The organism is Megasphaera sp. AM44-1BH, from assembly GCF_003467125.1.
Taxonomy (GTDB): Bacteria; Bacillota; Negativicutes; order Veillonellales; family Megasphaeraceae; genus Megasphaera.
This window is the reverse complement of the sequence record NZ_QSFA01000002.1, coordinates 230,687-283,141: the sequence shown is the minus strand read 5'-3', so window position 1 is coordinate 283,141 and position 52,455 is coordinate 230,687. Positions and strand designations below refer to the sequence as shown.

At 51.3% G+C, this 52,455-nt stretch carries 52 protein-coding genes, 3 tRNA genes and 1 pseudogene (1 of these 56 running past the window's edge); 6 read left to right on the top strand and 50 right to left on the bottom strand.

Annotation, left to right across the window (positions count from 1 at the left end):
- On the top strand, window positions 1–576 hold a 576-nt coding region (locus DW949_RS13715; RefSeq protein ID WP_199595727.1), incomplete at its 5' end, for an IS3 family transposase.
- Here DW949_RS13715 and DW949_RS03525 read toward each other — a convergent pair.
- From DW949_RS03525 to DW949_RS03495, 7 genes are read right to left on the bottom strand one after another with little or no spacing between them, the layout of a single operon-like run.
- A complete protein-coding gene (locus tag DW949_RS03525; RefSeq protein ID WP_118021888.1) occupies window positions 467–2,158 on the bottom strand; it encodes a HAMP domain-containing sensor histidine kinase in 1,692 nt (563 codons plus the stop codon). The two genes, DW949_RS13715 and DW949_RS03525, sit on opposite strands and share 110 nt — an antisense overlap.
- The gene (locus DW949_RS03520; protein ID WP_118021887.1) at window positions 2,155–2,826 is read right to left on the bottom strand and encodes a response regulator transcription factor; all 672 of its coding nucleotides are present in this window, start codon (window positions 2,824–2,826) and stop codon (window positions 2,155–2,157) included. Before DW949_RS03520 ends, DW949_RS03525 begins: the two co-directional genes overlap by 4 nt.
- Before the next feature lie 9 nt (window positions 2,827–2,835).
- Window positions 2,836–3,315 (bottom strand): 2-amino-4-hydroxy-6-hydroxymethyldihydropteridine diphosphokinase, encoded by a 480-nt coding sequence (gene folK, locus DW949_RS03515; protein ID WP_118021886.1) that lies wholly within the window; start codon window positions 3,313–3,315, stop codon window positions 2,836–2,838.
- The gene (gene folB / locus DW949_RS03510; RefSeq protein WP_118021885.1) at window positions 3,312–3,674 is read right to left on the bottom strand and encodes a dihydroneopterin aldolase; all 363 of its coding nucleotides are present in this window, start codon (window positions 3,672–3,674) and stop codon (window positions 3,312–3,314) included. Before folB ends, folK begins: the two co-directional genes overlap by 4 nt.
- 18 nt (window positions 3,675–3,692) lie before the next feature.
- Complete coding sequence (gene folP / locus DW949_RS03505) at window positions 3,693–4,532, bottom strand: dihydropteroate synthase (protein WP_118021884.1); 840 nt, start codon at window positions 4,530–4,532, stop codon at window positions 3,693–3,695.
- Entirely contained in the window at window positions 4,529–5,137 is a 609-nt protein-coding gene (gene folE, locus DW949_RS03500) for a GTP cyclohydrolase I (RefSeq protein WP_233539472.1), read from the bottom strand. Before folE ends, folP begins: the two co-directional genes overlap by 4 nt.
- A 12-nt stretch (window positions 5,138–5,149) precedes the next feature.
- Window positions 5,150–5,548 (bottom strand): DUF3592 domain-containing protein, encoded by a 399-nt coding sequence (locus DW949_RS03495; RefSeq protein WP_118021883.1) that lies wholly within the window; start codon window positions 5,546–5,548, stop codon window positions 5,150–5,152.
- A gap of 127 nt (window positions 5,549–5,675) precedes the next feature.
- Here DW949_RS03495 and DW949_RS03490 point away from each other — a divergent pair, with 127 nt between their 5' ends.
- Window positions 5,676–6,782 (top strand): acyltransferase, encoded by a 1,107-nt coding sequence (locus tag DW949_RS03490; protein WP_118021882.1) that lies wholly within the window; start codon window positions 5,676–5,678, stop codon window positions 6,780–6,782.
- A gap of 58 nt (window positions 6,783–6,840) precedes the next feature.
- On the opposite strand, the gene DW949_RS03485 is transcribed toward DW949_RS03490, so the two are convergent.
- The 4 genes from DW949_RS03485 to DW949_RS03470 all read right to left on the bottom strand — a co-directional run bounded on the left by DW949_RS03485 (window position 6,841) and on the right by DW949_RS03470 (window position 9,019).
- Entirely contained in the window at window positions 6,841–7,218 is a 378-nt protein-coding gene (locus DW949_RS03485) for a hypothetical protein (protein ID WP_233539478.1), read from the bottom strand.
- Between the two features lie 124 nt (window positions 7,219–7,342).
- Window positions 7,343–7,837: a preQ(1) synthase gene (gene queF / locus DW949_RS03480; protein ID WP_118021880.1), complete on the bottom strand. Its 495-nt coding sequence runs from the start codon at window positions 7,835–7,837 to the stop codon at window positions 7,343–7,345.
- Between the two features lie 81 nt (window positions 7,838–7,918).
- Complete coding sequence (lepB, locus tag DW949_RS03475; protein WP_118021879.1) at window positions 7,919–8,479, bottom strand: signal peptidase I; 561 nt, start codon at window positions 8,477–8,479, stop codon at window positions 7,919–7,921.
- Between the two features lie 93 nt (window positions 8,480–8,572).
- The gene (locus DW949_RS03470; protein WP_118021878.1) at window positions 8,573–9,019 is read right to left on the bottom strand and encodes a DUF523 domain-containing protein; all 447 of its coding nucleotides are present in this window, start codon (window positions 9,017–9,019) and stop codon (window positions 8,573–8,575) included.
- Window positions 9,020–9,308: 289 nt separating this feature from the next.
- Between DW949_RS03470 and DW949_RS03465 the strand changes: the two genes are divergently transcribed.
- On the top strand, window positions 9,309–10,961 hold the full coding sequence (locus tag DW949_RS03465) for an acetolactate synthase large subunit (RefSeq protein WP_118021877.1): 1,653 nt from the start codon (window positions 9,309–9,311) through the stop codon (window positions 10,959–10,961).
- A gap of 27 nt (window positions 10,962–10,988) precedes the next feature.
- On the opposite strand, the gene DW949_RS03460 is transcribed toward DW949_RS03465, so the two are convergent.
- Window positions 10,989–11,663 carry a hypothetical protein gene (locus tag DW949_RS03460; protein ID WP_118021876.1) on the bottom strand — a complete coding sequence of 225 codons (675 nt, stop codon included), beginning with the start codon at window positions 11,661–11,663 and terminating at the stop codon, window positions 10,989–10,991.
- 145 nt (window positions 11,664–11,808) lie between these two features.
- On the opposite strand from DW949_RS03460, the gene DW949_RS03455 reads away from it, so the two are divergent.
- The gene (locus DW949_RS03455; protein ID WP_075582300.1) at window positions 11,809–12,207 is read left to right on the top strand and encodes a thioesterase family protein; all 399 of its coding nucleotides are present in this window, start codon (window positions 11,809–11,811) and stop codon (window positions 12,205–12,207) included.
- Window positions 12,208–12,284: 77 nt separating this feature from the next.
- Here DW949_RS03455 and DW949_RS03450 read toward each other — a convergent pair whose 3' ends face one another.
- The 13 genes from DW949_RS03450 to DW949_RS03390 form a co-directional block, all read right to left on the bottom strand.
- Window positions 12,285–12,701, bottom strand: coding sequence for an Rrf2 family transcriptional regulator (locus DW949_RS03450; protein WP_118021875.1), 417 nt, complete (start codon window positions 12,699–12,701; stop codon window positions 12,285–12,287).
- Window positions 12,702–12,719: 18 nt separating this feature from the next.
- Window positions 12,720–13,139, bottom strand: coding sequence for a biotin/lipoyl-containing protein (locus DW949_RS03445; RefSeq protein WP_118021874.1), 420 nt, complete (start codon window positions 13,137–13,139; stop codon window positions 12,720–12,722).
- Between the two features lie 31 nt (window positions 13,140–13,170).
- On the bottom strand, window positions 13,171–13,662 hold the full coding sequence (locus DW949_RS03440; RefSeq protein WP_118021873.1) for a hypothetical protein: 492 nt from the start codon (window positions 13,660–13,662) through the stop codon (window positions 13,171–13,173).
- A gap of 14 nt (window positions 13,663–13,676) precedes the next feature.
- Window positions 13,677–15,206, bottom strand: a complete 1,530-nt coding sequence (locus tag DW949_RS03435) for an acyl-CoA carboxylase subunit beta (protein ID WP_059077428.1) — start codon at window positions 15,204–15,206, stop codon at window positions 13,677–13,679.
- Window positions 15,207–15,513: 307 nt separating this feature from the next.
- On the bottom strand, window positions 15,514–16,059 hold the full coding sequence (locus tag DW949_RS03430; protein WP_118021872.1) for a hypothetical protein: 546 nt from the start codon (window positions 16,057–16,059) through the stop codon (window positions 15,514–15,516).
- Window positions 16,060–16,146: 87 nt separating this feature from the next.
- Entirely contained in the window at window positions 16,147–17,253 is a 1,107-nt protein-coding gene (locus DW949_RS03425; RefSeq protein ID WP_118021871.1) for a hypothetical protein, read from the bottom strand.
- Window positions 17,254–17,268: 15 nt separating this feature from the next.
- On the bottom strand, window positions 17,269–18,813 hold the full coding sequence (locus tag DW949_RS03420) for a hypothetical protein (RefSeq protein ID WP_118021870.1): 1,545 nt from the start codon (window positions 18,811–18,813) through the stop codon (window positions 17,269–17,271).
- A 14-nt stretch (window positions 18,814–18,827) separates the two neighbouring features.
- Window positions 18,828–20,315, bottom strand: a complete 1,488-nt coding sequence (locus tag DW949_RS03415) for an AAA family ATPase (RefSeq protein ID WP_118021869.1) — start codon at window positions 20,313–20,315, stop codon at window positions 18,828–18,830.
- Window positions 20,312–21,289 (bottom strand): YafY family protein, encoded by a 978-nt coding sequence (locus DW949_RS03410; RefSeq protein WP_118021868.1) that lies wholly within the window; start codon window positions 21,287–21,289, stop codon window positions 20,312–20,314. The genes DW949_RS03415 and DW949_RS03410 overlap by 4 nt, the downstream gene beginning before the upstream one ends.
- Before the next feature lie 145 nt (window positions 21,290–21,434).
- Window positions 21,435–22,847 carry a decarboxylating NADP(+)-dependent phosphogluconate dehydrogenase gene (gnd, locus tag DW949_RS03405; RefSeq protein WP_118021867.1) on the bottom strand — a complete coding sequence of 471 codons (1,413 nt, stop codon included), beginning with the start codon at window positions 22,845–22,847 and terminating at the stop codon, window positions 21,435–21,437.
- Window positions 22,848–22,883: 36 nt separating this feature from the next.
- Complete coding sequence (locus DW949_RS03400) at window positions 22,884–24,425, bottom strand: gluconokinase (RefSeq protein WP_370448711.1); 1,542 nt, start codon at window positions 24,423–24,425, stop codon at window positions 22,884–22,886.
- Window positions 24,426–24,481: 56 nt separating this feature from the next.
- Window positions 24,482–25,396, bottom strand: coding sequence for a dihydroorotate dehydrogenase (locus DW949_RS03395; protein WP_118021865.1), 915 nt, complete (start codon window positions 25,394–25,396; stop codon window positions 24,482–24,484).
- Window positions 25,396–26,151 carry a dihydroorotate dehydrogenase electron transfer subunit gene (locus DW949_RS03390; RefSeq protein WP_118021864.1) on the bottom strand — a complete coding sequence of 252 codons (756 nt, stop codon included), beginning with the start codon at window positions 26,149–26,151 and terminating at the stop codon, window positions 25,396–25,398. Before DW949_RS03390 ends, DW949_RS03395 begins: the two co-directional genes overlap by 1 nt.
- A 95-nt stretch (window positions 26,152–26,246) precedes the next feature.
- Between DW949_RS03390 and DW949_RS03385 the strand changes: the two genes are divergently transcribed.
- Window positions 26,247–26,837: a class I adenylate-forming enzyme family protein gene (locus DW949_RS03385; protein WP_118021863.1), complete on the top strand. Its 591-nt coding sequence runs from the start codon at window positions 26,247–26,249 to the stop codon at window positions 26,835–26,837.
- A gap of 62 nt (window positions 26,838–26,899) precedes the next feature.
- Here the strand turns inward: DW949_RS03385 and DW949_RS03380 are convergent, their stop codons facing one another.
- The 23 genes and pseudogenes from DW949_RS03380 to DW949_RS03275 form a co-directional block, all read right to left on the bottom strand.
- The gene (locus DW949_RS03380) at window positions 26,900–28,363 is read right to left on the bottom strand and encodes a sodium:alanine symporter family protein (RefSeq protein ID WP_199595723.1); all 1,464 of its coding nucleotides are present in this window, start codon (window positions 28,361–28,363) and stop codon (window positions 26,900–26,902) included.
- A 425-nt stretch (window positions 28,364–28,788) separates the two neighbouring features.
- Window positions 28,789–28,865, bottom strand: a tRNA-Arg gene (locus tag DW949_RS03375).
- Window positions 28,866–28,883: 18 nt separating this feature from the next.
- Window positions 28,884–28,957 (bottom strand) — tRNA-Gly (locus DW949_RS03370).
- A gap of 7 nt (window positions 28,958–28,964) precedes the next feature.
- Window positions 28,965–29,041, bottom strand: a tRNA-Pro gene (locus tag DW949_RS03365).
- Window positions 29,042–29,100: 59 nt separating this feature from the next.
- Window positions 29,101–29,592 (bottom strand): metallophosphoesterase, encoded by a 492-nt coding sequence (locus tag DW949_RS03360; protein WP_118021862.1) that lies wholly within the window; start codon window positions 29,590–29,592, stop codon window positions 29,101–29,103.
- Complete coding sequence (locus DW949_RS03355) at window positions 29,589–30,179, bottom strand: XTP/dITP diphosphatase (protein ID WP_118021861.1); 591 nt, start codon at window positions 30,177–30,179, stop codon at window positions 29,589–29,591. The genes DW949_RS03360 and DW949_RS03355 overlap by 4 nt, the downstream gene beginning before the upstream one ends.
- A gap of 20 nt (window positions 30,180–30,199) precedes the next feature.
- The gene (locus DW949_RS03350; protein WP_118021860.1) at window positions 30,200–30,883 is read right to left on the bottom strand and encodes a coenzyme F420-0:L-glutamate ligase; all 684 of its coding nucleotides are present in this window, start codon (window positions 30,881–30,883) and stop codon (window positions 30,200–30,202) included.
- A 14-nt stretch (window positions 30,884–30,897) separates the two neighbouring features.
- Window positions 30,898–31,440 (bottom strand): hypothetical protein, encoded by a 543-nt coding sequence (locus DW949_RS03345; protein WP_118021859.1) that lies wholly within the window; start codon window positions 31,438–31,440, stop codon window positions 30,898–30,900.
- Window positions 31,441–31,501: 61 nt separating this feature from the next.
- The gene (locus DW949_RS03340) at window positions 31,502–31,924 is read right to left on the bottom strand and encodes a thioesterase family protein (protein WP_118021858.1); all 423 of its coding nucleotides are present in this window, start codon (window positions 31,922–31,924) and stop codon (window positions 31,502–31,504) included.
- Window positions 31,925–32,110: 186 nt separating this feature from the next.
- Window positions 32,111–32,455, bottom strand: coding sequence for a YkvA family protein (locus tag DW949_RS03335; RefSeq protein WP_118021857.1), 345 nt, complete (start codon window positions 32,453–32,455; stop codon window positions 32,111–32,113).
- Between the two features lie 14 nt (window positions 32,456–32,469).
- Window positions 32,470–33,339, bottom strand: a complete 870-nt coding sequence (locus tag DW949_RS03330; RefSeq protein ID WP_118021856.1) for a hypothetical protein — start codon at window positions 33,337–33,339, stop codon at window positions 32,470–32,472.
- A gap of 49 nt (window positions 33,340–33,388) precedes the next feature.
- Entirely contained in the window at window positions 33,389–34,141 is a 753-nt protein-coding gene (locus DW949_RS03325) for an SDR family NAD(P)-dependent oxidoreductase (protein ID WP_118021855.1), read from the bottom strand.
- Between the two features lie 11 nt (window positions 34,142–34,152).
- Window positions 34,153–34,929, bottom strand: coding sequence for a TSUP family transporter (locus DW949_RS03320; protein WP_118021854.1), 777 nt, complete (start codon window positions 34,927–34,929; stop codon window positions 34,153–34,155).
- A 13-nt stretch (window positions 34,930–34,942) separates the two neighbouring features.
- Entirely contained in the window at window positions 34,943–36,253 is a 1,311-nt protein-coding gene (locus DW949_RS03315; RefSeq protein ID WP_118021853.1) for a divergent polysaccharide deacetylase family protein, read from the bottom strand.
- A 91-nt stretch (window positions 36,254–36,344) separates the two neighbouring features.
- The gene (locus tag DW949_RS03310) at window positions 36,345–37,499 is read right to left on the bottom strand and encodes a glycosyltransferase (RefSeq protein WP_118021852.1); all 1,155 of its coding nucleotides are present in this window, start codon (window positions 37,497–37,499) and stop codon (window positions 36,345–36,347) included.
- 112 nt (window positions 37,500–37,611) lie between these two features.
- Complete coding sequence (locus tag DW949_RS03305) at window positions 37,612–37,890, bottom strand: HU family DNA-binding protein (protein ID WP_059077406.1); 279 nt, start codon at window positions 37,888–37,890, stop codon at window positions 37,612–37,614.
- Window positions 37,887–38,762 carry a nucleoside triphosphate pyrophosphohydrolase gene (gene mazG / locus DW949_RS13930; protein WP_370448710.1) on the bottom strand — a complete coding sequence of 292 codons (876 nt, stop codon included), beginning with the start codon at window positions 38,760–38,762 and terminating at the stop codon, window positions 37,887–37,889. Before mazG ends, DW949_RS03305 begins: the two co-directional genes overlap by 4 nt.
- Before the next feature lie 87 nt (window positions 38,763–38,849).
- Window positions 38,850–39,452, bottom strand: a pseudogene (locus DW949_RS13925) (SAM-dependent methyltransferase); the annotation flags it as partial.
- Between the two features lie 22 nt (window positions 39,453–39,474).
- Window positions 39,475–41,028, bottom strand: coding sequence for a polysaccharide biosynthesis C-terminal domain-containing protein (locus tag DW949_RS03295; protein WP_370448709.1), 1,554 nt, complete (start codon window positions 41,026–41,028; stop codon window positions 39,475–39,477).
- A gap of 22 nt (window positions 41,029–41,050) precedes the next feature.
- Window positions 41,051–44,338, bottom strand: a complete 3,288-nt coding sequence (mfd, locus tag DW949_RS03290; protein ID WP_118021849.1) for a transcription-repair coupling factor — start codon at window positions 44,336–44,338, stop codon at window positions 41,051–41,053.
- A gap of 197 nt (window positions 44,339–44,535) precedes the next feature.
- Complete coding sequence (locus DW949_RS03285; RefSeq protein ID WP_158570628.1) at window positions 44,536–46,083, bottom strand: 4-hydroxyphenylacetate 3-hydroxylase N-terminal domain-containing protein; 1,548 nt, start codon at window positions 46,081–46,083, stop codon at window positions 44,536–44,538.
- A gap of 32 nt (window positions 46,084–46,115) precedes the next feature.
- On the bottom strand, window positions 46,116–47,420 hold the full coding sequence (locus tag DW949_RS03280; RefSeq protein WP_199595721.1) for an acetyl-CoA hydrolase/transferase family protein: 1,305 nt from the start codon (window positions 47,418–47,420) through the stop codon (window positions 46,116–46,118).
- A gap of 310 nt (window positions 47,421–47,730) precedes the next feature.
- Window positions 47,731–49,452, bottom strand: a complete 1,722-nt coding sequence (locus tag DW949_RS03275) for a sigma-54-dependent Fis family transcriptional regulator (RefSeq protein ID WP_158570627.1) — start codon at window positions 49,450–49,452, stop codon at window positions 47,731–47,733.
- A gap of 239 nt (window positions 49,453–49,691) precedes the next feature.
- Between DW949_RS03275 and DW949_RS03270 the strand changes: the two genes are divergently transcribed.
- On the top strand, window positions 49,692–51,305 hold the full coding sequence (locus DW949_RS03270) for a peptide chain release factor 3 (protein WP_118021845.1): 1,614 nt from the start codon (window positions 49,692–49,694) through the stop codon (window positions 51,303–51,305).
- Window positions 51,306–51,401: 96 nt separating this feature from the next.
- Here the strand turns inward: DW949_RS03270 and DW949_RS03265 are convergent, their stop codons facing one another.
- Both DW949_RS03265 and DW949_RS03260 read right to left on the bottom strand, forming a co-directional pair.
- Complete coding sequence (locus DW949_RS03265; protein WP_118021844.1) at window positions 51,402–52,136, bottom strand: TVP38/TMEM64 family protein; 735 nt, start codon at window positions 52,134–52,136, stop codon at window positions 51,402–51,404.
- A gap of 5 nt (window positions 52,137–52,141) precedes the next feature.
- Window positions 52,142–52,455 carry the 3' end of a DMT family transporter gene (locus DW949_RS03260; protein ID WP_118021843.1) on the bottom strand. Its footprint extends 586 nt past the window's final position, so the window shows 314 of its 900 coding nt (coding positions 587–900); its start codon lies beyond the right edge, outside the window — the gene reads right to left on this strand; its stop codon occupies window positions 52,142–52,144.

Below are 52,455 nucleotides of genomic sequence, written 5' to 3'. Positions count from 1 at the left end.
AGCCACGGCTGTACCAGATGTGCGAAGAATCCTCAATACATCGCAGAAAATCTGCTCTCTCGTAACTTTCATGCTGATACTCCTAATGAGAAATGGTTGACCGATGTGACAGAATTCAAGTGGTATGAGGATTTTGTTGTGCATAAAATGTACTTGAGCGCCATCCTTGACCTTTATGATAGGCGAATCGTATCCTTTGTTATGAGCGAACGTAACGACAACCCATTGGTATTCAAAACATTTGACAAGGCGATAAAAGCCAATCCAGATGCCCATCCGCTGTTTCACAGCGACAGAGGCGTTCAATATACGAACAGGAAGTTTCATCACAAGTTGGAAAAACAGGGAATGACCCAGAGCATGTCCCGTGTAGCTCATTGCATTGACAACGGACCTATGGAAGGATTCTGGGGCATCCTTAAGCGGGAGATGTACTATGGTAGGCGTTTTACCAGCAAGTGGGAACTTATGCGTTCGATAGAAGCATATATGTATTATTACAACCACAAACGTGTGCAACGTAATCTCGGCATCCTAACACCGATGGAGAAACATACCTTGTATGTAGCTGCATAAAAAGGCCGGCAGACGAATCTGCCGACCAAAAAAATCTTATATTTTTTATTGTCCTCTTGACGGGGAGCAGTTCATTGTATACGCCATAGGTTTCGTGGTGCAGTTTCAATAAGGCTGCCACAATACCCAGCCCCAGGCCATGACCGCCAAAAATACGCTGGGATTTGCGGGTCCTGGCAGCATCTACCTTGTAGAAAGGTTCCCAGACGCGGCTGAGATCCTGCTCCGGTATCTGGATTCCCTGATTGTAGATGCTGATTGTATAATAATCACCGGAACGCACAGCAGAAAGGACGATGCGCCGGCCCTTTTCCGTATAATCGATGGCATTGGAAAGGAAGTTGCTGAGAACCGTATCAATCCGTTCGGGATCGGCGTAGACGACCATTTCCTCCGGCAGGCAACAGGAGAACTGAATGTCTTTTTCCTGCATGACCCCTTCGAAGCGGCAGTGCGCTTCTTCTACGAGAGCCCGGAAATCAAATTCCGTCATATCGATACGGAATGTCCCCGTTTCCAGCCGGGACAGGTTAAGCAGGTCTTTTACGAGATGATCCATTTTCATCGTCTCGCTGTGTATGACCTTGCAGTAATGCTGCCTCGTCGTTTCATCCACATCGAGACTGTCCAGCCCTTCGGCATAGCCCTGGATAAGAGCCAGAGGGGTCTTCAGCTCATGAGACACGGCAGAAATGAATTCCTTACGCATCTTTTCCACTTCATTGGCTTTTTTCAGCTGTACTTCCAGTTCGCTGTTCGCCTGTTTGAGTTCCGTAAGGGCCGTGTCCAGCTGGTCTGACAAGTTATTGAGGCTCTGCCCCAGTTCGCCAATTTCATCATTGCGCGTATCAGTCCACTTATGGGAAAAATCGAGGTGGGCCATGGCAACGGATAATTTTTTCAGATGTATCAGCGGCCTTGTCACGGCGTTGGTAAACAGAATTGATCCGATGATAGCGACGAACAGCCAGACGACGCCGCACATGGCAACGAAGTTCTGCACGACGACGACCGTCGCTTCCAACGGTTCCAGCGGCTGAGAGACGATGACATAACTCTTCTGGCTTTCATCTACGGGATAGACATAACTAATGAAACGCATATGGTCGTCCCGGCCATCGATATAGATTTCATTTGTTTCATTGCGGCTCAAGGTTTCACCATTGAACAGCTTGCGCATAATGGTAACATGCCGTGGTTCTTTCATCGGCGACTCATCCCCATCAGGATTGAGCCTTTGCAGTCCTGGGGCAGTAAATACCTGCTGTCCCTCAAACGACGGCTTTCCCAGTACGGCTTTCCGGTTTGGCATGGACGAATAGACGAGATGCTGATTGTCCACGATATAAATGACAGAACTGTTCTGCTGACTCAGGCGGTCAAACTGTTCTGCCTTATCCGTTCCTGCTTCCCGGTACATACGGCCAATGTCCTTGGACATAGAGATAAGTGTATCTTTTCTGTACTCCAGATAAAAGGTTTTAAAACCTATGCCGATAGCCAGCATGAGCAGCAGAGCCGATATGATCGTAAAGGCAGCAAGGAGAAAGCACGTTTTTTTACGCAGTGATATTTTCATCATTTCGACGCTTCGTAACGGTACCCGTAACCACGCACAGTTTTAATTACATATCCTTTATCACCCAGTTTGATGCGCAGTCTGTTAATATGCGTATCGACAGTGCGCAGGTCGCCGTAATATTCGTAATTCCATACTTTATTGAGAATCTGGCGGCGGCTCAGGGCCTTGCCGGCATTGGTCATGAGATAGTTGAGCAGTTTATATTCCGTCGGGCTGAGATCGACATTTTTGCCGTCAATGACGACCTGGCGGGCATCGCGGTCGATAGATACGCCTTCTGCCGCAGCCTGGGGCTGTTCTTCTTCAGCCTGTACACGGCGCAGCAAGGCTTTTATTTTGGCTACGAGTATTTTCGGGCTGAACGGCTTGGTGATATATTCATCGACACCCAGATCATAGGCAAAGAGCTGGTCAATCTCTTCTCCTTTGGCGGTGAGCATCATAATCGGTACCGTCGATTCCCGGCGTATTTCACGGCAGACCGTCCATCCGTCATAGCCGGGCATCATGACATCGAGAAGAATCAGATCCGGATGTTCTGACCGGTACTTTTCCAATGCTTCTTTTCCGTCACCAGCCTCTACGATTTCATAACCTTCTGGTTTTAAAAAATCAATGACCAGCTGCCTCATCAATTGTTCATCATCGGCAATCAGTATCTTTTCCATAATCTTCTCCTATTCTGTTTTTATAATCTGCCAACGTTCCGGCAGTTTTAAAAGCAACTGCTGGATATCTTCCCCGCCAATCGACAGATGCGGTGCGATTTCCTGCAGTGGCACGAGGACAAAAGCCCGCTGTGTCAGGTAGGGATGGGGCAAAGTCAGTTCTGCCGTCCGGCAGGTCACATCAGGGCTGTACACGAGATCGATGTCTATGGTACGGGCTCCCCATTTTCCGTGACGTACCCGGCCCAGCGTCGTTTCTATCGACTGGCAGTCCCGGAGAAATTCCACGATAGGGAGCGACGTTTCCACCAGCGCAGCCGCATTGATGAACGGCGGCTGGTCTTCCTTTCCCCATGGCGGCGTTTCATAAAAGGATGATACAGCAGCCAGGTGCACTCCGTCAAGAGCGGAAATAGCATGAACTGCCTGCCGGAGCGTCTCTTTCCTCCTGCCCAGATTGGCTCCCAGGCTCAGATAGACCCGGATCACGACCGGCTCCGCCTGATGACAAAGGTCACATCGTCGAAATGACCATCAATAGGAGCCTGGGGTTTGTGCAATGTCACTTCCACCGCCTGTATCCTTTCATAGGTACGAAGGACCGTATCGGCTATGACAGCAGCCACTTTTTCAATGAGTTTATACGGTTTTCCTTCGACAATTTCCTGTACTGTCGTATAGACGGCACTATAATCCACCGTATCTCTGATGCTGTCACTTCGTACGGCATCGGTCGTATCCAGCTCCATGACCAGATCGACGGAAAAAGGCTGACCCTTTCTCGTCTCTTCCGGAAATACGCCGTGATAACCGTAAAAATGAAGTCCTTTTAATACAATTTTATCCATAGGAATCTCCTTATCCTCTTACTCCGGCCGAAGAGCATCGGCCATTTTACACATACGGGCTATAGGCCCGACGTCATGGATGCGGACGATGGCCGCCCCATCGAGCACACCGGCTACACAGGTAGCACCGGTCCCTTCTATGCGCTCTGCCACGGGAAGATCCAGCACTTTGCCAATGAACCCTTTGCGGCTCGTACCGAGAAGCAGCGGGTATGGCAGTTCTGTCAGTTCGCTGAGATGCTTCATGACATATAGATTCTGTTCAAAAGTCTTGCCGAATCCAATGCCTGGATCGGTAATGATGTTGTCGCGGCTGACGCCGGCAGCATCGGCAATGGCCACAGACCGGGCAAAAAAGGCCTTCATATCGGCCATGATGTCGCCGTATTCCGTCCCATCCTGATTGTGCATGACAATGACCGGCACATCGAACTCAGCGGCTACAGCTGCCATCTCACCTGGTTCCGGGGCATACTGCAGCCCCCAGATGTCATTTATAATATGGGCACCACAGGACATGGCATAATGGGCCGTTTCTGCCTTGTACGTATCGACCGATACGGGGAACGGACACTCTGATACGAGGCGGCGCAGGATGGGTTCCAGCCGCCCTATTTCTTCCTCTGCCGAAATAGGCGTAAATCCCGGACGCGATGATTCAGCCCCGATATCGATGATATCCGCGCCGGCTGCCACCATATCTTCCATATGGCGCAGAGCCTTGTCCACATCATTCCAGGTCCCGCCGTCAGAAAAGGAATCGGGCGTATAATTCAGTATGCCCATGATCAGTGTCTTTTCCCCGACGGTCAGCGTCTTGCCGTCTTTCCAGTGATAGGTACGTCGTTGTCTCGTCATTCCTGTGCATCCCCCTCCATGAGCAGTTTCCAGGCCTGATGGCCCGCTTCGGTGCCATCGGCCAGACATCCCAGACCGGCCTGGGTAATAATATCCGAATCGCCGCCCAGATGATTGCGCATAGAAAGGCATAAGTGGGTCCCTCTGACAATGACCAGAGCTCCCCGCGCTCCCAGGCCGTCCTGCACGGCTTTGCAGATTTCATAAGTAAACCGTTCCTGAAGCTGTGGTCTGCGTGCCAGCACATCTACGACTTCGGCAAAATGGCCGAACCCGGCAATCCTGCCTTCTGCAGGGTAGTATGCGATGTGGACAGTACCGAAAAACGGCAGCAGGTGATGTTCACACATAGAATAAAAGCGGATATTCCGTACGGCAACCAGTCCGTCCGACTGGGTGGGTATCAATTCACCCCAGCAGTCTTCTGGGTCCTCCCTGAGACCGGAGAAAAAATGAGAAAAGGCCATAGCCACACGGTACGGTGTTTTTTCCATGCCAAGCTGCTTCAGGTCCAATCCCAGGGCCTGCAGGAATTCTCCTGCAGCCTGTACGGCTTTTTCATTTACTTCAGCCTGATTTGGCATGTGTTTAGAAAAATCAGTCATGGATATACTTCCTTACATTGTAATATAATACGTCGCAATAAAAATGAGGCCGCCGACAATGATCATAAACGGACTGGCATACTGCTGCAGCGTTGTCTGTTCGTGATACAGATAGATTTCTTCCGGTTTCTGCGGATTATAGCGCAAATCCACCGTATCGCCAGCTTCAAAGCTCCATTCACTATTGCCGAAGGTATAGCGCGCTGTATACTGTTGTTCTCCTGCCTGAAAGCGGATAACAGGATAATACATATCGCCGCTCTTGTTTTTCTGTACGTCAAACTGCACCACTATGCCCGTAGCCGGGACCGTACAATGTCTCGTCAGGGCACGCAGCCGCCAGCCATGCCAGGTGCCGATACCGATGAACAGCACGCCAAGGACAGCCGGTACATAATAAAAAATACTCATTGCGCCATGTCTCCTTTTAAGAGGAACCGCTTCCTCTTTTTTCATCTGTCTCTACATGTGTCTTAAAATATGATACAATAAAAAGCTGAAAGTATCTAGTGCAAACTTATATTGAATGAGGTGCAAGATGTCAAAACGTTTTATTCGCTCCATTAATTATATGCGCGGCCTTTGTATGCTCGGGGTCATTGGTATTCATGTCGGCTCTGTAGCCCTTCTCAATCCCTCTCCCAATCTGGGACTAGTGGCCGTGCTGGAAATCCTGTCCCGGTTTTCCGTCCCGGCTTTCTTTTTCCTGTCTGCCTTCGGCATGTTCCTCAGCCAGCCGCTGAATCAGCCATTTGTATATAAAGATTATCTGAAGCGCCGTCTGCGTACCGTCCTGATCCCTTACCTTTCCTGGTCCGTATTTTATATGCTGTACGTTTCGGTCATCGGTCATAATTTCACCTTATTCCATCCCGGGCAGTTCATCCGCACTCTCTGGTACGGTCTGGCCATGTATCACATCTATTTTCTCGTCATTCTCCTATGGTTCTATTTTCTCATGCCTCTCTGGCGTTCCCTATTGCGCTGGATGGACAAAAAACCGGCTCTGTCCTTTACGGTTCTCTTTTTTGCCAACATGATATTCAACTTTTATTCCAGCTATATCTGGAATTTTCATTTCACCAGCCCGGTTTTGCAGGACGCTTTCACATACCGCCTGAACTATGTCGTCCTTCATTATCTGTTCATCTTCCTGTTCGGCGCGTTTACAGCAGAACATTTCTCCGCCGTCTGCAACTGGCTCAAATGTCATGGACTTATGGTCAATCTCTTCCAGGGCCTTGCCACAGCAGGCATGCTCGCCGCTTATTATGGCATCATGTACTATAAAGGCTACGATGCCCTGTCTGCAGTATTCACCATTCATCAGCTCAGCCCTGTCGGTATGATCTATACCCTGTCTACGATGCTGTTCTGCCTGTACTGGTGGCAATGCCGCCCTGTACCGCATGTCGTAGACAAAGTCTTTTCTCTCCTTGGGGACTATTCCTATCCCATCTACCTGGTCCATCCCCTGTTTCTGGGACTGCTCACCCGGCTGGCCGGTCATTACCATATCTTCCTGCGCAGCCTCTATATCATCGCCATCTACTGCATAGTGACGCTCCTGGCCATCGCCTTTTCCATCATCGTCACTAAAGCTCCCCTGCCGCGGTGGCTGCGCATCTGCATTAAAGGGAAATAACTAAATGACATAGGGAATGCAAAAAGAGAAGCTGCCCGTTACGACAGCTTCCTTTTTGTTATTTATTGAGTTTTGCCAGTACTTTCTGCAACACTTCATCGGCCATGCGGGCCCGTGCTTTGATGACATTATTGCCATTCTTGATGGATTCGGGATAAAAACTGCTCTTATACTTGCTCTTTTTCGTCTTTGTCACCATTTCCTTGAGCTGGATAGTCTGTTCATCCACGTTGTAGACATAGGTGCAGTAATCAGTGGAATCACCGGCCTTTTCTACCGTACGGAAGGTCAGGGTCTGCATGCCTGCAGGATAGGAAATTTTTGCTGTACTCATATCAATGGTCGTAAACTGATTGTACTGCCATACTTCTTCCTTGGCAAAAGCCGTAACAGACACAGCCAGGGATAAAACCAGGGCAGCCAGTATTTTTTTCATCTTCAAGAAGAACACCGCCTTTATGTTTTCTGTGAACTATTGTTTGTTCTATTATACCATATCTTTTCCGCCGTCTGTCAATGGCTGGAAAACTGGGACAAAACTGTAACCGGGAGATGACCGGTCAGCGGTTATCAATGGATTCCGGATAGAGGTCGTGATGAGACAGGCGCTGCCATGCCACTTGTTCCCACGGTGTGCCGGGCCGGCCGTAGTTGCAGTACGGGTCGATGCTGATACCGCCGCGGGGCAGGAATTTCCCCCATACTTCGATGTATTTCGGATCCATGGCGTGGATCAGGTCATCCATGATGATGTTGACACAGTCTTCATGGAAATCGCCATGATTGCGGAAACTGAACAGATAGAGTTTCAATGATTTGCTTTCTACCATGCGCTGGCCCGGTACATAGGAAATGTATATAGTGGCATAATCGGGCTGTCCCGTCATGGGGCAGAGGCTGGTGAATTCGGGACAATTGAATTTGACAAAATAGTCCCGGTCGGGATGTTTATTGACAAAAGTATCCAACAGAGACGGATCGTAATCAAAGGTATAGGTCGTATGCTTATTTCCCAGAGAGGTGACTCCCTGTAATTCTTCTTTCGTGCGGCTCATGAATAATCTCCTTCCTACAAAAAAAGTGCAAGAGTGGGGCGCGAACTGAAAGTAGTACGCGCGACGGCTCTTACACTCTGTTTACCAGATGACTCTGCCGAGGACGTGATCGATGGGAACCGGTCCGATAAACCGGCTGTCGCTGCTGTGATTGCGGTTGTCGCCCATGCAGTAGACGTATCCTTCCGGCACCTGGATTTCCCCTTTCCGGCTGTATGTCATGGGTTCATTAATATACGGTTCATCCAGGGCCTCGCCGTTGCGCCAGACCTTTCCATCATGGAAAGCCAGTGTGTCACCGGGGCGGCCGATGACCCGTTTGACCCAGACATTTTTCGTCTGGAAGCGGGAGCTGAACAGGGCCAGATAATTGTCCATCGGTTCGGCTACATCATCTTTCCACGTACGGGGATAGCCGACGCGGCTGTCGATGATGACGATATCGCCGTAATCTGGCACATCGCCCATGATATGGCCCATTTTGGAAATGATCAGATATTCGCCATTGTGCAGGGTCGGTACCATGGATTCACCAGAAACCCGTGTGGGCTGCAAAAAGAATATATGGATGACCATGGCAATGGCCAGTGCTATAACAATGGCATAAAGCCATTCCAATATTTCATGCAATACTGTATTCACTATGTGTTCCTCCTTGCGTACTTATATATTGTAGCAAAGAGACCTTCATAAAGCAAGCAGTATTTGCCATGCCCTGTGATAGAAACAGGCGTCTTACAGCTGTTCCAGAAGCCATGGAATACGGCTTTCGCCTACGACGGAAATCCCCTCTTTCCGGAACAAAGCCGCCGTCACACCGTCGCCAGCGGTCAGGGTGCGCGTAAACGTACCATCGTAGATGCGGCCACTGCCGCAGGACGGGCTTTTTTCTTTGAGGACGGCCCAGCGGCAGCCGTAAAGCCGGGCCAGTCGCAGCGCTTCCCTGGCTCCCCGCTCATATTCGGCAGTCACATCGCGGCCGTCCCGGGTAAAGACGCCGCTTTCTGACCGTTCGGCTGCCGGACGCGGCGTGGCCAGTCCCCCGGCCTGCTCGGGACAGACCGGGATGAGTACCACATCCTCCCGGCTGCGCAAAGCGGCTATTTCCGGATAGTTCCGGCACTGCCCGTCATAGCGGCATGACTGTCCCAGCAGGCAGGCGCTGATGATGATATAATGCATAAAAGGCATCTCCTTTCACGTTATGAAAGACATATTTATATAATAAATTTCTTATATCAAAATTAAATTTTGTATCGCAGCATTGTTTTTAGCAGATAAATGACTCATAATAACCTGTAAACCGCCTTGTTTACAGTATTTTATCTTCTCTGCTCCCCATTTTCGCAAAGGAAAGAATTATTAAAACTAGATTAAATTTCATATTGTGAAATTGAAAAAGTCATTTCCAGATACTATAATTGGAGCCGCAACAAAAAGTATCTGTGTTTTTAAGAGAGGGGATCATCCAATGAAAACGAAACAGCGCAATACAGCTGATCTGTTAGTCGAATGTCTGGAAGAAGAAGGCGTTCATTATATTTTTGGCATTCCCGGCGAAGAAAACCTGGCCATCATGGAAGCGCTGAAAGATTCAAAAATAGAATTCATCACGGTCCGTCATGAACAGGGTGCCGCCTTCATGGCTGACGTGTACGGCAGACTGACGGGAAAAGCCGGTGTCTGCATGGCGACTCTCGGACCGGGGGCGACGAACCTCATCACCGGCGTCGCCGATGCCGACTGCGATGGGGCACCCCTTGTAGCTATTTCCGGCCAGGTCGGCACGGACAAGATGCATATCACGGCCCACCAGTATCTGGATCTTCGTTCCATGTTCGAACCAATCACGCGCCGCGCCTATACAGTCGTTCGTCCCGATACGATGTCGGAAATCACGCGGCTTGCTTTCAAATACGCTGAACGGGAAAAGCCCGGTGCTACCTTCATCGACCTGCCAGTCAATATCAGCAAAATGCCTGTCGGTGACGACGAAAAACCGTTGCAGCGCAAGACCATCCAGCCGGAAACGGCCCTGGAAGCGCAGATTGAAGCCGCAGCATCCATGATTTCCTACGCCAAAAACCCGGTCATTCTCGCCGGCAGCAGCGTCATCCGCAGCCATGCCACGGAAATGCTCACCAAATTTGCAGAAAAGCTGAAACTGCCGGTTATCAATACCATGATGGCCAAAGGTGCCATTCCCTTTGACAATCCCTACTCTATGTGGACCGTCGGCATCCCCATGGACGATTACCAGACGAAAATGCTGGAAAAAGCCAGCCTGGTCATCGCCATCGGCTACGACATCATCGAATACGCCCCGGCTAAATGGCACATGTCCAACGCCGATATCATCCATATCGATACCATGCCTGCCGACATCAACAAAAATTACCAGCCTGAAGTGGAAGTGGTCGGCAACATTCCCGATGCACTGGAACGGATCATGGACAAGGCAGCCCGCCTGCAGGAACCGGTACCGTTCCTCAATCTGCGGAAACGGATGGTTGAAGAACACGAAAGCTATGCCCAGGACCTTTCCTACCCCGTCAAGCCACAAAAAGCGCTCATCGACTGCCGCCGCGTCATGGACAAGGACGATATTGTCATCTCCGACGTAGGGGCCAATAAAGTCTGGATTGCCCGCCATTATAACTGCTATAAGCCCAATACGTGCATCATCTCCAACGGGTTCGCCACTATGGGTCTTGCCGTCCCCGGCGCCATTGCCGCCAAATTAGTCCATCCAGACAGAAAGGTACTGGCCATCACCGGTGATGCCGGGTTCATGATGAACTGCCAGGAATTTGAAACGGCCCACCGTCTGGGAACAAATTTCGTCACGCTCATCTTCAACGACCGTAGCTACGGCCTGATCAAATGGAAGCAGGACATGCAATACGGCCATCACGAATACGTCGATTTCACCAATCCCGATTTCGTAAAATTTGCCGAAAGCATGGGGGCTGCCGGCTACCGCATCGAAAAGACGGAAGACTTGCTGCCGACGCTGATCAAAGCATTCAAACAGGATAAACCGGTCATCATCGACTGCCCCGTTGATTATAGTGAAAACATGAAACTGACTCATCATCTGGAAGAATTGATGAAAGAACTCTGAGAAAAAGCTTCTTATAAAAAAATGCCGCTATGAACGCGGCATTTTTTTTGCATTTTCCAGCATGGCCAGCAATGTATCGGGCAGATTTTCGTCCTGTCCGCTGTGTCCGAAAATAACGGCGATTTCAATGGAACTGCCGTGCTGCCATGCCAGAGCATAGACAGACTCTGTAAAATAAGACTGGTTGACGAGCAGCCTGTGCCGCAGCCGGCTTTCATAGAACATCGTACCCCGTACTTTCCGTGCCGTAAAGGGCTGTACCAGCTCCCATTCTGCCGGAAGGGATGTGCGCAGACGGTTATTGGCATGACTGGCCAGTGTCTGCGCAGATGGACGGCTGCCTATATCGCGGAGATAGGAATTGACCTGCTGTCTGCCATCTATAGCTGCTTCCACCTGCCATATATCAAGACTGTAACGCAGCATGTATCCGTATTGGAAATTGGCATCATCCTTTTCCACAATCTGCCAGCACACAGGTTCGGCCGGATAGATTTCCTCCATCATTCGTACGACATCATTGCCATAGGACCGGGCCGTCAGAAACGGCTGTGTACCTTCCTCCATAATGATATCCGGCGGTACGGTCACGATTCCCCAATTATCAAAGCGCGTTTCCACGCCTTTATCTTTGTCCTTTGCCATAACAGGCAGGCTCAGGCAGATAAGAGCCAGAGCCAGAATACACCATTTACCCTTCACGAGCTACCCTTCTTTCTGATATTGCTTATACGTATAGTCCATTTTACCGTATTTTTTTCATAAAGTCCAATGACCTGGCCCGTCCTATCTATTTTGTGTACAATATGATACAATAAAATAAAAAAGAATTGTGAGGGAAAACATGATGGATTTCACACTTACCCTGCAGTCCTCTGCAGAAACAACAGAAAAAGTCACGGAACAGAATACGGCTATCCGCTATGCCAGCGGCACAGCCCCTGTATATGCCACGCCTGCCCTGGTAGGACTCATGGAACACGCCGCCGTCCTGGCCGGTGATTCCCAGCTGCCTGAAGGATACAGCACTGTCGGCATCTCCATGAATGTCAAACACCTGTCGGCTACACCTATCGGCCTTACAGTCCGGGCCAAAGCCGTCCTCACAGAGCAGGACAGACGGAAACTGACCTTTACCATCCAGGCCTGGGATGACGCAGGTCTCGTCGGGGAAGCCGTCCATGAACGGTTCATCATCGAATCGGCACCCTTTGTCGCCAAGGCAGAAAGTAAACTGAAAAAATAATTCCGTAAAAAAAGAACCCCTCAGGAACGGATCATCGTTCCTGAGGGGTTCTTCTCTATCTGCATCCCATGCCATATCTACCCTTTGCCTTTATCCATTTCATGTTGCAGATGGACCAGATCCTGCAGAGTAATATGATCGACAACATCATTGATTGCCGTAGACAATTTCTTCCACACATACTCTACAGCGCACGGCGGCAGATCGGGGTTGGGTTCCGGGACAGGTGACAGATCACCTTCCATCAGACGTAGTATTTCACCTATAGTATACTCTTCAGGCGGCCGTGCCAACCGGTAGCCGCCAGCAGGACCGCGGGCACTGCATACCATACCGCCCCGTCCCAAACGTGTAACAATCTGTTCCAGATACTTCTCGGAAAGATGCTGGTGATCCGCTATTCCTTTTATGGAAATATAGCGGGGCTCCTGTTCGCGCATAGCCAGTTCCAGCATCAGACGTAATGCATAACGACCACGGGTAGATATTTTCATGGAGATTACCTCTTCTCACTACTGGGTAATAACGGCTAAGATATCTCCTGTCTTAACGTTATCACCGACCTGGACACGGATTTCATGAAGGGTCCCGTCAGCTGTGGCAGTAATATCGTTCTGCATTTTCATCGCTTCCAGTACGACCAGTACGTCACCGCGTTTGACAGCCGCACCGCTTTCTGCCTTGACTGCGGAAATCTTGCCCGGCATAGGAGCTTTTACCGTGATGGCTCCTTCCGGAACCGGGCCTTTGGGAACAACAGGTGCTGCCGGAGCTGGCTGGGCTGCCGGTGCCTTCTGTACAGGCTGCGCGGCTGGAGACGGTGCCGGAGCCGGGGCAGGAGACGCCGGTGCAGATGGTTTTTGAGGGGCGCCAACTTCTTCTACTTCTACTTCATAGGTCTTGCCATTGACAGTTACGTTAAATTTTTTCATTATACTAATTCCTCCTGGAGTCCAATTTCTCTTATCTCATACCAGCCAGACGGCCTGCCATGACCCAGCCATGATTCTGATGGGTCCTGGCTGTATCCCGCCGTATCGACCGGATGGCTGCCGGGTTGTAACCACAGGCGGCAACGGCAGCCATGATGACGGCTACGACTTCAGGCGGTATTTCACTATCCGATGGGATATCTTTTGTATCTTCTGCTTCTTCCCCAGCAGGCTGCAGTGGTTTTTCTGCCGTATTTTCCGGCACTTCCCCTACAGCCGGTTCCGCTGGTTCAGCAGTCGCCGCAGCTGCTATCCCTTGAGCAGCCGGAACCGCAGCTATCTTTTCTTCTGATGCGTTCAGACGTACCAGAAGGCCATCCCGTTCCTTCTTCAATGTTTCTACGTCAGAAGCCAGGGCTTTTATCTTGCTGTTTAAAATATACCAGCCGAGCAGGAGCAGCACAGCCAGGGCAATCAGGGCCGCTAATACGAGTTCCATCGAAATGGCTGATGTTTCTTCCATGACCTGATTCCCCCTTATAACGGAATATTACCGTGTTTCTTCTGCGGCCGGTCTTCCCGCTTGCTGTAGAGCATAGCCAGGGCATTGATGATGCGCGGACGCGTTTCTTTTGGATCGATGACGCAATCGACGTAGCCGTGTTCTGCCGCTTTGTACGGTGTCAGGAATTCCTTGATGTATTCCTGCTTTTTGGCTTCTTTATCGGGATCGCGTTTGAAAATGATATCAGCCGCCCCATCGGGTCCCATGACGGCTATTTCCGCTGTCGGCCAGGCAAATACCATGTCGGCGCCAAGCTGGCGGCAGCACATGCCGATATAAGCACCGCCGTAGGCTTTGCGCGTGACGACTGTCACTTTGGGAACCGTCGCTTCGCAGTATGCATAGAGCAGTTTGGCCCCGTGGCGTATAATGCCGCCGTGTTCCTGATTGATGCCAGGCAGGAATCCCGGCACGTCCACGAAGGTAACGACTGGGATATTGAAGGCATCGCAGAAACGGATGAAGCGGGCAGCCTTGTCGGACGCGTTGATGTCGAGGCAGCCGGCCAGGAATTTTGGCTGGTTGGCAATAATACCTACGCTCTGGCCGTCGAAACGGGCAAAGCAGGTAATCATGTTCATGGCATAGTTTTCCAGTACCTGATAAATCTCCCCGTTATCGACGCAGGATTTGATGACATCGACCATGTCGTAGGCTACGTTGTCGCTGTCGGGAATGATGGAATCGAGGGATTCATCCATCCGTCCGGGATCATCGGACGAATCATACACGGGAGCTTCTTCCATATTATTGCTGGGCAGGAAATCGAGCAGGTATTTGATCTGCTGGATGCAGTCTGTTTCGTTTTCGCAGGCAAAATGCGCTACGCCGGAAATAGTATTGTGCGCTACGGCACCACCCAGGTCCTCTGCCGTCACTTCTTCCATGGTAACCGATTTGATGACCTTCGGTCCCGTAATAAACATATTGCTTGTATTCTTGACCATGTAGATGAAATCGGTCAGGGCCGGACTGTAGACAGCACCACCGGCACAAGGTCCCATGATGACAGAAATCTGGGGAATGACGCCGGATGCCTTGGTATTATTCATAAAGATGCGGCCAAATCCGGAAAGAGCATCGACCCCTTCCTGTATGCGGGCACCGCCGGAATCATTGATTCCGACAATAGGAGCCCCCATTTTGAGTGCCATTTCCTGTACCTGGCAAATCTTGTGGGCATGCATTTCCCCGAGAGAGCCACCTTCGACGGTAAAATCTTCTGCATAGGCAAAGACGAGGCGGCCATTGACATTGCCGTATCCCGTAACGACGCCGTCGCCGGGGATTTCCTTCTTTTCCATGCCAAAATTGGTGCAGCGGTGATGGATAAACTGGCTGATTTCGGTAAAACTGCCTTCGTCAAAAAGCATATGCAGCCGTTCCCGGGCTGTCATCTTCCCTTTTTCATGCTGTTTATCAATTTTTTGCTGGCCGCCGCCCATTTCTATCGTATCAAGCTTCTGATGCAGGAGCTCAATCTTTTCCTGAACTGTTGCCATAATGCACCTCCAATACACTTTATCGCATAGTTATTATATTTTATCATATTTCCCATGTTTTTACTACGGTTATTCTCTATTTATTATAATACGAATCCACTAATCATTCCACAAAAATTTGTAAATACGTACACCATGTCATCATAAAGAAAACAAAGTACCGCGACAGCTGGCATACAATGCCAACTGCCGCGGCAGAAAACGGACTCAACATATAGAAACTTGAATATAAACAAAGCCCCTTCAGTCAGCCTGGCTGACAGCTTCCCCTCATGGGGACGCCACTTTCCCTGCAAACCATCCTTTCCTACTGATGGAGGAAGAATTTTTTTCCTGCTTCTGTTTCACACGTGAGGTCACAGTCGGGAGACAGGGTATGACCATCAAGAACGTAGACGACGGCACGGCACCAGTCGCGGATCATCGCTTCTGAGAAATGCAGGAGGTAGGCCACGTCCACAATATAATCCAGCTGATCATTATAAATGCGGTCATCGATGGCGGCCAGCATGAAGAACCAGAAAACTGTATCGTAAGGAGCAGACTCGGGAACACGGATATCATAATAGCTGCTGCCGGTAGCATTTGGTTTAGAAATAGAAAAACTATTGTTTTGAACATAACCATATACATTATTTCCCATCTCACACCGGGAAAAAATAGATTCTGCTACTAACATGTTGATATAGGGATTATCGACGTATGAAGAAAGCCATTCAGGACCTACAGGAACACAAGGAACGCTTGAACTAGACCTATAAGGCCATAAATATTTTTGCAGGCGTTCTACGGTTGCCTTAAATTTCACCATTTTCATTTGTGCTACTTCTGCGTTTTGTTCGTTATCTGCCATGGGTATTCTCTCCTTTATTCTGTCTGTACTTGTGTCTATTTTATCTCATAATCAGGATAGCTGATTTTCTGTGTTGCCTGTATTTCTCTACTTGATTTCCTGTGTTGCCTGCATTGACTTTCTTATACGCTCGATGAAAGACAGGGATTCTTCTCTGCAGGACCGGGCTTCTGATACGAGAGGGCGTGTCGAGACATCGATATCAAAGGTCGCATGTCTCAGTTCTTCCCGGGCCGCATCCTGCAAGCTGTGTGTCGAGACGTCGATATCGAAGGTCGCCCGTCCCAGTTCTTCCCGTGCCATATCCAGCAGGCTGTGTGTCGAGACATCGATATTAAAGTTCGCCCGTCCCAGTTCTTCCCGGGCTGCATTCAGCAGGCTGTGTGTCGAAACATCGATATCAAAGGTCGCATGTCCCAGTTCTGCCTGGGCTGTGTCCAACAGCAGCCTCGTCGCTACGTCGATATCGAACACGGCTGCTCCCAGTATATGCTGGGCTTCTTCGTACAGGACCGCTGTTTTCTGTTGCTGTTCGTCACTCAGCTGGCTTTGAAAGGCTTCAGATACGACGTACGGCTTGTCCTGTTTTTTATTCTGCCGTACCGGTTCCGGTGGTTCTTCCGGCATTCTCAACGGTTCCGGCAGGTCAACCTGTTCAAAGACAATCCCCTTTTCTTCCAGTTCGTCTGGCGATGCAACGTCGATCTGGATGCGGGGTCTGCCAAGAATGCCGATATAGGTCCGCTGCACCACATCAGATGGCACAGTAAATTCCTCACCGCAAAGGTATATGACCGGTACGCCGTCACCGATGAGTTCATCCAGATCTTCCTGGGTGAAAGCTGTCATTTCCCCGTGCTGCCAGATGGATTCGTCGGCCGTCATCTGCCGCAGCAACGCTTCTTTTTCCTGCCGCCGCTGCATCCGTGTCACATCTACGGTCGTTTCCTTCGCTTCCCAGGCGACGCCCAGGAGATGGCACAGCTGCTGTTCCAGATCCGGGCTTTCCGCCGGCAGGGACTCTACGGACGCGGCCAGTTCATCAAAATACCGGTCCCGCAGCCATTCTGCCAGTTTGCCGTCGAGAAAATATCCCAGTACATGGGGCCAGTCGAAATGGTCCCGCAAATCTTCCAATGTCCGCACTTTGGCCCCGTCGGCCATAGTGAGGGCATATTTTATTTTTTTTACCATAGGTACACTCCTGCATCAGAAAAAACTGAAAATGCTCTTAAGACCATTCTTGATTCCTCTGGCAACCGCCTTTGCCCCGGAATACAGAGCATGGCCCACGCTTTTGGCGACGCGGACAGCCGTTTTGGCAACGGTTTTGACGCCGCTGTACACGGCTTTTCCCACAGTAGAACCAGCCAGACAGCCGGTCAGGCCACCTACGATGCCACCTACGACGGCACCGACGCCGGTCCCGATGACGGGAATCCACGAAAGCATGGCGGCTCCTGTAATGGCGCCTTCAACCATACCGATACTGCCGGCGATATATCCGCCAACGGTCGATACGGTAACGCGGCCCATGGCGTCAATAGCCTCCATTGCCGTCAGTTCGCCCTTGGCGGCACGGTAGCAGATTTTTACCTGCTCGATGCCGGCCCAGGCCAGGGGCGTCAGGACCGCGACCGGCGTTCCTCTGGCCAGTATGGGAATGAGATTTTTTTCCACACCGACTTTGAGAGCCCCGGCGGCAGCCGCCTTGATCCCCGTATCGGCGCCGGTCGTGATAGCTGTGCGGACTACTTCTTCGCCGTCGATTTTTTCTCCCTTCAGCGCTTTTCCCGCCAGATGGAATCCCGTGGCCAGGGCCGCGCCGGAAATGCCTGCCAGAGCCGCCTGTTTGCCGATATGCAAAGCCAGGGAACGGGTATTGAAGGAATTCCAGTTGTCCTGAGCCAGACGGCGTCCACGCTGGACGCGTTCCTGCATGGCCTTGGCCTGTTCTTTGCCCAGCGGCCGGGACCGGACGCCATCGGGGCTTTCTATCGTATCGGATACGTGTTTCCCCGGCGAGACGTGCTGACGGACGTCACTTACCTGCCCTTTCGGTACCAGGGAGCGCTGCCCCCGGTAGTCGCCGTGCTCCAAATAGGACGCCGTGGCCTCAGCATTGCGTCCGAATTTCAGCTGATAGCGCCGTACCGGAGTCTGCACCTTCAGACGCGTATCGCAGATGACGACATCGACGGAGTTTTTTCCATAGGCCGTACCATCGGGCTGGAGTACATCCGCACGGTACGGGGAGTTTTCCAGTGCCGCCGTCCGGTTAAAGGAACTGACTTGCTGCTGTTCGGCAATGAATCCGTCGAGATTGGGGTTCATATTGACTGAGCCATTCTGTTTCATGATTACCTTGAGCATAGCCTGATTGTTATCGGCCAGTACATCGTCTATGCGCTGCAGATACTGGCCCATGGCTGTCACACCGACGCCGACAGACGCCTTCTGAATTTCATCGGCGAGCCATGATTCCTTTGTCTGCCCCGCCGCACAGGCCTTATCCAGTGACGTTTTACGCACCTCAGCCTGTTCTATTTCGCGCACGATGTCCCGGCTCATAGCGGCTATGTCATCCTTACTGTACGATGGAAGTTCTTTGCCCAGTGTTTCCGTCAGCCACTCCTCGGTACTCACGGCCGGATCCTTTGCCCCGTAGGAACGGAAGAACCGTTCCATGACTGGCCGCATCTGCCGTACCATGTCTTCGCCGCTCATCTGACGGGGCTGTTCTTTTTCTTCCATGGCCCTGCTCCTTTCTATGCCGAAGCATTTTTGAACTTACGCTGTTTATAGAGAGATTCCATCTTTTGCAGGGAATCCTTCATGATTTCTTTCAGAGAATGAGTCTGGCTGACCGCTTCCAGGATGCCGTCGGTAGTAATCGCATCTTCTCCTTTGGCAAAGGCTGCTTCGATGCTGTCCTTGACGACGCCTTCGATATCAGCGCCGCTATAGCCATCTGTCCGGGCCGCCAGCCGGTCCAGGTCGATGCCTTCCAGATCATCGGGCCGCCGTTTCCCGATGTGGATGGAAAAGATTTTTTTCCGTTCTTCCTTATTGGGCAGGGCCACATAGAAGATTTCATCGAAACGGCCTTTCCGCAGCAGTTCCGGCGGCATACTGGCGATATTATTGGCTGTAGCCACGACGAAGGCCTGACTGTCTTTTTCCTGCAGCCACGTAAGGAACGTCCCGAACAGACGGGTTGTCACGTCTGCTGCGCCGCCGCTGCCACCGACTCCGGCAAAGGCTTTTTCAAGTTCATCGATCCATAGTACACACGGCGCAATGGCTTCGGCCAGGCCAATGGCCTTGCGCATATTGGCTTCCGATTCACCGACGTATTTGCCCATGAGGCGGCCCATATCGAGGCGCAGCAAGGGAACGCCGAAGAGTTTGGCCGCCGCCTTGGCATTGAGAGATTTGCCGCATCCGGGCATGCCGGCAATGAGGACGCCTTTTGGCATATCGACACCAAAGGCAGCAGCGGCCTCCATATTGCGGAAAATCTTTTCCTTTCTCTGGAGCCATTGTTTCAGGCTTTCCAGTCCACCGATATCATCCATGCCTTCTTTGAGGGGAATCATTTCCAATATGCCCGATTTCTGTACGACCTGCTTTTTCTGCTCCAATATGAGCGATAAATCGGACCGGGTGATTTCCCCGTCATCAGACAGGGCCAGTGCCAGGATGGTATTGATTTCATACTCCGAAAGGCCTTTGAACATCTGTGCCAGTTCGCGGATGAACTCCGGCAGCATGTCCACTTCCTGATCGTGACAGAATTGTTCAATCACACCACGGATGTCCGACACGGTCAGGTATTCGTCGTGGAGGATGGTCAGAAACGGATCCAGCTCGCCGGGAATGCAGACCTCAGAAGACACGATGACTATATTGAAATCGGGCAGAGAGCCATTGCTGATCCGCCGGGCCAGGTATTTCAGCAGTTCGATGACGGTCATCTGATCCTTGAAAAGGGGGACGTCTTTGAGGACCAGGACAGACCGCTGCAGGGACAAAGGGTCATCGATAAGTGTCCGCAGAATATCTTCTAGTGGCGCCTCAGCTTGCATGAGCACCTGATTTTCAAAATAGCCGCGCACATTCCATTCCTCTATTTTCCGGCCGCCGGCGACGGACCGGATGAGTGCATCGGCTTTATCTTCTTCATACGTGTTGAGGTAAATGATGGGAAATCCTGCATCCATATAGCGGATGAATTGTTCTTTTATATGCTTCATTTCGGGCAATCCTCCTTAATATCTGTATACGCGTTTTGTATTCGCTGCAACGTCTGGATAAAGGCCTGCCGTAACGGTTCCGGCCCGATGATGACGATGGCATCGCCCTGCATGAGGAGCCAGCGGAAAAAGCCGGAGATGCTCACGGTCACTTCCACCAGCACGGTATCTTCCTCCCAGGAAAGCACCGTGTGGGCGGGGATTTTATCGAACAAAGCTTCTACCGCGCTGTTCTTACAGCGCAGGGTCAGGCGTACAGGTTTTCCGCCGAACATAAAGGGCGTCGTCGAGCGCAGGCGGCGGAGAGAAAACGCGTCTTCCTCCGGCAAATGACTTCCCCCGTGAATAACATCGAAGGAACGGATGCGGTCGAGTCGGAAAAATGCCGGTCCCGTATGAGCCGTCCCTTCTACAACGGCGATAAGATAAAAATATCCATCGGAAACGACGACCGACAGGGGAAACACGACATGAGACGTCCGCATGTCGTCGCCGCGGCTGTAATGAAGGCGGATTTTCCTGTGATCCCGGATGCATTGCTGCAGGTCCCACTGGGTCTTTATGATGGCCTGGTGATGGGCCGGTTCATGGTAGCCGTCCAGTTCTTCTTCCAGCAGCTGGGAAAATTCCGTCTCATCCCGGGGCGACAGCAATCCGCACAGAGCCTGTACCAGCCCTTCCATTTCATCGAGACGCAGTGCCCGGCTCCCGAGCAGGATTTTCAGGATGGTCAGCGCCTCCATGCTCTGCAACGGGCGATGCTGATAGTGGCTCAGGATATAGGACCCTTTCTGACGGTCCCAGAGCAGCACGGCCGGACTGCGGGCTTCGGAAAGGACAGCACGGATAGATTGCATGTCCCGTTCAATGGTCCGCTCTGTCGTATTAAATTCCAATGCCAGACTCGTCTTATTCAGCCATTCGTGTTTCAATAAACGGCAGAATACGAGAAGTATCCGTTCAGCTTTATCCATACAATCTCCTTTCGTCCCTATAGTATCATAAAATTACGACATATATTGTCGCTAAAATCATAAACAATCTGTAACATATAACGTTTTTGTACGTAAAAAATCCCTCAGGACAGGCCATACTCCTGAGGGACTGACAGACTGAATATTATTTTTTATAATGTTCGTGCCACTGATGATGGAATGTGCCTTCCCGGTCGGTGCGCTGATAGGTGTGTGCCCCGAAGTAATCACGCAGAGCCTGTATCAGGTTGGCTCCGACGCGGGGACTGCGGTAGGCGTCGAGGTATTCCATAGCATTGGCAAAAGCCGGGATGGGAATGCCTTCCTGTACAGCCAGGCATACAATCTGGCGCAGACTTTCTTCATTGGCATTGATCTTCTCCAGGAAGAACTGGTCGAATATCAGGTTTTCCAGATCCCGATTTTTTTCATAGGCTTCGGTGATTTTATTGAGGAATTCAGCCTGAATGATGCAGCCGGCCCGGAAAATAGATGCGATACGGCCGTAGTCGAGATTCCAGTGGTACGTTTCCGATGCGCTGCGATAAAGAGAAAATCCCTGGGCGTAGGCCACGATTTTTCCCGTATACAGGCTGCGCCGTACGGCTCCGATGAATTTTTCTCCTTTGACAGGCTTATGTTCCGGTCCGGAAATGACCGTTTCTGCCATGTGCCGCTGAGGCAGGTTGGACATGACACGGGCATTGCAGGCGGCGGTAATCATAGAAATATCGACGCCCTGTTTCAGCGCTTCGATGCTAGTCCAGCGTCCTGTGCCCTTCTGTCCTGCCGCATCGACGATTTTATCGATGACCTGTCCGCCCGTTTCGTCATCTTCAGCAAAAATATCGGCGGCGATGCCGATGAGGAAACTGTGCAGTTCCCCCTGATTCCACTGATGGAAAATATCGGCGATTTCTCTGTTCGTATAGCCGCCAACGTTTTTCAGCAGCAGGTACGACTCGGCAATGAGCTGCATGTCCGCATATTCGATGCCATTATGGACCATTTTGACATAGTGGCCGGCACCGTCGCTGCCGATATAGGTGCAGCAGGGCTTGCCATCACTGGCCTTGGCTGCAATGGCTTCATAAATGGGCTGGATTTCCGGATACGTGTCTTTATTGCCGCCGGGCATGATGGACGGGCCGCGACGGGCACCGGTTTCTCCGCCCGATATGCCCATGCCATAGAAATGGATACCCTGCTTGTGGCAGTATTCATAGCGGCGGCGCGTATCCCCAAAATAAGAATTGCCCCCATCGATGAGGATATCCCCCTGGTCGAGGAGAGGGATGAGCTGGTCAATCATGCTGTCTACGGGCTTTCCTGCCATGATCATAAACATGATTTTACGGGGCCGTTTGAGGGACGATACGAAATCCTGCAGGCCGTAATAGGCGGTAATATGATCGTGGGGCCGTTCTTTGACAAATTTTTCCGTCAGATCCGGTGTATAGTTATAGACGCTGACCGTAAATCCATGATCTGCCATATTGAGGGCCAGATTGCTGCCCATGACAGCCATTCCAACAACGCCGATATCATGTAAATCCATTATGTATTCGCTCCTTTACCACTGACTTTGTTCCCGTCAGATTTTTTTCTGGTACTCCGTGATTTCTGCAAATTCATCCTGCAGCTTCAGATACAGCCGGGCAAAGATACTGTACAGTTCCTGGTATGTTGCCACGTTTTCTGCTATCGGTGTATACACTTTTTTCGCATGGACCAGATGGGCCGTATCGGCAATGCTGTCTAATCTGCCGCTAGCAATAAATCCCAGTGTCGCCGCGCCAAACGCCGCACCTTCGCTATTGTCGGGAAGAGTCAGTTTTTCGTTGAGCACGTCCGACAGAATCTGCAGCCAGAGGCGGGACTTGGTAAAGCTGCCACTGACCCGGATATCGCGGATATCGCCGAACTCCCGGAGGGCCAGCATGACACTGTTCAAGCTGTAACAGATACCTTCCATGACGGCCCGGATGATGTGGGAACGGCTATGATTGAGGGAAAAGCCAAAGAACATACCCCGCAGTTCCGAATTCCAGTAGGGTGCCCGTTCCCCTGTAAAACAAGGCAGGCAGATAAGACCGTCGGCGCCGGCATCGACGTGTTCGGCCTTCATGGTCATGAGGTCATAGGGGTCGATATCCAGGTCTTCCAGTTTACTTCCGCCGTAATGGCAGATTTTGTCGCGTACCCAGCGCAGAATCATGCCGCCGTTATTGATGGCACCACCGGCAACCCACATATCATCGGTCAGATTATAACACCAGGTGCGCATCTGCGGATCTGTCTTCGGCTGTCTGGTCAACATGCGCAATGCACCGCTGGTGCCGATGGTCGCACTGAGCTGACCCGGCTGGACGGCACCAATGCCGACGTTGACCAGGACGCCATCGGTGGCACCGATGACGACGGGAAGACCTTCCGGCAGATGCATGGCTTCGGCGGCTTTGGGAGCCAGGGCGTGCATGTACGTCGTGGAAACGACAGGTGGCATATAGGACTTGTCAATGCCGGCATAAGAAAGGATTTCATCATCCCACCGGAGTGTCCGTTCGTTATACATACCACTGGTGCTGGCCGTCGATTTATCGATGACCCATTGGCCAGTCATGTGGTAAAAAATATAATCCTTGATAGAGCCGACGTATTTCATCTGACGGAACAGATCCGGCTGATGGCGTTTGAGCCAGAGTACCTTGGCCAGTGGATAGCAAGCATGGATGGGGCAGCCCGTCCGTTCATAAAACGACTGGCACAGTGCCGGGTCTTTTTTCATATCGCGGACAATATCGGCACTGCGGCTATCTGCCCAGGTCTGCATGTCCATGAGCGGTTCCAGATGTTCATCGAGCCCGGCAAAGCTGTGCATGACCGTACTCAGGGCAATCCCTGCCAGTTCTTTATTCTTATAGCGGAGCTGGGCTGCCGTTTTGCTGATGACTTCTTCTACCGATTCATATATCTGGAGCGGGCTTTCTTCGGCCCAGTCCGGGTGAGGCGTCAGGAGCGGATAAAAGGCTTCCGACGAACACACATTCGTCCCGTCTTCCGTATAAGCAATGGCCCGCACTCCCGTCGTTCCTACATCGACACCAATCCATACTTCCTGATTGGATGATTCCATACTCATAATTATCTTCTCCCCTTCCGTATATCACAGGGTTTCGCTGATGGCCTGTCTCAGACCGTAAGGGCCCCTACAATATCGGTAATATGTCTGATACCTTCTTCTTCGCAATACTGAGCCATCCCCTCTGCGATTTCCTGTACCGCCCGGGGATTGACAAAATTGTACGCTCCTACGGCAACAGCGCTGGCTCCGGCCAGCATAAATTCGATGGCGTCCTGCCAGCAGGCAATGCCACCCAGACCAAGAATTGGAATCTGCACGGCCTTCGCCGTCTGCCATACCATGCGCAGGGCGATGGGCTTGACGGCCGGACCGGAAAGGCCGCCTGTAATATTCCCCAGCAGGGGGCGTCGTGAATGAATATCGATAGCCATACCCGTCAGCGTATTGATGAGAGATACGGCATCGGCACCGGCTGCTTCTACGGATTTGGCCATGACCGTAATATCCGTCACGTTCGGTGATAATTTCACGATGACCGGCTTTTTCGTATGCGTTCTGACCTGTTCCGTTACGGCCGCCGCTGCCCTGGGATCCGTTCCGAATACGATGCCGCCTTCTTTGACATTGGGACAGGAAATATTGACTTCCAGCCCGGCTACGCCATCGACATCGAGTGCTTCGGCCAGCCTGCCGTATTCTTCAGCTGAACCGGCAGAAATATTGACGATAAGAGGCGCTCCCATATGCCTCGTTTTAGGAAGAATATCGCGTTTAAATACATCCAGTCCGGGATTTTCCAGACCGATACAATTGAGCATGCCCGATGGGGTTTCTGCAACCCGTACGCCGGGATTTCCTGCTCTCGGCAGTGGTGTGATTCCCTTGGAAATGACAGCGCCAATTTCACTGAGGTCGAGGAAATCACTGTATTCCACGCCGAATCCAAAGGTTCCCGAAGCTCCCATGACAGGCGTTTTCATAGGGATGCCGGCGAATGTTACGGCCAATCGATTTGTACTCATCAAAATACCTCCTTCGCCGGGAATACCGGTCCGTCTGCACACACCTTATGCCGCCTGCCATCGATTTTGCTGGCAAAGGTACAGCCGAGACAGACGCCGATACCGCAGGCCATGCGTTTTTCCATAGATACTTCACAGGAAATATCCGCCTTTGCCGCAGCCTCTGCTATGGTTTTCATCATCACCGTCGGCCCGCAGACGGAAATGCGGTCTATGGAATGGTCTTTAAAAATCGCAGGCAGAGCCTGTACAGCAAATCCCTGTATGCCCCGGGACCCATCATCGGTCGTCACATAGATATCCTCGGCATAGGGTTCAAAAAACCGTGTCCAGAACGTTTCTGCCGCGGTTTTTCCAGCCACGAGAACTACCGGATGATCCAGTTTTTTTGCCAGGAAAATAAGCGGTGCCAGCCCGACGCCACCGCCAGCCAGCAATGCCCTGCCCGGACTCGTCGTGAATACGCCATTCCCCAGAGGGCCTTCCACGTTCAATATATCGCCGGGATGCAGCCTGGCCAGTTCCTGCGTTCCCGTACCGACGATGCGGTAGATGATGGTAACCGTCCCCTGTGAAGATGCATCGACGATGCCGAAAGGACGGCGCAAAAACGTCGTACCGCCATCATAGTGTACGTTGACAAACTGCCCCGGCCGCGCATTCCGGGCAATCTGTGGTGCATGGAATTTCATCTGCCATACGGCAGGGATAATCGCTTCATTCTTTACTATTTCAGCCTGCTCCAGATAGTTCATAAGCAATGCCTCCTACAAAAAGTTTCCCTGGATTTCTCCTTTCCCTATTTTACCATAGATGCAAAAAAGATGGAAAAAAATAGTAACTGTCTTGTATGAAAAAAATACTGCGTTATCCCCCGGACCGTGTAAAAAGCGGCACCATCGGTGTCGAACTGCCTGGCATCACGACGCGTCTCGTAGATGAAAATGGTAGTGACGTATCCGATGGCTGCAAAGGACAGCTCCTGGTCCGCGGCGGAAACGTCATGCAGGGCTACTGGCACCGGCCGGAAGAAACGGCCCGGACGCTGGCCGGCGGCTGGCTCCATACCGGTGATATAGCCGTCAGGGACAGCGACGGATATCTGCGCATCGTAGACCGCCTGAAAGAAATGATTATCAGCATGGGAGAAAACATTTATCCCCGGGAAATCGAAGAACTGCTCTACGAATACCCTCATATCAGAGAGGCTGCCGTCATCGGCGTTCCGGACAAGCTCCGGGGGCATGTCGGCTGCTGCTATTATACGGTAGAACCGGGCGCTGCCGTCGATAAGCGGGCTCTGAAAAAATATCTCCAACAGAACCTGGCCTTGTTTAAAGTTCCCCGTATCTATTATGAAATAGACGAAATGCCCCGCCTGGCCACGGGAAAAATTGCAAAAAAAGAATTGGAACAACGTTATGCCAGCAAACAATCTTAAGTTCTTACAATGTAAAACGCCCTGCATGAAGTATGTGTCATGCAGGGCGTTCCATATATCCATTATTTATTTTTTGCTTCTTTTTCCATATTCAGAGTGACTTCATCGCGCCAGATACCGAGACGGGCTACGCAGTCAGCAGCCGATTCGTCCCATTTTCCATCTTTGAGGCGCTGTTTGTAATCGTCTACGAGAATCTTGACTTTGCCGCTCAGAAGGAATACGACAATAAGGTTGCAGACGACGCACGTACCATAGAAGAAGTCGAAGGAAGACCACAGTGTCTTGGCAGCGCCAATGGCTCCGACAATGGCCCAGGCACAGCCGACAGCGTAATAAATCTTGATCCAGACGCCTTCCAAACCTAGTGAATTGAGGCAGATACCACCGTAATAAACATTGACGACGCATGTCGTAAAAGCAAAGAACGTAATGATGACCGAGACGAATACGGCACCGGCAGCCACACTGCCAAAAGCCGTGGAGAAACCGGCCGTCGTAAGAGCGGCGCCGGAAATACCCGTGTTCCAGAGGCCCGATGTCATGACGACCATAGCCGTCATGGTGCAGACGACGATGGTATCGAAGAATACTTCAAAAATCCCCCACAGGCCCTGTTTGACCGGATGATTGACCGATGCCGAGGAATGAGCCAGCGGTGCCGTACCGGTACCGGCTTCGTTGGAATAAATGCCACGGGCCAGGCCCCAGCGGACAGCCAGCATAACCGTGCTGCCAGCAAAGCCGCCTGTAGCAGCCGTGCCGGTAAAAGCATCTTCAAAAATCAGGGCAAATGCCTGAGGAATCATGCTGGCATTGACAATCATGACGAAAATAGCGCCGATGATGTAGATAACCGCCATGAATGGAACGACGAGATTGGCGAAATTGGAAATACTCTTGAGACCACCCAGAAGAACGGCTGCCATAAGGACGGCAACGGTAATGCCAACGACATACGGATTGACAGCAAAGGCTGTATTAATGGCATTGGAGATTTCTGCTGCCTGGATAGACGGAGCAAACATCATGCCTGCCGCCATGACGATAGCCCAGATGACGGATAGCCAGCGCCAGTTCTTACCAAGGCCGTTCTTGACATACCAGGGGAAACCACCGTGCCAGACGCCGCTTACAGGGTCTTTTTCACGATAGGCCAGACCCAGGGTAACTTCCGAGAACTTAACAATCAGGCCCAGCATAGCAATAAACCACATCCAGAAGACAGCACCGGGACCGCCCGTTGCGATAGCGACGGAAACGCCGGCGATGTTGCCAACACCCAGTGTCGATGCCAGAGCCGTACAAGCTGCCTTGAACGGATTAATGTTGCCATCACCGGATCCCTTATCAAAGATTTTACCAAAGGTATTCTTCATGACGTGGCCGAAAAAGGCGAACTGGAAAAAGCCAAGACGGACCGATAAGAAGACAGCTACAAAGGACGTACCGATGAGCAGCGGCCAGCCCCAGATAAAATCAGCAAAAGCCATCATTCCTTTTGCAATCAAACCAAAAAATTCCATACACATTGCCCCCTCATGCAATTATTGGAATTCTCGCCTGCACAAAATAATAAAACCTGAAAGCTTGAATCATACCGACCGAGAACTCCAGAGCTGCGATATGATGTCTTTCCATAACAGAATAAGAAAATTTCTTCAAAACAGATGGTATAAAGTATTCTTTGGATAATATAAAGAAGAAATTCTTTCTCTGTTATTAAGAAAATGAAATAACACACTTACTATAGCACATTATCTGCAGCTTTGTAAATATATTTTTAGCATACTAGAATAAAATAACTGAAAAATCATCTATTTTATCGTTAATATATTTCTTTTCGGCATATTGTATACAAAATACATTAAAAAATAAAAGAGAGTGTGCTGTTACCTGGTTTCGTGCATAAAAAAAAGCATCCAGAATAGTCTGAATGCAGTCAGGTCATTGGTGACCCAGTAGGGATTCGAACCCTAGACCCACAGCTTAGAAGGCTGTTGCTCTATCCAGCTGAGCTACTGAGTCATAAAAAAAGTAAAAAAATGGAGCGGGTGATGGGAATCGAACCCACGTAACCAGCTTGGAAGGCTGACGCTCTACCATTGAGCTACACCCGCGTGCAGATGGTCGGAGCAGCAGGATTCGAACCTGCGACCCCCTGGTCCCAAGCCAGGTGCGCTACCAAACTGCGCTATGCCCCGTCAACGTAAAACATTATACACGTTATCCCATCGTTTGTCAAATATTATATCACTAAATTTTATAGGTGATAAAATTGGATATCCGTCAGCCGGCCATCTTCTGCCGTGACGATGGCGTAAGTCCCTTCTCTCCTGTCTCTGGGGCGGCCGATACTGCCGGGATTGACAACGACAAAGCCATCCTGTTCCAGTTTATACTGGCAGTGCGTATGACCGAATACGACCAAGTCAGCTCCGGCACTGTGCCCCCATTCTTCCAGTTTTCGGAGCCGTTTTTCTCCATACCACTGACTACCATGGATGACGGCAATCGTAAGGCCGGCAGCCTTCACGATGCGCCGTTCGGGCACATTCATATCTGTCAGGTAGTCATTATTACCGAGGACGGCATATACGGGTACGGCCGCATATGCAGCCAGATCTTCGGCATCGTTGCAGTAATCGCCACCGTGTATCCAGCAGCAGACGTCCGGTGCCTGATCCACCATCTGTTCCAGACAGGAAAACCGTCCATGGCTGTCACTGACTAATCCAATACGGGCTGTAGTCATGGCAAAAGCTCCAATAGTTTTTTCAAGGCACGGCCGCGGTGGCTGATCTTGTTTTTCTCTTCCAGTGACAGTTCTGCCATCGTCCTGCCATAGGAAGGTACATAAAACAAGGGATCATAACCAAATCCGCCTGTACCGGCATAGAAATCACGGATGATACCGGAACAGGTTCCTTCGGCATGAATTTCACGGCTATCGGGCCAGATAAGGACCAGGTCGCACACATAATGGGCCGTCCGCTGTTCTGGAGGAAAAGGCCGCAATTCATCGATGAGTTTCTGGTTATTCTTTTCATCGTCGCATTCCGGTCCGGCATATCGCGCCGAATAGACGCCGGGCCGGCCATGAAGAGCATCGGCAATGATGCCCGAGTCATCGGCCAGGCAGGGCCGGCCTGTAGCCTTCATATAATACAGGGCTTTCAGACGGGCGTTTTCCTCAAAGGTTGTGCCCGTTTCTTCCGGCTCCTTGATATCAGAAATGACGTCATGTACAGACACGACGTCATATCCCAATGGTTCAAGAGCGCCTTTGAATTCCCGGATCTTTCCGGCATTATGCGTTGCCAGGACAATCGTTTCCTTCATCGTATGCTCCTTCTCCGCCTTTAGTTCTGCTGCTTGGCGGCTGCTTCACTTTTTTGTTCCCGCACGGCCTGGGCATAGTTTTTGATGACGACAATAGGTGTCTTCTGCGATGCGTTGCCAAAGGGGTTATTGATCAGGATGCGGGCAATTTCCTTCGGATTAAGGCCACGGGAATGTCCCAGGACAGCCGAACGTTTGAGGTCATTGACATCAGCTACGCAGGCGCCGTAACAGCCCATGCGCTTTTTGATGGCTTCTGCCACTTCATCAGGCTTATCCGGACCATAGACGATACATTTGTCAAAAGGCGGCATCGTACCTGTTACGTCATCAGTCAGCGATGCCTGACGGCATTTAGCATACCAGACGCCATTTTTACCGACCAGTTTTGCCAAAAAGCCAATGATGAACCAGAAGAGCATCTTCCATTCTCCTTCGAGGTTCATAGCCGCCTGCATACCATACAGGCTGGCCATGCTCCCTTCACCGGGAACGAAGCGGCGCATGAGACGACATTGCCAGGTCGGCGTCAATTCTTCCGGGCGGGTATAGCGGTGCTGGGTGATAGCGACGACGCTTTCAGCCGAGCAGACGATATCATCGGGGCCGACAATATCTTTTGCATATTCTTCTATGACATCGACGATGTCATCTTTATCTGTCAGTATTCTGGTCTTTACCGGTACTAATTCTAATTCTGCCATGTCTTTTCCCCCTCCTATGCTTGTTCCATTGCCCGTTTTACTTCGGAAGCTTTCAGTGTAATGCGGGCCTTGTGAATATACCATTCACTACGGGATACGACCTGATATACCAGATCAATAGGCATATCCGGGAACGTTTTCAGGTCTTCGCGGATGGTTCCTTCTTTACTTACCAGTTCGATGGTAACGCGGATACGGCCCGATTCACCAGGGTTGATGATAACCGATTCCCAATATCCATCATTGCGTTCCGCCGCTTTATTTGCCAGCTGGGAATGGACAATGACTTTGTCATACTGTTCATATGGAAGCAGGGTCCGGGGATAAAAATCCATAATTGTTCCCAGCTGTTTCCCTACATTCTTGAAAGGAACTTCCGTTTCAAATACAGCCGTACTGGCAGTCAGGCTTTTTAAGGCAAAGGGCTGGCGTTTCCGCGCTTCAATAACGAAGCGGGCATCACCCTGGTGCCAGGCAAAGAGGCGGAATAACAGATACAGTACAGCAACGAGGCCGACAATGAAAATAATGATGTTCAGTAACTGGTAGACAATCACGACACAGGACTCCTTTAGGTAAAATACGCAGTGAAACTAGAGTAGTGGATGCAGAAATATATTACATTTCCTGCTGATCCTTTTCATACATGGCTTTCAGTCTGAGATACGGGCCATCGCCGATGCGGGCTACTTTGCCCGTATCCTTGTGGGTAAATACGTTCTGCGTCGTGCCTTCAGCCATAAGGCGTCCGTCACGTTTACGCAGAATCCGGTAGGCATACACCATCTGGGCCCGGGATAACTTGACCAGCCGGGCTTCAATGATGATTTCATCATCATAATAAATGTTGTCGATGTACTCACAACTTACGTTTTTGATTGGAAAGAGGATTCCTTCATCCATGAGTTCAAATAAATCGACACCGGCAGCACGCATATATTCACAGCGCGCACACTCAAACCAGCGGATGTGATTGGCATGATGGGCATTGCCCATCATATCTGTCTCGCTGAAGCGGACTCTTTCTGTTACGCTGACCATTTTCTCCACTCCTGTTCTCACTCAAACATGCCCTATTATTTTACGCTGTATAGGACCATTTGTCAAAAGTTGCCGCATAAAACATGGTACTTTATACCGTAAAAAAAGCTGCCGCAGATGCGGCAGCCTGAAACACTATAACTGACGGGCCTGCAGCTGATGCAGTCTTTCCTCCCGCCGGAATATTCACCAGTCACAGCGGGCAAAGGGAAGGATGCGACGTACTTTTTCTTTGTGCTCCGGTTTGATGTACGCCGCTGCAAACTTCAAAGCCGCTGCCACGACAGCCGCATCATCGATCCAGCCAGCGACAGGCAGGATATCGGGAACGATATCGATGGGCAGGATGACATATCCGATGGCACCCATGAGCACGAGCCGGACCATGCGGGGCGTATCCTTGTCCTGAATGCAATAAAAGATGGCCAGGAGTTTCGGCAGAAAATGCAGTTTCCCCTTCGTTTTACTCAGGAACCGCAGAAAACGGCCTGGCGAATAGAAGCGGGTAAAAAACAGCAATAATTTCCACATAGGCACACCTTCATTTATTTTTCATCAAGAGGAATCTTAGCATCTTCTACAGCCGCCTGTACCTTTTCATCGACAGACGGTTCGGCAGTATCAGCAGCAGCTGTTTCCCCTTCCGGGGCCGCATCTTCCTGCACCGGTACTTTGGCATCGGCACTGTTTTCTTTTGCTTCTTCTACGTCATCGACAACACTGCGGCGCCGTACGGAATCGACGACAACCTGCCCTTTTTCCTTGACGTCGTCAAAGGCATCGATAGCCGCTTCCTTGGCCGCACTGCCCCAGCGTTTCATGAAATCAACCGTTTCATCTCCGAGAGGTACGTTTTTCAGCGGGTTGTCACGCAGCCGGTCTACTTGTTTGCGGGCCTTGTCCTTCCACTGTGCCATCATTTCAATATACGGACCCATGTCGGTAGGCATACCGTCTTTCATCCAACGCTGCGTTACGCGGCCCAGGCTGTAGGTGATACCTACGGCAACAGGAACCTGTACGGCACTGAACGGAATCAGTGTCGTCAGGAGATTGCCGGCCATACGGCTGCCCATAGCACCGAGGAAAGCGATGACAGCACGTTCAGAAAGTTTAACATTGTACACTTTGGCAATGCGGCTGACAAGATATACTTCATTTGCCATGAGGGCGATAGTGCCGACGAGGGGCGCAATGACAATAGCTCCAGCACGGGCAGCTGCCCAGCGGCAATAGGTTTCGACCTTAAGATCGGAATCGGCAGACGAATTTTCGATGGACTGGATTACTTCCAGGGAAGCCGTCGGCGCAACCGGCGCATGGGCTTCTTTTTCGGCTTTCATAGCCGTCAGTTCCTTTTTCAGGGCATCGATTTCTTCTTGTAGTGCCTGTACTTTATCCATTTCATCTGACATAGGAATCCCCCCATTTTCAAAATACACTTTTCTTTATTTTCCCATGTTTTTACCAGCTTGTCAAACCGCCATCGACGGGAACTGCCGTGGCAGTCATATAAGAAGCGGCCTGGCTTAACAGGAACACAATGACTTCTCCAACTTCAGAAGCTTCTGCCAGCCGGTAGAGCGGATACTGCTGGCGCAGGGACTCTTCCGTCTCATCGGGATTGGCTGTCATCTGGCGGGAAAGGAGCGGCGTCTTTACATCGCCAGGGCAGACGCAGTTGACCCGGACGCCGTGAGGAGCCAGTTCCAGTGCCAGGGACTTGCAGAAGGATACGACAGCCCCTTTGGTCGCACTGTAGACAGAGCAGCCGACATTTCCCTGCAGACCGGCATCGCTGCTGACCATGACGATGCTTCCCCTGTTCTTTTTCAGTGGTTCCAGAGCTTCCCGGCAGAGAAATATGGTGCCGTATACGTTGGTAGCAAAAAGCCGCGCCGCTGATTGGGCCGTCACATTTTCCAGCAGTTCTTCTTCATAATAACCGGCTGACGTCACCAGTCCGTCCAACCTGCCGAAATAATCCAGTGTTTCCTGCACCATATGCCGGCATGCCTCTTCCCTGCTCACATCGCCGGGCACAAACTGGCAGTTTCCCGCAAGAGTGCCTAGCTGCGCAAGAGCTTCTTCTCCTCGTGCAGTATCGCGGCCATTGATGACGACGCAGGCTCCTTTTCCCAGTAGAATCCGGGCCGTCGCCAGACCAATTCCGGAAGTCCCGCCACTGATGAGGATGACTTTATTTTTCCAATTCATATGCAACCACCTCAGAACAGTCCGAAATACTGGAGAATCAGCTTGCCGATAAGCAGGGTCGTTACGGTCATCATGATGAGGCGGACGAAACCACTGCCCCGGCGGATGGCCATGCGGGATCCGAAAAAGGCACCGATGAATATTCCCAGTGCCATGGTCAGGCCGTAAGCATACAGGACTTTTCCCGAATAAATGAATAAGCAGAAGGCCGTGAGGTTACTCACAAAATTCAGCACCTTGGCATTACCAGCGGCGACGACGAAATCAAAGCCCAGCATGGCAAAGGCAATAATCAGGAATGTCCCTGTTCCCGGCCCGATAAAACCATCGTAGACACCGATGGCAAAGGCAAAGGCTGCTCCCTGGATCAGCTTTTTCTTCGTTTCTCCCGTATAAGTGCTGACTGAACCCAGGTCCCTGCGGCTGAAAACGAAAATGGCTACGGCCACCAGCGCGGCAATGACCAGGGGCTGCAGCATTGCAGCCGACATATGAAGCATGAGCAGGCAGCCCAGGACGGCCCCGATAAAAGTGAAAGGCACGAGTTTCTTCATGAGACCGCCGTCTACTTTCCCGGCACGCATGAACTGGACCGTACTGATACCACTGCCAAAGGTTGCAGCAAATTTATTCGTGCCGATAGCGTAGTGGGGCGGCATGCCCATGGCCAGGAAAACCGGCAGGGAAATGAGTCCCCCGCCGCCGGCAATGGAGTCAATGAATCCCGATAAAAAACCACCGCACAGCGTAATCAGCAAATACTCCCATGAAAGGGAAAGAAAATCCATATTCTAGCAGCTCCTATTCCATCAGATCTGTGGCAAAGACCAGGTCAATGCCGTCATTGTGCAGTTCATCAATCATTTCACTGAGTGCCTGTGCCGTATTGCGGCGACAGTGGCCGATGACGATGGCACTGCCGTTTTCCCTTGCGATGCTGCCGGCCTGGCGCAGGCGGCTCTTTATCGCATCGACACTGGCATCATTATCGATGAACAAATTATTCCGGCTGGTCACGACACCCATAGCACGGGCCGTCTGTTCTCCCACAGAGGTACTGTTGGTACGGCTGTCCAGATAAACCAGGCCGCGGCTGCTCATGACCTGCATGATGTCCTTCATAATCCGGCTGTCCGACGTCGCCAGAGATCCCTGATGATTGTTCATGCCGATGGCATGGGGTACCTGGTCGAGGATTTCATTGGCCGTAGCCTTCACCTTGCTGTCACTCATATCTGTTCCGATATAGACTGATTCCGATGACGCCACGCCCTGAGGCTGCATGGGCATATGGACGAAAATCTGACGTCCTGCCCGGTAGCCACTGTCAGCACTTTCCGCCGTGTGGGATTTATATGGCATAACAGCATACGTGAGAGGAATAGGCATATCATTGAACTGGCTCAGGATATCGAGGCTGCTTCCGCAGTCATCGATGACGATAGCCAGCCGTCCCCGGACTTCAGCCGGATGCTGCTGACCGGCAGTGCTCTTCTTTTCTTTCGTACTGGCCAGGTCCTTGTCTTTTGCGTTCAGCACGGCTTTCTTTACGGCTTCTTCCTTTTCTTTTGAAGCTCCCGGTTCAGTGACATACAATTTGGTCACGACGAGATAGACTTGTTCCTTATCCAGCATATCGAACAAAGCGATATCGTATTCCGTAACGGTACTGCCACCAGCTTTTTTCGTATCCACCTGATACAGGACAGCTTTTCCGCCACTCTTTGCCAGTTCGTTTTCCAGATCAGTCCGTGAGAATTCTTTTTCCGGCACGACTTCGACCTGTTTCGTCGTCCAGCGTATCTTTCCGCCTGTAGCCCGACGGTCTTCTTCCCTGTTTTCTGTTTTCAGGACAGTCACTGAAGCATGCTGTGCCTTCAGCCATGTTTCCACGGCATCCTGCAGTTCTCCGGCCGGTCCCGTATAATCGGCATCCATGCCATTGTCCTGTACCGTATCGATATGGGTTATTTCTTCATCGGCCTTTTTTTCCGTATTGCCGTTAAGATACCACCAGGCCCCGGCACAGATGGCAATGAGCAACAGCAGGACGGCAAAAGGTCTGGCAATGGCCGGGCTTCCTGAAGAGCGCCGGCTGCGTTTACGTTTCATCGTGTATTTCCCTCCATAGTAAAAAGCGGAGCCGCTTTCATAGCAACTATCTATGAACAGCCACTCCGGTTTCTTTCATTTCTGAATCAAATCAGGCTTTTGAATATTCTTCTGTCGTCACATCCAGCTCCGGTTCACAGGGGCCCTGCAACAGCTGCAGCACGCGCCGCCCTATGATCTGCGCCCCGTTGCGGTGGCAGGCCAGGCTTGCCGCAGACATGTGCTGCAATTTTTCTGGTGACCCGAGCAGCTCGGAAACGACGGCAGCCAGATCATCTTTCGTCTTAACCCAGCGGGCACAGCCTTTGCTCTGCATATATGTGGCATTGGCTTCTTCCTGTCCGGGAATAGGACTGTAGAGAACGATAGGCACCTGGACAGTAGCAGCTTCAGTACAGGTCAGGGCTCCCGGTTTGGTGACCAGGACAGAAGCCCGTACCATCAGTTCTGGAATATGATTGGTATATCCCAGTATTTCTACATGATGCTGCAGTTCCCGCCGCATCTGGCAAAGTTCATCGTACAAATCGGCATTATAGCCCGTTACGACAGTAAAATCACCGACGGCCGGCAGTTTGTCCAGTACGGACAAGGACTGACGGATAGAGCCCATGCCGAGGCCGCCTCCCATGATGAGGACATTGCGCCGCTTTTCATGATCTTCATCCCAATGCCAGCGCTGCTGCTGGAACGTATTGCGTACGGGAATGCCGGAAACGACAATCTTTTCAGCTGCCACATGCTGTGCAATGAGCTGCTGTTTCAGCTGGGACGTCGCTACACAGTACAAATCCATCTGTGGATAGACCCAGAGCTGATGGATGGTAAAGTCTGTGATTACGCCGACCAGGGGAACCTGCAGGCGGTGCTGCCGTTTTAAAAGAACTGCCGCTCCTGCCGGAAAAGGATGCGTAAAAACAATGATGTCCGGGTTCTTATCGGCCAGCACGCGGAGCATACGGCGTTTCAAACCCCACGAAAACAGCGTTTTTACAACCATGCCTTTTTTATAACCCTGAGAGGAATAATACATCAGGTCATAGAGCATGGGAAATACATCGAGTATCTTCAGATACGTTTCCTTGACAATGTTGTCGATGGAAAGCACATCATTGGAAATGAAGTCAAAATGTTCCACTTCGCATTCTGCCGGCAGGGTTTTCAGATATTCTTCTATAGCATGTGCTGCCTGGGTATGACCGCTTCCGATAGAAGCTGACATAATCAGCACTTTTTTCTTCGTCATCCTGATTCCCTCTTTCAGACCGCTGGTCTTACTAAATTATATATCCATGGTACGACAAAATGCAAGAAAAGAAAAGAGCCGTTTCTGACTGCGGCTCTTTTCCCTCACGGACTTATTTATTGTTAACCAAATCTTTAAGCTGTTTGCCCGCTTTGAATGCCGGTGTATTGGAAGCGGCAATCTTGATGGTTTCTTTCGTCTGCGGATTGCGGCCTTCCCGTTCCTTACGGTGGCGTACTTCAAAGGTACCGAAGCCGATAATCTGAACTTTGTCGTCTTTCTGAAGGCTTTCACTGATAGCTTCAAATACGGCTTTTACTGCTTTTTCAGCGTCTTTTTTCGTGATATCAGCTTTTTCTGCTACACTGTTGACTAATTCGGTTTTATTCATTGTAAATCCTCCTTTGATTTGTTACATCTATCATTTCCGTCTAACTTTGTCCCTGCATCTTTCCGTTCTTCCTCTTTCGCCTTCTGCCAGAATGCATCCAGCTCATCCAGAGAAAAATCAGACCAGTCCCTGCCTGAAGCACGGACACAATCCTCCACATAGGAAAATCTGCTGCGGAACTTGTTGTTAGCCCGATGTAACGCACACTCCGGTTCTATATCATAGCGCCGGCATAAATTGGCCAGAACGAACAGGACATCCCCGGCTTCTTCCTCCATGTGGTCCCTGTCACCTTCAGCCACCGCATCCAGGAATTCCTGCCACTCTTCATGGACTTTGGCTACAACTTGTTCAGCCGTATCCCATTCAAATCCCTTTTTTGCAGATTTTTCCTGAAGCTTATAGGCTGAAAGAAGCGAAGGAAGGCCCTTCACAACGCCATCGAGAAGATGCTCGTGCTGCTGGCGTCGCTCGCTCTGTTTCAATCTATCCCAGTTTACCATACTCATATGCCTGTTTTCAAGGGGTTTATCCGTAAAAACATGGGGATGACGGTGAATCATCTTTTTCGTAACGTCGTTTACAATATCCTGTGCCGAGAAAAGGCCCTCTTCTTCGGCAATGCGGGCATGGATGACGACCTGATACAGGATGTCGCCCAATTCTTCCCGAATGCCATCTATGTCATTCTGGTCGATAGCATCGAGCATTTCATAGACTTCTTCGATGAGAAACCGGCGCAGCGTCTTATGGGTCTGCCGTTTATCCCAGGGACAGCCGTGTTCACCGCGCAGCCGGGCCATGACCTGTACCAGAGGATCTATATCAAAAGGCATCTCTGCATCCGGCAGTTCTTCCCCTTCTGTCGTCATAGCCCCGGTACGGGATTGTAACGGTGGTACAGGCAGGAAGAGACTGGTCAGGTGATCGATATGGTCACAGCGGTCCAGTTCATAAAGTTTTATGGGCTGTATGGATTCATCGGGCAGGCTGACATGATATACCAGCTGCGCTTCGTATTCGTCGCCGTAGATATCCATCAGGGAGAGTTTCAGATCCGATGCGACATGGCGGTCGTACACCTGGGTCACGATGAGAGGCGTAGAGATATCACGCGGTACCTGACCGGCATCGGAACTGTCGATGATGGTTACGCCATTTACGGGATCAAAACGCAGGCGGGTATACATGACTTCAAGAAAGCTCATGCCCGGATGGACTACGACCGGGATATGGCGTTCTGCCCCCTGTTTTTCCAGCATGAGTACGGTCCGTTCGGCTACGACCGGACTGCCCGGTACAGCATAGACGACATCTCCGCCGGCTGCCTGGTCCAGCACATAACCGGTAATGCCCTGGTATACGTTTTCAAAAGAAGTTCCCTGTTCATAGAAACGGTCCAGGGCTTCGTAGGCAATATGCGCTTCATCAAGCATAGAAACAGATGGGTGCACCGCCGTGCGCAGCAGCAGGCACCGGGCTTCCTTCATGAGCCGGAAAGCCGTCAGTGTAATCAGGCCGGCATCTCCCGGCCCCAGTCCGACAATATGTATCGTTCCCATAATCAGCCTCTTTTCTACAATATCATTTCTCCAGCCTTTTTACCCACTGGTACATACGATGTCCGACGACAGGGACTTTGGCCACATCATCAGCATCGACGGCACGGAAGGCAAAAAGGCAGATCAGGTAAATCAGGGCCGCAACCCCCATGGCGGCGACAGTGGCCAGTGCATCCGGTGTAACCGCCGATAATCCTTTATGGACAAACCAGGCCGTACCGGCCATAGCGGCTGCTGCCAGGAACAGTTTCCCGATATACAGCCATTGTACAGTATACTGGCAGTACCGCCGGGCAAAATACAGGTTAAGGGCAGCAGCAATGGCAAGATCAGCATTAGTCGCCCATGCAGCTCCTACTTCAGCCAGCCAGGGCAGGGCCGTCAGATACCAGCTCAGGGTGATTTTGACGACGGCCGCAGCGGCCATATTATACAGTGGAATCGCCGTATGGCCCAGCCCCTGCAGGAGGCCGCCTGTAACCTGCTGCAGGCCGATGAGGAATACGGAAAGACCGAGAACACAGATAGATGGTCCGGCAGCCGGCGTCGCATAGAGCAACCGGGAAATGGGTACTGCCAGAACGGCCAGTCCCAGTGAAGCTGGTATGGTAATCACACAGGCAATACGCATGGCTGTGTGGGTCCGTGCCAGCACCAGGTCTCCTCTGCCACTGGCACAAGCTGCCGAGACAGCCGGAACGAGGCTCGTTGCCAGCGCCATGGTAAGGATGGCCGGCAGCTGCACCAGTCCATTGGCCATGCCGGACAGATAGCCGAACAGAGCTGTTGCTTCATGGCCCGTATATCCAGCAGCAATCAGGCGGCGCGGCACGATGAATAAATCAATACTGGCAACGGCCGGAAGAAGCATATTGGCCGCCGCCACCGGAACGGCCAGGACAATCAGGCGTTTAATGACGGACAGGGCCCGTAACGGGACAAATGTCCCTTCATCGGCCAGCCGTTCCTTTTTTTCGTGCCGGATGTACAGCACAGCAATGACACATAACCCTGCTGCAGCGCCGGGGACGGCGCCGAAAGCAGCACCGGATGCAGCCGGCACCAGTCCGTACGGCAGCAGGATCCAGGCCAGGGTAAGCATGACGCATACCCGGATGAACTGGTCCACCATCTGAGACAAGGCCGTCGGCGTCATGAGCTGCAGGCCCTGGAAATAGCCTCTAAAGCAGCAGGTCAGGACCGACAGGGACAGAGCCGGCGCCAGTACGACCAGCGGCCAGTAGGCCCGCTCATCACTGACAAGTCCCGTAGCAATAAGTGCCCGGGCTCCCAGTACCATGCCAAGGCCGCACAAAAGAGCGATGACGGCCATAAAAGCCAGTGTAACGTGGAAAATCCGCCGCGTACCACTATAATTGCCGCGGGCGGCCTGCTCGGCCACCATGATGGAGACGGCAATGGGGATGCCGGCACCGACAATACTAAGCAGCAGAATATACATGGGATAGGCCATCTGATACAGGCCGATTCCCTCGCCGCCCAGGAGGCGGGACAGAAGGATGCGGTTCACGCCTCCCAGGATTTTGACGACGATTCCTGCAACGGTAAGCACCATGGCGCCACGCAGGAAAGAAACATTAGCCAAGGGAATTCCCCTTTCTCACTGTGCTGATAGACGCAAAAATCTGATCCAGGAAAGTCAGTATATCTCCTGCCCCGGCAAGGCTCACGCGCAGCATAAGCGGTATACCCGGCACGGTGCGGAAACGGCGCCGCAGCGTCGTCGGCAGCCCGGCCAGCGACGGCATATCCTGCAGGCTCCGCCACTTCAGTTCCAGCGTATCCCGTTTCTGGGCAATGAGCGTAAGGCCCAGAGTACGTCCCGTAAGGCGGATCCGCGTCGCATGGAGCAGCGTTTCCACGGGATGGGTAGGCCGGCCATAACGGTCCAGCAGTTCTTTTTCCAGGTCATCCAGTTCTTTTTCATCGGTAATAGTCGCCAGTCGCTGATACATTTCTATCTTCTGGCCGCCGTTACTGATATAGGCATCGTCGATGAAGGCATCAATATGGGTTTCCATGACCGTTTCCGGCGGTGGCAGTTCATCGCTCTGCCCTTTCTGGGCCTTGGCGATGGCTTTTTCCAGCATACTGCAGTACATGGCAAAGCCGACGCTGGCAATATTGCCATGCTGTTCCCGTCCCAGGAGATTGCCGGCACCGCGGATTTCCAGATCGCGCATGGCGATTTTAAATCCTGATCCCAGTTCGGTAAATTCTTTGATGGCCTGAAGACGTTTTTCTGCCACTTCTGACAGGACTTTGTCCCGGCGGTACAGGAAATAGGCATAAGCCATACGGTGGCTTCGGCCAACGCGTCCCCGCATCTGATATAACTGGGACAGCCCAAAATGGTCGGCATCGTAGATGATAATCGTATTGGCATTGGCCACATCGAGACCGTTTTCGACGAGGCTGGAACACAAGAGGATATCATAGCGTCCTTCGTAAAAGTCAAACATGACTTGTTCCAGGAGAGCGCCTGCCATCTGCCCGTGGGCAATCCCGATAGACAAATCCGGCAGCAGGGCCTGGAGCTGGTCTTTCATCTTTTCAATGGAATCGACCATATTATAGACAAAGAACACCTGTCCGCCCCGGTGTTTTTCCCGCATGACAGCATCGCGGACAATACGGGCATCATATTCGGTGACATAGGTCTGGACAGGGAAACGGTCCGTTGGCGGTGTTTCGATGACGCACATCTGGCGCAGATTGACCAGGGACATATGGAGCGTCCGGGGAATCGGCGTCGCGCTCAGGGTCAGCACGTCGATGTGGGCAGCCCAGGCCTTCCACTTTTCTTTCTGGGCCACGCCAAAGCGCTGCTCTTCATCGACGACGAGTAGTCCCAGATCTTTGAACTTCACCCGTTTATTAAGCAGGCTGTGGGTCCCGATGAGGACATCGATATCTCCCGTGAGAGTCCGGCGCAGGATATCCTTTTTCTCTTTCTGTGACCGGAAACGGTTGAGGACATCGCAGTTGACGCCAAAATTGCGGAACCGTTCAGTAAAAGTCTGAAAATGCTGCTGGGCCAGGACCGTCGTCGGTACGAGGACGGCAACTTGTTTGCCTCCCATAACAGCCTTGAATATAGCGCGCATAGCCACTTCCGTCTTGCCGAAACCAACATCGCCACAGACGAGACAGTCCATAGGAAAAGGCTTTTCCATGCTCTTTTTGATTTCCGCTACAGCTTTCAGCTGATCTTCCGTTTCTTCATAGGGAAAGGCGTCTTCAAATTCCTTCTGGAACGGTGTATCAGGCGGAAACGCAAAACCGGATACGATTTCCCGCTTGGCATAGACTGCCACCAGTTTTTCCGCCAGGTCCGTAATGGATTTCTGTGCCTTGGCCCGGGTTTTCTGCCAGTCACTGCCACCCATCTTATGCAATTTCGGCGTATCGCCTTCGTTGCCGATATAACGCTGCAGCAGGTTGAGCTGGTCTGTCGGGACATACAAAATATCCTTCCCGGCATAATGGATTTCCAGATAATCTTTATGGACGCCATCAATTTCTATCGTTTTTATGCCGGCATAGCGGCCGATGCCGTGGACTTCATGGACGACGTAGTCCCCGGCTTTGAGGTCCGTAAATACATTGATTTCCTGCCCTTTCTGCACGTGGTGGCGCAGGCGGTGCTTCTGCATGCCGTAAATATCCCGTTCGGATATGACGACCAGTTTCGCATAAGGCAGTTCGAAACCATTACGGATTTCTCCTTCTGCCAGATAAATCTGCTTACTTTCAAGGGGCACCGTATCATTGTATGGCATAACAGAAAATCCATGCTGGGCAAACCAGCTCTTCAGTGTCGCAATCCGCTGCCGGCTGCCCATGACGAACAGTACGGCATCGCCGCTTTCCAGCCAGTGCAAAAGTTCATCGTGGAGCAGATCGAACTGCTTCTGGAAACTGGCCATAGCCTTGGCAGAGAAACTCGATGATGTATCCATCATCATATCCGGCACGGACTGGGCCAGAAGGGACAGGACAATCTGTGTACCCGGACGCTGTGCACTGGCCAGGGACCGCCACGAACAGAGCCAGTCTTTGTAATCGGCGCTTTCTTTCAGGAATTTTTTCAGATTTTCCCGGCTGCGGTTTGGTTCATCCCAGATAATAATTCCGTCAGTCATGTAATCCAGGACCGTATGTTCTTTGTCTCCGGACTGGTCCAGGGCAAAGGGCAGGATGCGCACGGTCTCCGTCTTGTCGAGAGATTTCTGGCTTGCCGCATCAAAAAAACGAAGGCTTTCCAGCGTATCACCGAAAAATTCCAGGCGCAGCGGTTGTTCGTAGTTGACAGCAAAAACATCGATAATGTCGCCGCGCACAGAAAAATGGCCCCGCCGTTCAACAAGATCCACCCGTTCATACCCATCTTCTGACAGCCGCCGGAGCAGTGTGTCCCGTTCGTAATCCTGTCCTGCTGAAAGATCAAAGGCTGCAGCATTGACATGTTCCGGTGCTGTTACAGGCTGGGCCGATTCTTCAATAGTCGCAACGACAGCACAAAAGGCATGACTGCAAAGTGCCGCCAGTACTTCCATCTGCCGGGCCGTCCGTTCCATACTTTTGGCCGTCGTCGAAAATACCGCCCTGTCACCCAGGGGGAATGTATAGACGGGAAGTTCCGGAGCAAAGAACTGCAGATCCGTTTGCCACGCCGTTTCCTGTTCTTTCGACGGCACAATGATCAGGGCCGGCTTTCCTGCCGCCATAATAGCACGGGAGGCAAAAGACGTTTTGACCGAGCCGCCGACGCCGTATATGCTGTGACATCCGGACTGTATAAACAAATCAGCGCTGGATTGAATATTGGCATCATCGTTCATGCGTTGAAAAAAAGTATTCATGTTACACGACCTCATAGAAAACGGGGCTTTAGAAAGAAATCCCTAAAGCCCTTTTATTAAGCAATGTTCAAGTGACGTTTCATTATAGCATAGAACGATTTTTTTTTAAAGACACCCCTTGTCCATTCTATCAAAAAGAAGCTGCACCAAAAGGAACTATAGTGAGCCCTTTTGGTGCAGCTTCCCCGCGCTTTCTGCTATTCGTTACCAGACTGCGGCAGATCACGGTTGGTACAGATGCGTCCCTGACGTCTGCCGATAGTGCCGATGATTTCGTCCACTCTGGCCGGGTCTTTTTCCATGCCCGTCGCCGCCCGGACGAGATTTTTCAGATAATCCCAGTCCGTAAACGACCTTGCCATGACCGTAGACGCTTCCTGATTTCCTCCGCCATGAAGCGCCATAGCCGTCCAGTTGGAGCCGCGGGCCATATGTTCGATAAACCGGCCGGCCCGGAGACGATCCATTGCCGTATAAGCCGGATTGCCCGGATTAAACGCTTTCTGACAGAGTTCCCCTACTTCTTTGCTGCGCATATCCAGTTCAGACGGTGCCGTTTCCCCAAAGCCAGCCAGAATATCCCGTGCCAGCCGCACTGCTTCAAATGGCATCTGCGTACACGTATACTTGCAGGTATGGGACATGAGCGGATTGGGAATCCAGAAGCCGCTGGGATGCTGGAACCCTTCAACACCCGATGCCAGTGACAGACCATATACCGTTTCGGCCGTCATGGCCATCTGGGTCAGTTTCGTGCGGATATGTCCGGCTTTCTGTACGCCGATCATATCAGCAATGAGGCTGGCCGCCCCGCACAAGGCCGAACAGCCGCCGGCCTTGCATCCACCAGCTGTCAGCCGGTGTACAGCGGTAAAATAACTCAGCAGGCGACCGACATATTTCGTCTCGCCACACATAAAGACGCGGTCATTAGGTACAAATACATGGTCAAAGTATACCAGAGCCTGATGGTCAGCATATTTTTTGCCAAGATCGATTCCTTCGATATCGCCTCCGACTTCAAAGAAGCGTTTATCCTGTGGCGTACGGCCCAGTACAAAGGTCAGGCCCGGCGTATCAGCCGGCACGGCACAGGCCAGGGCAAATGCCTTATCTTCGGGCCGCATATTCGTCGTCGGGACGATGACGATTTCATGGGCGAACAGAATGCCCGTCTGATTGCATTTGTAGCCGCTGATGACAATGCCGTCATCCCGTACTTCATTGACGTGGACGTACATATCTGGATCAGGCTGCTCATGGGGAGCCAGCGTGCGCAGTCCTTTGACATCGGTCACCGTAACCGTACAGGTCAGGTCGTTACGCTGTACATAGTCGAGAAATTTCATGAAACGGTCAAAATACCGGGTTCCCAGATCGTGATCCATGTCATAGCAGGCAGGTCCCAGCCCGGCAAAGGCTTCTGAACCGGTACAGCGGTGGGTACAGCAGCCGACGACTTCAGCAAGAGCCCGGGCAGCCCGTGTTTTTCGGTTGGCATCTTCTGCGGACCGCAGGGGTGCATTGTAAATACTGACCGGCTGTCCGCTTAGATGGGATGGCACAGTAATCAGGTCTTTCCATTCCGGACGGCTCTGCAGGTCATAAATAGTGGAAATAGCATTGAAACTGGCCGCCAGTGGCGGGAATGTCGTCAGGTCTTCAATCTTTTTGCCCAGGAAATAGACATTCATCGGTTTGCGGGCACGGATACTGGCTTGAAATTGTTCTTTCGTCATTAACATAGCAATTCCTCCTTCCCTGTCCATTCACAATGTCACACAATGATATGCATCTTTTTGGCAGCCTCTGTTAATTCTTCCCGGAAAGCAGGAGCTGCAATGCCAATCAGCGCTCTGGCCCGCTGGGAGCAGGTCAGGCCTTTCAGTCGGGCCATGCCATACTCAGTGACTACATAATCGACATCATTTCTCGTCGTGCTGACACAGGCCCCTTCTGTCAGGACCGGTTTGATTTTGGATACTGTCCCTTTTTTGGCCGTAGCCGTAAAAGCGAGGAACGATTTCCCGCCTTTAGAAGCAGCAGCCCCGCGTATGAAATCGACCTGTCCGCCTACCCCACTATAGTTCTTTGTCCCCATCGTTTCCGAACAGACCTGGCCAAACAGGTCGATTTCAATGCACGAATTGATGGAAATGACCTGATCATTCATGGCAATGACGCGGGGATCATTGACATAAGAAACGGGCAGGAAGGCGACGCCCGGATTATTATCAATAAAATCGTATGTCCGGCGGGATGCAAAGGTGAAGGTCGCAACAGAGGTACCGCGATGGATCCGTTTACGGCTATTGGTGATGACTCCGGCCAGAGTCAGGTCCACCATGCTGTCACAAAACATTTCGCTGTGTACGCCCAGATTCCGCTTATCAAGCAGACTTTGTGCTACCGCATTGGGTATTCCGCCGATTCCCAGCTGCAAGGTGGCACCATTGGGAATCTCTTCGGCAATCATCTGTCCGATGGCAAGGTCCATATCGCTGACCGGTGGCGGATCGACCACGGTAATGGGTGTATCATTTTCCAATATGCCATCTACTTCCGAGACATGAATAAATGACCCAAAGGTCCTGGGCATGGTGGGATTTACCTCGACCAGCACTTTTTCTGCATGATGCCGTACCTCGCTCAGATCAGCGGCCGTTCCAAAACTAAAATATCCATGTTCATCCATAGGGGACACAGTGGCATAAAACACATCCGGTTCCGGCAGGACACTGGTCCATACCTGAGGCACCTGGCTGTAATGAGCCGGCATATAATCGCCCCGCCCTTCCCAGATCATATTCCTGTCGAAGGCACTGACAAAATGAGAAATATGGTAAATATACTTCTCCATACCGGGTTTCATGTACTCCTGCTGCCGGAGAGGAAGGAGTACACAGTGGCGGATATGTTCCAATTCCAGTTCAGGTGCATATGCAGCCAGTGCCTGGAGAATCCCTGTCGGTTCCGCCACCTGCCCTGTGCTGACACAGACATCGCCCTGTTTGAACTGCCTGGCCATGGATTCAGCCGTCATCTTTTTTTCTTTGTATATACGCTGCCATTGATTCATCATGTCCGCCTCCTCTTCTCTCCATTCAGCATGACCCGGGACAGGATACCCTTTCCTCTCCCTCTGTAAATATATATGAAATAATCGTACCAGTTATGAATAAACAAAAGACCGGCATGGAATGCCTCCATTCCGGCATAGGCAAAAAAGAAGCGTTTCCCGATGATGTCATTCTGCATCATCAGGAAACGCTTTTTCAGAAATAGTGCCCGGACTGTGACAAAATGCCCTGTACAAAACAGGCTTTCTGATGCAGCATTGCATCAGAAACTATGCAATACTGCATCAATACCCTGACGTCAGCCAGAACAGCTCACTTTTTTCTTCCCAGAGACAGCCCGTATTTCTGCATTTTCCGGGATATAGTAGACTGATCAATATGCAGAATATCTGCCATAGCCCGTGTCGAATGACACTGGTCCGCTGTCATCTGCAATATTTTCCGTTCCACTTCGGCCATGGTCTGATTCCATGGAGCCAGGCGGCGGATAGTGACAATAGCTTCACTCTCTTCCATCTGGATCTGACTGATGAAATCTTCTGGTTGCAGGTCATCCCCTTCGGTCAGTATGACCAGTGTTTCAATGGCATTTTCCAGTTCCCTGATATTGCCGGGCCAGTCCTGTACCATTAGGAGACGGCAGAGTGCCGGCGTCAGTACTTTATGCTTTTCATATTTCGCATTGAACGTATGGAGAAACTGCGTGGCCAGCGGTATGATGTCCTCCCGACGTTCCCGCAGCGGCGGAATGTGGATATGGATGACGTGAAGCCGGTAATACAAGTCGCTCCGGAACGTCCCCTGCTGTACCATGTCCCACAAATTCCGGTTCGTCGCAGCAATAAGACGGACATCGACATGGATAGACCGGGCAGCGCCGATACGCTGTACTTCCTGATTCTGTATGACCCGCAGCAGCTTGGCCTGGGCTGCCAGGCTCAGCTCTCCTATTTCATCGAGCAGGAGAACGCCCTGGTCCGCCAGTTCAAAAAAGCCGGCCTTTCCCTGCCGCCTGGCCCCGGTAAAGGCACCGCTCTCATAGCCGAACAGCTCTGATTCAAAGAGTTCCTCGGGAATGGCACCGCAGTTAATCTTCAGGAATGGCTTATCCCTCCGCCGGCTGCGATGATAGATTTCATTGACGACGACTTCCTTTCCCGTCCCCGATTCTCCCGTAATCAGCACCGTCGAATCGACATCGGAAACGACTTCGATGAGATGCATGACCTTCTGCATCGCCTGGCTGCGGCCGATGACCATATCCTCAGAATGACTGCTCAGTACGGCGACTTTGCGGATAAATTCATTCATGTGCTTCCGCTGTTCTTTGAATTTCTCCCACAAGATCTTCCATGCCGATACATCCTGGATATCTACGACGAGACAGCGCATCTGATGATTGCGGTCCAGTCCGGGGGTAGCCGTATAGACGAGTTTCCGCCCTTTATATTCTACGAGAGAGATGCCGTGCTCCTGTTGATGAAGGGCCTTGTCCAGCAGTTCCTGGGGAATCTGTGTTTCTTTCATGATCATCTTTATGGACTTGCCCAGTATGGTTTTCCGGTCCAGTCCATATAGGGATTCAAAACGGTGATTGACCCGTTTTATCATGCCACGGGAATCAAGCACCAGAAGCCCCGTCGGACCGGCTTCGAGCACAGCATCGATTTCCTCAACGACATCGCGCACGACATTCAGCTCCTGGACGGCACAGGAAGATACGCACGATTCGTGGACGATGAGAATACTGCCCCGGCGATGCTGTTTTATCTGCCAGGGACGTATATGGCAGATAAAATCGCGGGATGCAGCTGTCACCACATAGCGTCCTTCACAATGAACGACATCTACGGTTTCTCCCAGCTTTTTTATGATTTCCCGGCACGAACCGGGCAGCCGCCGTTCAAGGTCACAGGCAGCGCCATTCCAGTATACGGGAGTTCCTTTTTCATTTACCAGTATGAGGATACAGTACACTGCATCGGTAATCGCCATAAAATCTTCACGGGTTAAGGCCAACGGTCTGGTAGTCATCGCCATACACCTCCGGCAGTAGCAGAAAACGTGCATCGCCGTATTGTTAACAGCTCTACACTTTTATTATACCAAAAAAGGCCCGTCTCTGTCCTGCAGAGCATAAAACACTTTGTATCAATCGGAAGAAAACAGATTCACTGGACTTTTCTCCTCGTTTCGCTGTTTACGAACGACATTTTTCTTAGTATAATAGTATGTACTGTATTTTTTGATTATTCGAATTCATGAGGTGGAACATGTCATTAGTGGATGAAGTAAATAACCGCCGTACCTTTGCCATCATCTCGCACCCTGATGCTGGCAAGACGACATTGACTGAAAAACTGCTCCTCTACGGAGGTGCCATACATCTGGCCGGTTCTGTCAAAGCCAGAAAAACAGCAAAACACGCCGTATCAGACTGGATGGAAATCGAAAAGCAGCGTGGGATTTCAGTTACCAGTTCAGTTCTTCAATTCGATTACGAAGGCCATCATATCAATATTCTCGATACACCGGGTCATCAGGATTTTAGTGAAGATACGTACCGCACGCTCATGGCCGCTGACAGCGCCGTCATGCTTATCGATGTTGCCAAGGGCGTCGAAGCCCAGACGAAGAAGCTGTTCCGGGTCTGTAAGGAACGGGGCATCCCCATCTTTACCTTTGTCAATAAAATCGATCACTTTGGCCGCAATCCCTTCGACCTGATGGATGAAATCGAAAACATCCTGGGCATCCATGCCTATCCCATGAACTGGCCTATCGGCCTCAATGGCAATTATCAGGGCATCTACGACCGGACGACGGCATCCATCGAACTCTTTGAAAAAGATACATCTCACGGCCAGCGCAAACTGGCATCGACCAAAGGCTCTGCCGATGATCCTATATTCAAGGAACTTCTCGACGACGACGTACATCAGGGGCTTATCGACGACATTGAACTCCTCGATATGGCCGGTGACGAATTTGATATGGAAAAAGTAAAGAACGGCCAGCTGACACCGATGTTCTTCGGTTCAGCCATGACCAATTTCGGCGTCAAACCGTTCCTGGAAGAATTCCTGCGTCTTGCTCCGCCACCCCAGCCCCGTCCCTGTGCCGAAGGCATCGTCGAACCGACGTCCGATCAGTTTACGTCCTTCGTATTCAAGATTCAGGCCAATATGAATCCCCAGCATCATGACCGCATCGTATTCATGCGCATCTGCTCCGGGCAGTTCGAAAAAGGCATGACCGTAACCCATCGCCAGTCCGGGAAGACACTGCGTCTCATGCAGCCCCAGCAATTTCTGGCAACAGAACGGACCATCGTCGAAGAAGCCTATCCCGGAGACATTATCGGCGTATTTGACAATGGCACCATGGGCGTTGGCGATACGCTGTACTCGGGGAAAAAGAAGGTCACCTTCAGAGATTTTCCGACGTTCCCGCCAGAACTGTTCGCCCGGATCCGTGCCAAAGACTCTATGAAGCGCAAACAGTTTCTGAAAGGCATGACCCAGCTGGCCCAGGAAGGAGCCGTACAGATTTACGAAAACCTCGGTTCCATGGAAAGCTATATCGTAGGAGCCGTTGGCCAGTTGCAGTTTGAAGTCCTGGAATACCGGCTGAAACACGAATACGGCGTCGATCTGGAAATGAATACCCTGCCATACACCGTAGCCCGCTGGATTCAGACCAATGGCCACGACTATAAGGAACTGAAAAATATCGACAGTGCCATGATCGTCAAAGACCATAAGCAGCGCGTCGTGTTGCTCATTGCCAACGAATGGCAGACCAACTGGATCGTCGAACGGAATCCGGACTTTACCTTCTGCACGACACCGGATGAACTGGCTATAGACGAACCGGATGAGGAATAACATTTCAGATTCCACATTATACGTCAGACTTTGAGCATCAAACGCAAAACAGAGGCTATCGCATTACGTATCCTTTTACCTAATGCGATAGCCTCTTTATTTTTCTTTATTGAGATTTTCTTTATCGAGATCTTCCGAGATTTTGCGGAGTACTTTTTTCGCCCGCTGGCGGCGGTGCCAGTACCAGAGTCCCCCATAAATCACTGTAATGGCAATAATCAGGATGGTCAGGCGCATGGTGTGGTCTTCGAACATGACCACATCGTGCCCTACAAACACTTCACAAGCTACGGATGGGAGCTTGCCGATAAAACATCCCAGGATATAATCGCGGTAGCTGATGTGACTCAGGGCTCCCAGGGCTGTCACCAGCCCATTGGGCGAATACGGAACAGCACGGGCTATGGTCATGGCCTGCCACGTACTGTAATGATCCAGTTTGCTGAGCATTTTACTCTTTTCTATGACTTTTTTTGCCTTGCTACGGAAAAGAGTCCGCATGAAGAAGAAACTGATAATGACACCGATTGTTTCGGCAATCCAGGAAACAACGGTCCCCTGGAACACGCCGAATACGACGCCGTTTGCCGTCGAAATAAAGATGGATGGCAAAAAGCCTACGATGTTGATGACAATATCAATGATCATACTGACAGCTACAGCCCAGATGCCGAAAGACCGTAAATAGGCTATAGTTCCCTGCATATTGCCGCTCGTCGAAAGGGCCCAGACTGTACGGTAAAAATCAGGAATAGCCAGATGGATACCAGCCAGTACGACGAGAAGCATGCCAAAAAAGCCGATTTTTACATGCGTTTCGTTTATTTTCATAGTCCTCATACTTCTTTTTTTGTATTCCGTTCCCTGACAGCTGCCATTTCGGCAATCCGGTCATGCTTGAGCTTCGTCAGGTACATGGAACCACCAATAATTAAAGCGCCGCCTGCTACGGTGAGCAGGGTCAGCATTTCCCGGAAAATGACAAATCCCCAGAGGGCATTGAAAAAAACGCCGATATACGATACAAAACTGACGACGACCGGATTAGCCATAGCATAGGCATCGGTCATCCAGATCTGGGCAATGACCGTAATCAGTCCCAGAGCAATATACCAGCCCCATTCCTGCAGATTGGGAACGAGGAAACTGC

What these genes read in the sequence shown, in the direction of transcription:
- DW949_RS03525 (WP_118021888.1), bottom strand. Translation starts at nt 2,158, where the DNA reads ATGATGAAAATATCACTGCGTAAAAAAACGTGCTTTCTCCTTGCTGCC.
- DW949_RS03520 (WP_118021887.1), bottom strand. Translation starts at nt 2,826, where the DNA reads ATGGAAAAGATACTGATTGCCGATGATGAACAATTGATGAGGCAGCTG.
- folB (WP_118021885.1), bottom strand. Translation starts at nt 3,674, where the DNA reads ATGGATAAAATTGTATTAAAAGGACTTCATTTTTACGGTTATCACGGC.
- folP (WP_118021884.1), bottom strand. Translation starts at nt 4,532, where the DNA reads ATGACGAGACAACGACGTACCTATCACTGGAAAGACGGCAAGACGCTG.
- folE (WP_233539472.1), bottom strand. Translation starts at nt 5,137, where the DNA reads ATGACTGATTTTTCTAAACACATGCCAAATCAGGCTGAAGTAAATGAA.
- DW949_RS03495 (WP_118021883.1), bottom strand. Translation starts at nt 5,548, where the DNA reads ATGAGTATTTTTTATTATGTACCGGCTGTCCTTGGCGTGCTGTTCATC.
- DW949_RS03490 (WP_118021882.1), top strand. Translation starts at nt 5,676, where the DNA reads ATGTCAAAACGTTTTATTCGCTCCATTAATTATATGCGCGGCCTTTGT.
- DW949_RS03485 (WP_233539478.1), bottom strand. Translation starts at nt 7,218, where the DNA reads ATGAAAAAAATACTGGCTGCCCTGGTTTTATCCCTGGCTGTGTCTGTT.
- queF (WP_118021880.1), bottom strand. Translation starts at nt 7,837, where the DNA reads ATGAGCCGCACGAAAGAAGAATTACAGGGAGTCACCTCTCTGGGAAAT.
- DW949_RS03470 (WP_118021878.1), bottom strand. Translation starts at nt 9,019, where the DNA reads ATGCATTATATCATCATCAGCGCCTGCCTGCTGGGACAGTCATGCCGC.
- DW949_RS03465 (WP_118021877.1), top strand. Translation starts at nt 9,309, where the DNA reads ATGAAAACGAAACAGCGCAATACAGCTGATCTGTTAGTCGAATGTCTG.
- DW949_RS03455 (WP_075582300.1), top strand. Translation starts at nt 11,809, where the DNA reads ATGGATTTCACACTTACCCTGCAGTCCTCTGCAGAAACAACAGAAAAA.
- DW949_RS03450 (WP_118021875.1), bottom strand. Translation starts at nt 12,701, where the DNA reads ATGAAAATATCTACCCGTGGTCGTTATGCATTACGTCTGATGCTGGAA.
- DW949_RS03445 (WP_118021874.1), bottom strand. Translation starts at nt 13,139, where the DNA reads ATGAAAAAATTTAACGTAACTGTCAATGGCAAGACCTATGAAGTAGAA.
- DW949_RS03440 (WP_118021873.1), bottom strand. Translation starts at nt 13,662, where the DNA reads ATGGAAGAAACATCAGCCATTTCGATGGAACTCGTATTAGCGGCCCTG.
- DW949_RS03435 (WP_059077428.1), bottom strand. Translation starts at nt 15,206, where the DNA reads ATGGCAACAGTTCAGGAAAAGATTGAGCTCCTGCATCAGAAGCTTGAT.
- DW949_RS03430 (WP_118021872.1), bottom strand. Translation starts at nt 16,059, where the DNA reads ATGGCAGATAACGAACAAAACGCAGAAGTAGCACAAATGAAAATGGTG.
- DW949_RS03425 (WP_118021871.1), bottom strand. Translation starts at nt 17,253, where the DNA reads ATGGTAAAAAAAATAAAATATGCCCTCACTATGGCCGACGGGGCCAAA.
- DW949_RS03420 (WP_118021870.1), bottom strand. Translation starts at nt 18,813, where the DNA reads ATGGAAGAAAAAGAACAGCCCCGTCAGATGAGCGGCGAAGACATGGTA.
- DW949_RS03415 (WP_118021869.1), bottom strand. Translation starts at nt 20,315, where the DNA reads ATGAAGCATATAAAAGAACAATTCATCCGCTATATGGATGCAGGATTT.
- DW949_RS03410 (WP_118021868.1), bottom strand. Translation starts at nt 21,289, where the DNA reads ATGGATAAAGCTGAACGGATACTTCTCGTATTCTGCCGTTTATTGAAA.
- gnd (WP_118021867.1), bottom strand. Translation starts at nt 22,847, where the DNA reads ATGGATTTACATGATATCGGCGTTGTTGGAATGGCTGTCATGGGCAGC.
- DW949_RS03400 (WP_370448711.1), bottom strand. Translation starts at nt 24,425, where the DNA reads ATGGAATCATCCAATCAGGAAGTATGGATTGGTGTCGATGTAGGAACG.
- DW949_RS03395 (WP_118021865.1), bottom strand. Translation starts at nt 25,396, where the DNA reads ATGAGTACAAATCGATTGGCCGTAACATTCGCCGGCATCCCTATGAAA.
- DW949_RS03390 (WP_118021864.1), bottom strand. Translation starts at nt 26,151, where the DNA reads ATGAACTATCTGGAGCAGGCTGAAATAGTAAAGAATGAAGCGATTATC.
- DW949_RS03385 (WP_118021863.1), top strand. Translation starts at nt 26,247, where the DNA reads ATGAAAAAAATACTGCGTTATCCCCCGGACCGTGTAAAAAGCGGCACC.
- DW949_RS03380 (WP_199595723.1), bottom strand. Translation starts at nt 28,363, where the DNA reads ATGGAATTTTTTGGTTTGATTGCAAAAGGAATGATGGCTTTTGCTGAT.
- DW949_RS03360 (WP_118021862.1), bottom strand. Translation starts at nt 29,592, where the DNA reads ATGACTACAGCCCGTATTGGATTAGTCAGTGACAGCCATGGACGGTTT.
- DW949_RS03355 (WP_118021861.1), bottom strand. Translation starts at nt 30,179, where the DNA reads ATGAAGGAAACGATTGTCCTGGCAACGCATAATGCCGGAAAGATCCGG.
- DW949_RS03350 (WP_118021860.1), bottom strand. Translation starts at nt 30,883, where the DNA reads ATGGCAGAATTAGAATTAGTACCGGTAAAGACCAGAATACTGACAGAT.
- DW949_RS03340 (WP_118021858.1), bottom strand. Translation starts at nt 31,924, where the DNA reads ATGGTCAGCGTAACAGAAAGAGTCCGCTTCAGCGAGACAGATATGATG.
- DW949_RS03335 (WP_118021857.1), bottom strand. Translation starts at nt 32,455, where the DNA reads ATGTGGAAATTATTGCTGTTTTTTACCCGCTTCTATTCGCCAGGCCGT.
- DW949_RS03330 (WP_118021856.1), bottom strand. Translation starts at nt 33,339, where the DNA reads ATGTCAGATGAAATGGATAAAGTACAGGCACTACAAGAAGAAATCGAT.
- DW949_RS03325 (WP_118021855.1), bottom strand. Translation starts at nt 34,141, where the DNA reads ATGAATTGGAAAAATAAAGTCATCCTCATCAGTGGCGGGACTTCCGGA.
- DW949_RS03320 (WP_118021854.1), bottom strand. Translation starts at nt 34,929, where the DNA reads ATGGATTTTCTTTCCCTTTCATGGGAGTATTTGCTGATTACGCTGTGC.
- DW949_RS03315 (WP_118021853.1), bottom strand. Translation starts at nt 36,253, where the DNA reads ATGAAACGTAAACGCAGCCGGCGCTCTTCAGGAAGCCCGGCCATTGCC.
- DW949_RS03310 (WP_118021852.1), bottom strand. Translation starts at nt 37,499, where the DNA reads ATGACGAAGAAAAAAGTGCTGATTATGTCAGCTTCTATCGGAAGCGGT.
- DW949_RS03305 (WP_059077406.1), bottom strand. Translation starts at nt 37,890, where the DNA reads ATGAATAAAACCGAATTAGTCAACAGTGTAGCAGAAAAAGCTGATATC.
- mazG (WP_370448710.1), bottom strand. Translation starts at nt 38,762, where the DNA reads ATGACGACAGAAGGGGAAGAACTGCCGGATGCAGAGATGCCTTTTGAT.
- DW949_RS03295 (WP_370448709.1), bottom strand. Translation starts at nt 41,028, where the DNA reads ATGGTGCTTACCGTTGCAGGAATCGTCGTCAAAATCCTGGGAGGCGTG.
- mfd (WP_118021849.1), bottom strand. Translation starts at nt 44,338, where the DNA reads ATGAATACTTTTTTTCAACGCATGAACGATGATGCCAATATTCAATCC.
- DW949_RS03285 (WP_158570628.1), bottom strand. Translation starts at nt 46,083, where the DNA reads ATGTTAATGACGAAAGAACAATTTCAAGCCAGTATCCGTGCCCGCAAA.
- DW949_RS03280 (WP_199595721.1), bottom strand. Translation starts at nt 47,420, where the DNA reads ATGATGAATCAATGGCAGCGTATATACAAAGAAAAAAAGATGACGGCT.
- DW949_RS03275 (WP_158570627.1), bottom strand. Translation starts at nt 49,452, where the DNA reads ATGACTACCAGACCGTTGGCCTTAACCCGTGAAGATTTTATGGCGATT.
- DW949_RS03270 (WP_118021845.1), top strand. Translation starts at nt 49,692, where the DNA reads ATGTCATTAGTGGATGAAGTAAATAACCGCCGTACCTTTGCCATCATC.
- DW949_RS03265 (WP_118021844.1), bottom strand. Translation starts at nt 52,136, where the DNA reads ATGAAAATAAACGAAACGCATGTAAAAATCGGCTTTTTTGGCATGCTT.